Consider the following 57,671-nt stretch of genomic DNA (forward strand, 5'->3'; position numbering starts at 1 on the left):
AGTTTCAGGTAAGTTTCAGGATCAATAACCCTATCGCTGCAAATAGCAAACCACCGGGCAGAAAGATTTTTTGTGTCAGGATTCACCTTATGCAGGATTATGTCCACCCATTCATTCATCAGGAAGCTAAGCAGTTTCATTCCTGATGAACAGGGTCATCAAAAAAACTACCATGGTTGCCACAGCAGTTACCGGAGTACTTTAACTGCAAGCCAGCGAGTAATCAAAATTGCAATGCCTAACAGCACCAGGAGATACAGGTAAACGAAGGCAATGAATAATCTATTAACATAGAGATGGTTTAATAAATGACATTCAGTTGTATTCCCGAAAACAATCGACAGGTTCCTTAACTTAAAGGCAGAAGAAAGAATACTTTATGGCTGAGTGATTAACACGGCATTTTATCGCGCATTTCATTAAAAACGGACTTTAAGGGAGTGTCGCCATCCGTTCCATAGTTTGCAATTAGTGACATTACCCAACATCGTGAGGGGAAATAAAACAGGTCAGCACTATGACAGGTCCCTCCCCGGTAGCTTCACATACGAAATCGGTTTGGTGTTCCAATGTCGATAAAGTCTTGTTAGCAAGACACCCCAAGGTGTTTACGCGATTCAATGTTGTGGTGGAATTGCAGCATTGGAGTCAAAGTCCATCATTTAACAGGCTTTCTGAACAAAGAGTGCATTTGCAAACAGAGTACATATCCCAAACTGTAGAATAAGCGCCTCCATAAGCATTCCACTTCCAGTATTCCAATTGGTCAGGTTTTCGAGTTACCGTTATTATAAAGGTCGTAATAGCCTGGCGATCCGGTCTTCAGGCAAAGGGGTCGTGCCAGAAATAATAGGAATCGTCAGCCCAGAAATCGATGACTTCTGCCGGGACCTGATCTTACGGTTTCCCGGAGGCTTCTTCCTTGAGTCATACTCCCGGTAATACATAATTGCTGTTAGAATATCCTGCAGTATCAGCGGGATTGAAACTGAATAAGGCCGGCTTCAATACATATTTCAGCAGATCCTCCTGGTCGTCTCGAAGGGATGTTCAATACACGGAGGTAAAAACCCTGGTCATTGATTACATCATAGATGCCCGACGTATGGTTCATTAAGTTACGGATGGTAATATTCTGATCGCAGTTTTCAATCTGATCAAGGGTATTCTGAGGGATATATTTACTTATAGGATCATCCAGTGACAACTGGCCCTTTTCCTGCATCCTCATAATTGATACCCCTATCATGAATTTTGTGATACTACAAATCTTCGAGACATGGCAGGGTTGCATTTTTACTCCTTCTTTTATATCTGCCATTCCCGACGCCCCAATGTAGAACCCTTCCGGTTCCTTGATCAAAAGGATCACTCCGGGGAGGCCTTTACCGACATATTCATCGATTAAAGCCTGGTACTGATCAGATTTCGGGTTAGCCTTAAAATCAGGATTGTCCTGTATCGGGCAATCGATGGTTGAAAGCCGCTTTACTTCATCCTTTCTGCAGGAAGTAACAACAGTAGCGCAAAATAACAATATGAATATGATAAAACTGAATCGATTCATCGCTTAATTTGAATTAAATGGGTTAATTAATCAATCCTGAATTGATACCCTAATGCAACAATTCCATTAGGCAATATTGGAACATAACTTTTTACAAAAGGCATCTGCAGCCTGACATCATAGGTGAGAAAAATACGACGGCCCAACTCCCTGTCACCAAGATTATAACCCCTTAGTCAGCCCGGCACCGGTCACAAACTGGGGCCGGCCAAATCCTTTGGCTTCATAAGTGCCGTCATCGTTTTTCACCAGTCGGTCAGATATTTAGTATCATATGCATATACCCGGCATGGACAGATGCCTCCATGGACAGGTGCCCGAAGTTTTTCTATTGCCGGCTTTCGAAACGAGGAGAATTGCCTTGTAGGCATACCGATGGTTGAAAAATCCCAGGGATGCATCCTGGAACCATTTGCTGTATTCTTTCTTTTTCCATCCGAACTCATAACTTACCGAGATTCCCGGATGAAACGGCTGATTAAAAATAGCAGTAAATGATGCAGGAGGTAGAAGTGTAGCATTATTAAAAAGAGCAACACCTACCGGGGCTTGATGCATAAATTGAGCCTGAATAAGCATCGGTAAGAAAAACATCATACACAAGAGTATTTTTTTCTTCATCATGCACTTTATTAAATGATTACGCTAATGATATCTTCAGATTTCCTATACTCATTCTTGATATAACCTTTTTTTGAAGTAAAAGAATCAAAGTCCTAATATAAAGATACGATATTTCAACCTTAACTTTCTTTAATTGTCCTGAAATTCATATTCAAGATTTTGCATGATTGGACATATCCATTATCTTTGAATCAATGGAACCATATTTTTTTCACCGAATTAAAAACCTGATCAGGATTTTTTTCCTTTTAATTTTTCTGGGAACAAGCCAGGGATTTATTGAAAGGGATACATATTCTTTCAGGCTTCTTATTTTTGAAGGATCCGACTGGTGTCCTAACTGCAGACGATTGGAAAAGAACATTCTGAGTGATAGTCTGTTTCAATACAAACTAGAATCAGCATCCATTCATATTGAAAGGTTCGATTTTCCCCAACGTAAAAAGCTTCCTCAGGCAATGATACAGGTAAACCAAAAAACAGCTGAGGATTTTTCCTTCGACGGACAATTCCCTTCACTTATCATTTCAAGGGCTGATACATTACTATTCAAAAAGATACAATATACCAATCAAAGTGCTGATGAACTGGCACAACAGATCATTCAGGTTTCAGAATTATTGCGATGAAAGAGTTTGGTGTAAAATGCAAAATGATGGGTTCTGCTTTCGAATTGATGGTAGCAGATGATCAAGAGGACTTTGCACAGTTGATGCTGGAAGAAGGACTTAATGAAATCCGGCGCATTGAAAACCTGCTTTCCGAATTCCTCCCTGCTTCAGCAACCTCTGCAATAAACCATTACCAGGGGAATTCCCCACTCGCCATCGACCCGGAATGCTTTGCCCTTATTGAACGATGCCTGGGTATTTCCAGGCTGACAGAAGGCTGCTTTGATATCACCGTCAGCCCTCTTAAAAAACTTTATTCATTCAGGAATGAAGCATTCACCATGCCATCCAGGAAGCTGATCAATGAAACACTTGAAAAGGTTGGATTTCAAAAAATTGAACTACATAAGGAAAGCAATTCTATTAGTTTCAGTCATCCGGGAGTACAAGTCAGTTTTTCTGCCATTGGAAAGGGCTATGCTTCTGATCGGGTGAAACAATTATGGCTGAATAAAGGGGTAAAATCTGGATTTATTAACGCCAGCGGTGATCTGAATGCTTTTGGCTCCAGGCATGATGGTTCACCATGGAAAATAGGGATAGCCAATCCGGTTGACAAACACCAGGTATTGATGCAGATTCCTCTCCATAATGCCTCAGCTGCCACATCTGGCGATTACGAGCAGCACTTTATATACAGGAACACCAGGTATTCTCATAACCTCAATCCTTTAACCGGGATGCCGCTGACCGGGATTCAAAGTGTGACTGTTTTTTCACCAAAGGCAGAGCTTTCAGATGCGCTTGCCACAGCGGTATATGTTAAAGGCATTGATAAGGGTATGAGCTTTATCAATCAACTACCACACACACATTGTATCATGATTGATGATAAACAACAGGTTCATTTCTCCAATAATCTTGTTTATGAAGAGATTCCTTGTTAAGTATGTTTTGTTTCTAATCGGTTTGGTTTTACTGATATTATCATCATGTGTCAGTCTTAAGCCTTATGAGCGCATTTATGTAAATGATCCTGATATGCAGATGGAGGCAGATGCCGGACAACAATTCGGTAACTATATTCATTCAATCAGGGAAAGCGGACGCCCTGCCGGTTCGCAGGTCTCCAGCGGTGGTTGCGGTTGCAGGTAATAACAGGAAAATGAAGATCAAATACATACTCGTCGGAAGTCTTGCATTTCTGAATTTCCTGGCAAAGGCTCAGACTGCCCGCGACACTGCCCTTCAGCAGCGAAAAACTGAAATTGAATGGTTGTATGGTCAATACATGCAGGATGGGAACCATTCTGCCGTTACCGGTGGCATTGGTACTGAAAAACTGAGTGTTTACGGTCCTTCACTTAAAATAAGGACAATCACAGGAAAGAATACCCTGACGATAAAGCTGGGTTCCGATATTATTACCTCTGCTTCTACTGACAAAATTGATTTTGTGGTTTCCTCTGCTTCCAGGAGGGATGCCAGAAACTATATTCACTGGGACTTTTCAAGAAACTCCCGGAAAAAGGAATCAGTATTCATGCCGGAAATGAGCTTTCTATGGAAAGCGATTATCTTTCTGTTTCGGGGAATTTAGGCATTAGTCAATCGGATGAGAAACATCAAAGAGAATATGCCTTAGAACTTCAGTATCATAATGATGACTTACGATGGGGACGATTGAACCCCGATTACAGACGGCCGGTCAGATTGGTGTATCCGCAGGAATTGCGCTACAGGGAATGGTTCACTCATTATCGCCGGCATTCCATGTCAATGAATTTGGGAATTACTCAAATCATTAATAAGCGGAATACAGCAGGTGTTTATCCTGAGATTTCCTTACAGAGAGGACTTCTTTCCACTCCCTTTCACAGGGTTTACTTTTCCAACGATTCAGTGGTTGTGGAAAAGCTGCCCCATCAGCGGTTGGGTGCAGCTATTGCTACGCTGGAATACTTTTTACAGGGGAGCCACCATTATCAAAAATCATCTGAATACCTACAGCGACAACTTCGGGATACGAGCTCTTTCCATCGAAAATGAAACCATTTTAAAACTCAATCCAACTTATGCAATAATGCCCGGCATCAGGCTCTATCTGCAGAAAGGATCGAGGTATTTTTCCGGGTATAAGGAACATAACAGCCTGGAAAACTTTTATACCTCCGATTTTGACCTTTCCAACCTGAATACTTTCACGGCAGGACTGGGAATGAGGATTAGCCCACAAAAGCACTTGTTTAAGCAAAATATTTTCAACTCTATGGTTATCCGGTATAATTATATGATCCGCTCTGATTCACTGAAAGCACATTTCTTCTCAATTACATTCCAAACCTCAAAGTATCGTAACAAGAGAAGTAATCGGTGAGACGCTTCATAACTATTGTACCTGTTGTCTTCCAGTTAATTTTCTTTCCTCATTATTAAGCAACATTCAACTTTGCAGAGCTTGCTTTGTTCTGTTGAGTGGGGTTTTTATAAACCGGAGTTCACCGGATTTCCCTACTTTTAACCTTTATTTTAAAGTAACTACCGTGAAGAAATTATTCCTCCTTGATGGCATGGCATTGATATATCGTGCCTTTTTTGCCATGCAACGCACTCCCCGTTTCAATTCGAAGGGACTTAATACATCCGCTATCCTTGGATTTGCCAACACTCTTTTAGAATTGTTGAAAAACGAGAAACCAACCCACATTGGTGTTGCCTTTGATACCATTGCCCCAACTGCACGCCATGAAGGTTATATTGAATACAAAGCAAACAGAGAAAAGATGCCTGAAGACCTGGCCCTTTCTATTCCCTATATCAAGCAACTAATCCATGGCTTTAATATCCCTACTCTTTATGTTGACGGATATGAGGCTGATGATGTAATTGGCACACTTGCCAAGGAAGCTGAACAAGCCGGTTTTACGGTATATATGGTTACTCCTGATAAGGATTTTGGGCAGTTGGTAAGTGAGAATGTATTCATGTATAAGCCTGCCAAAGGTGGTGAAAAACCGGTGATTATGGGTCCGGCGGAAGTCTGTGAGAAGTTTGGCATCAAAAAATCCATTGCAGGTCATTGATAGCTTGGAATTATGGGGATTCTGCAGATAATATCCCAGGCATTCCTGGCATCGGTGAAGTGGGTGCCAGGAATCTACTCAAGGAATTCGAATCCCTGGAAGGTGTTCTTGCCAATGTGGATAAAATCAAGAGTGATAATATCCGTGCAAAAGTAGAAGCCGGGAAAGAAAAGGGCATAATGTCGAAAGAGCTGGCAACCATCATCCTTGATGTACCTATCGAATTCAATGAGGAAAAGCTTCATCTTGATCCTCCCAATGTGGATGAGCTGAAAGTTTTGTTTGAAGAACTGGAATTCAGACAGCTGGCACAAAGAGTCTTGACCGACCTATCCCTTGGAGGGAGTGGGGCTCTGCCTGCACCGAAAAAAAAAAACTGGCTAAATCACAGGCCTCTTCCGGCACTCAAGATCTATTCAGTGAGATGGACCCTGAAGATGCAGGCCTGTCTTCAGGCTATCAGAATATTGAGAGTACTCTGCACCACGAATATATCCTGGCTGAAACAGCAGAACAGATTGATGCTCTAATCAAAACTTTACAATCAGTTCCCTCCTTCTGTTTTGATTCTGAGACTACAGGCCTTGATATTATCAACTCAGAAATTGTTGGGCTCTCCTTTTCGACAGAAGCCACTAAAGGCTGGTATGTCCCGGTACCATCAGAACGAAATAAAGCCATTGATCTTTTAAATAAGTTCAAACCTGTTTTTGAAGATGCAAATATTGGGAAGACCGGGCAGAATATGAAGTTTGATATGCAGATGCTCGCTAATTACGGCATTCAGGTGAAGGGAAAACTCTTTGATACCATGCTTGCCCATTACCTCCTTGAACCGGATATGCGTCATAATATGGATTTGCTTTCCGAAACCTACCTGAAATATAAACCGGTGAGCATCGAAACCCTTATTGGAAAAAAGGGGAAAGGACAGCTGGATATGCGGCAGGTACCTATAGATCAGGTTAAGGAGTATGCTGCAGAAGATGCTGATATTACCCTGCAACTGCGCAGTGTTTTTGAACCCAGGCTTGACAACACTTCTACCAGGAAACTTTTTGATGAGATCGAAATGCCTTTGGTTCCTGTTCTGGCTTCCATTGAACAGGAAGGTGTCAGGCTTGATTCTAAAGCCCTCGCAGAATTTTCAATCCAGCTTGGCGTTGAAATTAATGAAATCAGACCCAGATATGGAAATGGCAGGAAGCAGTTTCAATATCCAGTCACCCCGGCAATTGGGGAGGTACTCTTTGATCGCTTAAAAATCAGTGAGAATGCTAAAAACCGCCGCAAGCAATATTCAACCGCAGAAGATGTTTTAGCCAAACTCGCTCATAAACACCCAATAGTACAGACCGTCCTTGATTATCGTTCACTTACCAAACTAAAATCTACCTATGTGGATTCCCTCCCCTCGCTGGTGAATACAAAGACAGGCCGGGTTCACACTTCTTACAACCAGGCTGTGGCAGCTACCGGGCGACTGAGTTCCAATAATCCTAACCTGCAGAATATCCCCATCCGGACAGAAAGAGGCCGGGAAATCAGGAAAGCATTCGTCCCACGCAATGAGGAATACACTTTACTATCTGCAGACTATTCTCAGATCGAACTTAGGATCATTGCCTCCATGAGTAAAGATGAAGCTATGATTGAAGCTTTCAGGAAAGGGATGGATATTCATACAGCAACTGCTGCTAACATTTATGGAATCAGTCCCGAAGAAGTGAGTCGGGATCAAAGGCGAAATGCAAAGAGTGTGAATTTCGGGATAATTTATGGTATTTCAGCCTTTGGTTTGAGTGAAAACCTTGGCATCCCAAGGAAAGAAGCAGCAGAAATCATCGAACAGTATTTCCTGAAATTTCCGGGGATTAAAATCTATATGGATTCTACTATTAAACTGGCCAGGGAAAAGGAATATGTTGAAACGCTCTGTGGCAGAAGGAGATATATCCGGGATATCAATTCGGGTAATGGGGTGATGCGTAAGTTTGCTGAACGAAATGCTATTAATGCACCTATTCAGGGATCAGCGACGGATATGATCAAGATTGCCATGATCAGCATCTTTGATGAATTCAATAGAAAGAACCTGAAAAGTAAGATGATTATGCAGGTTCATAACGAATTGATTTTCGATGTACATAAAACTGAAGTGGAAATCGTTCAGCCTATTGTTCATTCTCTCATGACTTCTGCATTAAGTATGGAGGTTCCCATTGAAGTAGAAATGAGTACCGGGGTGAATTGGCTGGAAGCTCACTAGAATGGGGAATGTCGGATGTCTGATGTCTGATGTTTGATTTCGGATTGCGGATTGCGGATTTTAGATTTTTGACTTTGGTCCGCCATCCTGGCGAATGGGACTTGGGATTTGGAATTTAATACCCATCACCAAAAGCCAAAGGCTCCCCTTCGGGGCACACAGCACTCAGCACCCGGCACCCGGCACTTTAAACTCAGTTCTCTTTAATTGTAAAATAAAAACGGCTTCCTTTCCCTTCCTCTGATTCGAACCAGAGCTGTCCGGACATCAGTTCAACCAAACCTTTAGCAATAGAAAGCCCAAGTCCAGATCCACCTGTTTTACGGTTCAGGCTATTCTCCTCAGCCTGTCTGAAAGGATTAAAAACAACATCCTTCTTTGAAACAGGGATGCCACAGCCGGTATCATGTACCTCAAAAAGTAATTCTGTTTCAGATTTTCTTTTTATAAATAATTCGATACTTCCTTTATCTGTAAACTTGATAGCATTCCCTATCAACTTATTCAGGATTTGCTTCAGGTGCCTGAAATCTGTTTTTAAAAAGGAATCTCCATCTTCAAGTTCTGAATGGAAATGCATTTTGATATCCTTCTTTTTATCCTGATTCTTTAACTGGGCCCCATGATATTCAATGATTGACCGAGACAGTTGATTTACATTATCCCCGCTTATTTCAACCTTTACCTGACCTACCTGGATACTGGAAACAATAAGGATATCCTCAATGGTATCTACCAGGTCAGAGGTGCCTCTTTTAATAAAACCGGAGAAGGTTTCTTTCTGATCATCAGTAAGATCAGGATTTACGATGAGCTCTGAAAATCCAAGGATCGCATTTAGAGGAGTCCTTACTTCATGGGAGATATTATTAAGAAAAGCCGTTTTAAGTTTTTCTGACTCTTCTGCTTTGTTCCTGGCTTCAGTCAATTGCTTCTGGATGGCATTTCGTTTTCTCAACTCCTGTTGTATCAGTAAGAAAAGAAGCCATCCGGTAAAAAGAACATAAAACCATCCTTTATAAGTGGAAACAAGGTTCAGGGTATGTGTATCTTCAAAGAGTATAAACATGAATTTGTCGGAAAAAACAATCCATAACACACCTAGGATGATATAAATAACCGTTATCCTTAGTGCGAAGTTTTTGGTTATTGTAATTCCGGGGACAGGTTTTATAGTTGGCATCCTTAGTAAATAATTGAGTTTGCAGATAAAAGTATCTAATGATCTCTGGTAAAGGGTTATTAATTAAAATCGAACTTAAATAGTATTGAATTTTGCAATGATTACATCATTCCTACAGAATCGCCTGATAAAATGCCCTAAGTGGTCAGACAGATTACTTTGGAAAAGTCTTTGACCAGCGCAATTTGTTCGCAGATTCAGTCATACCGGGAATCCAGGTGGAAAAGATTCGCACAATAATACAACATCGGTATATATAAAGATAATGATAAATCAGTATATGTGAATTCTATTCCTTAAAAAAAATGGCTTTACATCTGTTTGTAAAGCCATCTACATTAATCAACCTTGATCTTAATTTCCTGCTATCTTATTCAAAAGCAAGACTTTTCCTTCACTCTCACCATCAGTAATAATCAGACAATAATAAATTCATATGAGTAATATATGACTATATTTTCGGCTGAGTTATCTGAAGTATAGTTCATATATAAGACAATCCTAAACGGTTTTACCCTGACAAGCAAAATAAAAAATCTTTACATACAACCTTTTCTTTGAATAAACCCCCATCTTTAATTGATCTATGATCAATTAACCCCCGGGAAATGAAACCTCTTTTATTTTGTATCATCACTTCATTCTTATTTCTTTCACCATGCTTACTTGTTGCGCAAGCTGAGGGTAATGATGTTGTATATCTGAAGAATGGAAGCATATTGTATGGAGAAGTAACTGATATGCCTGAAACTAACTCCATTAAGGTTAAGATAATTGGTAATAATCAACTGGTCTTACCCAGGACTGAAATTCTGAAGATTGAAAAAACCGCGAAACCTTCAAAACTGCCTATACAATTAGCTACTGAAATCAGTTTTCTTGGTGGCAGTACTAATTCTGCAGGATTTACGATCGCTTCTGCCTATAAGTTTTGTTCATGGGGTTCCGCAGGTGTCGGCACCGGAGTAGAGTTTTTTGAATACCAGGTTCTCCCTGTTTATGGAGATTTCAGGTATAAAATATTTAAGGGAAATTTCTCTCCTTACCTTTTTAGTCGTTTTGGCTACAGTTTCCCGCTTTCTGAAGCCCAGGTAAATGACTACAGTCATGTTGAATATAAAGGAGGCATTTTGGCTGCTGTAGGAGGAGGAATTCAAAAATCGATTTCCGAACATATTTCACTCATTTTTGCTGTGGGATACCGTTACCAGAAACTTCGCACTGTTACCACTTATCAATATTGGTATTCTGGCAATAATTCGCAGATTGATGAGAGAATTGATGGTCTGAACAGGATCACTGTCTCCTTAGGCCTCCTCTTTTAATCCTTAACAATACTAACACCTTATATCATGAAAACCATCCGATTCCAGCTGTTTGCTTCTTTAGTCCTGATGATGCTTGCTGGCTTGCTTTCCTGCAAGGATACCATGGTAGAAAAAAGAACCTATACAGCATTCGTTCCAACATATATGTCCTATGAAGAGATGAGGGCTTCCGTAAAACTCAAATCTGCTTCAGAGGTTTCAGTACCCGGAAAAATTTATATTAAAGACCAGTATCTCTTTGTAAATGAGAAATATAAAGGCATACATATTTTTGACAATTCTAATCCATCAGCACCCCAGAATCTTGGATTTATTGATATTCCCGGGAATGTGGATCTTGCTGTAAATGGCAGTTTCCTGTATGCCGATAGTTATGTCGACCTGGTGGTCATTAATATCAGGGATATCAACAATCCGACTGAAATAGCAAGGATTGAGAATATTTTCCCTTATACAATTCCGGAGGTTGATTTCAGCTATCCTATTTATGGGATTGATGAGGAAAAAGGAGTAATCACCGGTTGGGAGGTTAAATCTGTAACCGAAGAACTACCAGAAGGAGGCAGTTATCGCTATTACTATTATGATAAAGGTCTAAATGTATTTTCAGAAAGCATCGGTGCAAGTTCTTCAGGAATGCAAACCATTGGAGTTGGAGGATCCCTGGCGAGATTCATAATTTATGGGGATCATTTCTATGGATTAAACCAGACAGATATGCAGGTTATTGATATTACCCAGCCGACAGCACCGGTTGCAGGGAATAAGATCGAAATGCAAAGAATGGTGGAAACTGTATTTATTGAAGGTTCAAACCTCTATATCGGCACTCAGACAGGTATGTTGGTTTATTCCCTTGATAACCCGGCCAATCCGGGCTTTGTGACCCAATTTAATCACTTCCAGAGCTGCGACCCGGTGGTGGTGCAGGATCATTATGCTTATATTACGATGAGGGCCGGCAACAATTGCGGGAACTTCCAGAATGCAATGGACGTGGTTGACCTTCATGTGATGACAAGCCCTCAGCTGGTGAAAAGTTATGCCATGACTGAGCCCTATGGAGTAGGTATCGATAATAAGAAACTCTTTGTCTGCGATGGCTCTGCCGGATTGAAAGTATATGATGCCACTGATCCGCTTCGGATTGATGAACACCTCCTTCATACCTTTGGCGATATCAAGGCAACTGATGTTATTCCCTGGAATGGTATCCTTATCCTGATGGCTGAAGATGGTATCTACCAATATGATTACAGTGACATTTCAAACCTGCAATTATTGAGTAAAATTACCATAGGAGATTAGAGAAACTGATTCTGGTTTATTAATAGAAAAGCCTGGGATGACAATTTCAGGCTTTTTTTAACGCAAAGAATATAGTGATGGCAAGTACGGAGAATCTCCTAACTTCTGAACGATTAGTGCGGTTGCAATTTCTTCCTAATTGGAAACAGATTGGTATAAATCCAAAAACCAACCTTCTTCTTTAGTAAACCTTAGTAGCAAAGGGTTATTTAAGGATTTAAACCTTATTCCCTTATTAGTGTCTTACTTCTCAATTCCAAATTCGTTGATCTTCAATCGTTAATCAAAATGCTCTTGAATATGGATTGTCGACTAACAGACCATCAGAAATCAGGACAATAGGGATTTCCTTGTATTGCCTATTGTGCCTATTGTGCCTTTCTATTGTGAACTATTGTGTCTATTGTGTTTAAAACTATTGTATGAATCAGGCCTTTTGATCAAAGAGCGGGAATCAGACAACAGCTTCCTTCTTTCGAAGCAGGAGCAGCAGGAAGAACAATCCAATGGCAAAGAATATAGTGATGGCAAGTACAGAATACCTCATACTTCCGGTTAATGCTTCTATGATACCAAAACTAAAAGTGCCGGCTACAGTGGCAAGTTTTTCCATTACATCATAGAAACTAAAATAGGAAGTATGATCCGTTGTTTCAGGCAACATTTTGGAATATGTTGACCTTGCGAGTGCCTGTGAGCCTCCCATAACAATACCGATGAAGAAGGCTGCTACCAGGAATCCGATGGTTCCGGTGATGGTATAAGCAAATATACAGATGAACATCCATGCGATAACTGAAATAATCAAAGCTTTCAGATTGCCAATTTTCTCCGACAACCTTGCAAAAGACCAGGCTCCGAACATTCCGATGAGCTGGATTACCAGTATGGTTGCAATCAGTATATCGTCCTTCAAACCCAACTCTTTCTCTCCGTAAGTAGCAGCCATGAACATGGTAGTGAGGGTCCCCATCATCATGAAGAAAAAGCCAATCAGGTAAACACTCAGTTTATAGGATTTCCTTACCTGGTTGAACACCACACGAAGTTCCCGGTAGCCATTGGTAAATACGCTGGCCCTTTGGATCCGTTTCCGGAAGGTATATTTGGGAAGTTTTCTGAAGGTCAGGCTGGAGAATCCAATCCACCAGACAAAAACAGTGAGAAAGGATATCCTGGCCGGGTAACTGGAATCCTTATCAAATCCAAAAAATTCAGGCATCAAGATCATGACCAGGTTAATGATAAGCAACACCACTCCACCAAGATATCCCATTGAATACCCCCTGGCACTGATGCGATCCTGGTCTTTGGGTTCAGCAATTACCGGTAAAAAGGAATTATAGAAAACAATGCTTCCTCCATACCCAATGGTTCCCATGGCAAAGGCAATGATTCCCAGTTCAACATGTTCCCTGTCGAAAAAGAAAAGCATACCACAAGCAGCTGCTCCAATAAGGGTAAAAGCCCTCATAAATCCTTTTCTTCGGCCTGTAAAATCGGCCATGGAAGAGAAGAGTGGTGAACCTATGGCTACAATCAGATAGGCTGCGGCTATTGACCAGGAATAGAGCACCGTATTGACAACTTCAGCTCCAAAGAAGGAGACAGTGAAATCGTTGCCATTGCGGGTCACAGAATTATAATAAATCGGGAAAATAGCAGAAGCTATTGTTAACTGATAGACGGAGTTGGCCCAATCATACATGACCCAGGCCCGGACAATTTTCGGATCACCCTTTTGGATGGCCTGAACTTCTTTTCTACTTATCAAAACAGAAGGTATTAAATTATCATGTGTCTAAGATAACAAATACCTAATATTACGGAGGGAAATGACTAACGGTTCACGGAAATTTTTCCTGAAATGGATTGCTGACCTACTGTTAACCGATAGAAATAGAGCCCCCTGATGACCGGTTTACCTTCGTTATCATCCAGCATCCAGTTAATAGTTTGCATTCCTGATGAAGTAATCGTTTTTGTGATCTTCTTTGTTAGCTTTCCATCAATGGTCATTATTTCCAGTTGAGCTGGTGCTGGGTTTTCTACTAAAAAGGTGAAATTAGCCGATTGTGATGCAGGATTTGGGTATACATTTAAAGAACTGAGTTCCTTTTTATTTTGAATTCCGGATAAGAGATAAGGATCAGCACAAATCATCACCCGATAAGAATCAAAATCGGTCTGCATTAGCAATGAATCACATATCCATTCTGTCTTCCCAACAGGGATAGCAATTTTTACCAGTAGTTCAAGAGTTTCACCTGAAGGTTGTATGTAGGGAAGTTCAAGGGCCCATGGATCGATATACCATTGGAGCGGCCCTGTTCCGGTTTTATTAATCTGATTAATGGAAATGGACTGGGTGGAATAGTTGTTCACATATACTGTTATTCCATTAACAATATCCTCAACAGTTTCAAAATACAGGGTATCAGGAGCTATCAGCAGTGCCGGCGGATTAGAAACAGCAATCTCAAAAACATGAGGATCCGGAGCACCGATGAAAGGATGATTTGCACTTCTTCCTGAGGCATCTTCTGCATGAATATAGTAGGCAACCGTACTACCTTCTATTTGTCCGGGAATCAAGGCAGAGTAATGATTAGCACTCGTATTCACCATGGGAAGCGTATCATAGGGAGAATTATCAACCTTATAGATCAGCCATACTGAATCGCTATACACTGCTTGCTGGGAGTAGGCGGTTATATCTGCATTGATTGTAAAGCCCTGCTGAGCCGGAAGGCTACCATGAAGTGGAAGGTGGTCGATGTAGAGCATGCCCCGGTCGGACATTTCATGCGTGCGGCAATGAAGTGCATCTGTCGATTCCCAGGAGGCAGAAGGTAATGCCAGGTAGCCTGTGATCTGGTAACCCGGCATGGCCTGCTGATAAGCAAGCAAAGCACCTGCATCATTTGAAGTGCCCAGGAAAGGGACAAACACCTTATTATTCATGATGTAAGAGTTTGTATAGGGTTCATCATTAGGGGTATTTACCCTGAAAACCCGATATGGAGTACCATAGGAAGAGAGTTGTGAAGCATAGAAAGCTGCGGTAGCTTCGATCTCATCATACTGTGGGTGACTGATCGGAACTTTACGGATCAGGACCTTATCAGGCCCGAGAAACTTACCCCAACAGTCGATGTGATCAATATAAGTACCGTTGGGATCTTCCTGTACCATATAATTATCAATTCCCAGGTAATTCAGCATTTTTTCAGCAATCTGCTCATGGGTTTGAGAGGGGTTTTCTTCCCAAACAAGGGTAGTAGATGAAGAATGATGAGATCCATCTGTCATATAATTTCCCCCGGTATGGATCACGTTCATTCCGAACCATTCAATTCCCAGCAATTGTGCTACTTTTTTAGGGATTTCATCGTCATTAGGCCTTGGACGATTATATGGGAAATCAACGATACCAGTCTGCAGGTCTCCATAAGTCACGAACCATGGGCCGTAGTCCCTTGTCCAGTAGCTATCCGTATTTGCAATAAGGTAAGAACAGTTTGCGGTATTAACACCATTTGACTGATATTGAGAATTAACGGTTGTCTGTTGTGCAGAACTTGCAACAATAGTGATCACCTTATTGTCTTTAGCCATCTCTTTGATAAGGCTCATGGGTATTCCAAAAGGATAACGGATCAGCACACTTTCAGTAGGACCAAATTCTTCTACATTTCTAATTAAACCTGTTGGTGGATCAGTTTCAACAAATGCCCTTCCGATCTGATCGCGCCTGGAAGCTTCCTCCGGGGTCATCCAATGTTTTAAGCCATTGTTGGGATCAGCTTCCTGAGCGAAAGCACTGTTAGTCAATATTGTTAAGAGTAAGTAAGCAAAAACCCGGAAGATTGGTTTCATAATGAGTCGGATTAAACAGTGGTTGGAATTCTAAGCCCAAAAGTATCGAATAAAACTAAGCGATTTGGGAGTGTTTTTATGATTATTGTTAGAATAATAACAATAAAGGAATTTTATTTTAAAATTATTAACTTGTTGGTTATCAAACTACTAAATTTATTTACACAAACTTCATGAAACATTACCAAAGAAAAAAAGCACATTTTAAAAAATATTTTTATCTTTTTCACGATTCGGCATATTTGTTATGTATCTTCGCATGGGTTTTTGGTACAGACCGAGAAGATAACCTACTTCCGGTCAGTGTTCCCTGAATGAAAAATTCTACAAACTTCTTCAGGGCATTTGGTTAAAACTGAACACCCTGCTTATCCGGCAGGGTGTTTTTTTGTTTATACATTCCTGAATTTTTATTTTACCCGACTAATAAAATTTTGATAATTTTTGTTAAGCCTTATGCTTGTAAAAGAGGTTATTTCTGTATAGATAATGGGACTACAAACCGGCCACTTTCATTTTCCGTTATCAGGTAATATACTGAAGAAGGCAATTCCGGCAGAACAAACTCTTTCCGGTTGATAATCTCCTGATCTTCCTGTTGTTCCCAAATCTTTTTTCCTGCCAGGTTTACCAGGTAAATGGAACTTAACCGGGTGGCACCATTTTCTGATTCCAGGGAAAACTTCCCTTTGCATGGGTTTGGAAATACATTAAATACAGGGCCACTGTTTTCTTCAGGGAAATAGATACGTAATGTTTTCTCCACAGAACATCCCTGCATATTGGTTACTCTTAGGGTAAGTGTTTTAGTCCCTCTCTCCGCGCCTGCCGAATCTACCTGAATGGATGGTGTGGCTATATTCCCGGGAAGCCAGAGATATTCATAAGCATCGGATGAAGTAGCATCCAAAACCATAGAATTGCCTTGCATAACAACGGTATCTGAAGGAAGCTGAATTCCTGGTAAGGGAACCGGAAATATAAGAACTTCATGGGTTTGCACCTGGCAATGGTCAAAACCTGAGATTCGCATTCGAAGGCGGGTTTCTCCCTGTTCAATATCCATTGGGCCGGGAACATATGACGGGGAAACCAGTGAAGGATCATTAAACTGCCCATCACCATCGGTTTCCCATTGAATACTGTTATAATTCAGAGCCCAGGCTTCCGGTTGAAATTCCTGTCCGGCACAAACAACCTGCCCCTCTCCGGCATAGGATTGTGTTGGGCTGTGAATGGGTAAACTTATATCATCCAGCCATGCACCATAAGCTTGAGAAGTATTATTATCAGAACTCACAAAAATCCATTCGAGCAAGTGATGTCCCGGTTCAATATCAAAGGTTGAATATTCCCATTCCGAATTGCCCCTGATCTCCATTTTATTCTGTCCATCAATTCTGAAAAATAACCTTCCATACCCGCCGGCAGTGTTTAACTTAGACCAAAATCCTACAAAATCACAGTACTCAACAATACACGGATAGATTAAAAAGGAAGAATCTCCATCAGAAATAAAACCTGATCTTGCCGATTGCAGTCCATTAAAGACTGTTTCTGTATCAATCAGCCATCCCGCAGAACCTGCAGCTTCCCATTTTATATCGCTTCCCGACCAGTTTTCAAAATCTTCATCCGGGCCATAAATGGTTGTAAATTCCAATATCTCACCTGGCGCTGTTCCAAAGTCATTCACTGCGTCTACACGCCAGTAATAAGTTGTCTCATAGTTAAGGTGGGAAGGTAACTGATAGCTATTATCAGTCAATACTACTCCATTCAAAAGATTCGTAGGGGGATTGTCGGTTCCGAGGTAAAGAACATAATGATCAGGGATACCTCCTGATCCGGAATCCCATTTTATGGTTGCTGAAATAGGGTTTCTTTCACTATGATTAACCGGGTAAGCGTTACTGATAGAAGTAGGTAGTTTAATCACCGGAATCATGCATGAATAAGGCATTTGATTGAATGCTGTTACAGTAAGAAGAACAGAATCATCAGCTATCGGTTGAAAAAACTGAATTACAGTTGAGCCTTCACTGAGGATCGCGTTCCCAATTAAGGTTCCATGAGCTGTAAGTGAAGCAATTCCATTTTTTTCGGGTGTCTTTAATGAAAAAGATGATCTCCCGTAGCCTATAAAAGCATCATGAGAAACGGATAACTGAGTCGGGGTAGCTGTTCGAATCTGTAAAGAAGGATCTCCAAACAGAATCCATGTATCTGTAATTGCTTTCCCTGCATCTCCATAAATATTATTCATCCGGTTCATACCTGCAATGGCAATCCCGCCAAAAGTGCGTCCCCCGGTATTTGAACCAATCTGGGTGATTTGTCTGATCATTTCATCCTGCCCTTCCATAGGAGGATAGGTAGTCTGAGATCCTGATGCCATAAGGCATGCTACTGCACCCAGTGGCTCCCCATTATCCTTTGAAGCCCTCATCCAGGTTTCTGCCAAACAGGATGCCCCGGCGAAATTCCCTGTTTCACAGGCTGCTGAAATAATAAATGGATACATCCCGGGATTATCAATCATGCTGATCACTGACCGGGTAATCTTAGCAGTAGCCCATGTTGTAGTGGAACCATGACCGGCATAGATAATACAGCCGGTTCCTTCGTTAAAAGCTTTTAAAACTTCTGAGGTTTCAGGATCTTCCTCTTTATCTGTGCCCCCCTGGCTCCCATCAAAAAACTCATCGGTGCGGGTGTAAGTGAATGAAGTGAGATCCTTCATAAGGTTCCTGATATGCTGATAATCAGCTTCTCCGTCATCACCAGGGCTCAGTGTTGATGCAATACCGGTAACCCTTGAGATCCAATCGTTTCCAATCTCAGGATCAGATTCATACTGAATTGTCTTTTTGACCATGCTTTCAACTTCATCAGAAGAAGAGGCAGAAAACCTTCCGACTAAAATATCAGGATACCGGTCGTTACCAGCGATATAAGCAAATGAGTTATCGGAAGCCCCATAAGGCAGCATAATGGTCGGGACTTTATCTGCATCCCCTACAAGTAGCAGATAAACGAGATCCCCCTTTTCGTAATAGTAATTCTTTATAAAATCAGACAGTTGAGTTGCATCTGTAAATAGGGATGCATCCACCAGTTCCACCCTGATACCACATTTAAGTTTCCAATCAATAAAAGGTTCCATCGCCTGGCTGAATTCGGCAGGACAAATCACCAGCATTCTTCCGGATTCAGAAGTCTGAAGACCTGATTTAACAGAGGGATAGGAGTAACTGTTCAGCAGTGAAGAGTGAAATCCGGGGATAGATTTTATGTTCTGGTCGTCAATGGAAAGGGGATTGTCATTCAGATTACCATCGATGGAAATCCGGGCATCTATTTCGTAGAATACCCTTAAAACCTTAGTAACCGGGTTATACTGGAAGGGGAAAAACTGCAATGACTGGCACCTTTTTTCGCGGCTGATATAAGGCTGATCTGTTTCAGTAAAGTTCCCCGGGTAAAAAGCATCCTGCATGTAACATTCATTGAATACAACCTGATCAGTCCCGGGAACGTGCAGTATATTACCGGCAGAAGGAGCAATTTCGATATCATTGAACTCCTCATACTTTGAACTTATAATCTGGATGGAATATGAACCTGAGCTGGGAAGCTGAAGGGAAGTAGAAATTTTCGGAACATCAGGACATCCTTCTCTTAACATTGGGAAAGCACCTTCCAGGGTAGGGACTTCAAATTGTTTCCCATTGATCAGTTTTTGCTCAAGGTTAAAGCCTTGAAACCTAATCGTAATAAGGCCTCCATTGGCACTCCCATTAAAATGAACAAGGGCCATCTCCGCTTTTGGGGTCCCGAGGGGAACCCAATTCGCAGAAACAGCCCTTGACGAGTATACGAGTAAGAGAGCTAGGAAGAGTAAGAGAGTAATCCTGGATGTCATCCTGGTGTACTGTTTGCCTATGTATTCGTTTATAGTCAGATAAGCAAAAAGTAATAGGCTAAATCAACAATTTTTTCTATTATTTCATAATGTGTAAAGATTCTAAACAATATTATAACCAATAAAAAAGGGGAACCGGCCTTGTATGACCGGTTCCCCTAAAAATCAATGTCAAATATTTAATTTTACCTGACGATAAACCTTGAAGAAGCAGCTCCTTCTTTTGATTCCACTTTTAATGTATAACTGCCTGCGCTTAGTTTAAGGTGCATATTCTCCTGGAATTTTCCATCACATACAACATCATTCCTCTCAAACACCTTCATACCTGAGGCATTCAGGATGCTTATGCTGAGATTTTCCTTGCCAGGAGTGGTAATTGTAAGTTTGAAATCACCGTTATTAGGATTGGGGGTAACTCCAACTCCAATGTTACCTGGAGTTTCTATCAGTCCTAATGAACTGAAGACCCTTGTGGTAATGGATTCTGACCATGAACTTTCACCGCAATCGTTGGATGTTTTTACATTGATGGTGGCATTACCACGATAATCTGCATTCCATGTTACAGTGGCTGAGGCTCCGTTTCCGGCGATGATTCCGGCTTCTGCGGGCAGCACCTGCCAGGTGTAGTCATTACCAGCAACAGCAGTAACGCTGTAATCGGAAGTTCCCAGGCTGTATAGGTCAACTTCAGCAACACCAAGTGGAATTGCTGGAATAACGGGCAACATAGAAACAACAACAATTCCAGTCGCTGATTTTTCGCATAAGGTAGCGTCATTACTTTCCATCAGGACCAGGTTATAAGTTCCCGGTACATCCCAACTGATAGTAACTTCATTCGTATTCTGACCTGATACAATGGTTGCTCCTCCTGCATCCCAGGTATAGGTATGTCCAGTAACAGCTGCAGTAGTGTAGGTCTTGGAACTACCGGAGCAGAGAGCCATTTCACCGTTAATTGCCGGTGTTGGCAAAGGATTGATTGTCACAGAAGTTTCGGCTAATGATGAACAATCAAATGGTGTTGATTCCAGCACAGAAACAATACCGTTTCCACTTGTACCCCAGTTTACATGGATCTCGTTGGTTCCGGCACCGGAAACAATTTCTCCACCTGTTACATTCCATTCGAAACTATTTGAAGTAGCCGGGACACTGTAAATAACATCCTGACCGGATTCACACACTGAACTGAGGCCAGTCATTACTGGAGCAGGCAATGGGTGTACCAATAGTTCAATACTTGATACAGCAGGGTCGCAAGCCTGGTTGGAAGCTATCAGCGAAAGTGTAACCGAACCCGTTATAGCATCCTGTTCAGAAGGAATATACACTGGGTTTAAGATATGGATATCATTAAAAGTACCCGTTCCACTGGTGGTCCATGTAAGGTTTGTAGAATTGTTGGCAATAGCAACAGCTAATGATACTCCTTCTCCATAGCATACTGATTGGTTGGGCCCGGCATAAGCATAAGGAGGTTGCTGGAAGGTAAGGGTCATGTCATCAGAAGAATTTCCAGAGACGCCTGTAACGCTTAGTGAAAGCACAATACTACCTGCTGTAATATCTGCAGCACTGGGTGTATAAATAGGGTCAAGTATAGCAGGATTGCTAAAGGTACCTGTACCTGTGGTTGTCCAGGCTACAGTGGAATAATTGGCAGCATTTCCCTGGCATTGATATACTCCGCTTTCACAGATAAAATCATCAGCCCCGGCATAAGAAGTGGTAATCAGGGGCACAGGGAAGATAATGAAATCGAGCCATGCACAGTCACTTCCACCTACTCCGGTTCCATCTTTGCTATAAACCCATTTGAAAGTATGGTTTCCGGCTGAAACCGGGATCGCAGCTTTGGACCAGTTGACATTTCCTGTATAAGAAGCTTTCAACACATTATCAATATAGAACTTCAGGAAATCCTTGCTTGTTTCGCTTGAAACTTTGTAAGTGAACCGCAGGCTATCATTGGTAGGAACATTGTATTGAATAATCAGCTGTGAACTCGATGAATTATTGATGGTACCCGATTTTGCTGAATAGTTTCCTTCATATGGGCCCATATTAGTAATGGTCCAGGGCAGGTTTCCTCCTGAAGTCCATGGGAATTTAGTGAAATCACCTGTTTCCCAATCTTCAACGATAAGGCCGACCTGCATATTAAAGGTCTTAACGGCAGAGTATTCCCCGGAAGTTACTGTATAGATCAGGTCGACAGGTAAACCGGCCGGAGCCAATGGGTTCACTGTCACATTAAAAACAGCCTGCACAGATCCAAGTGGGTTTATATTTCCAAGGGTAAAGGATGAATTGTTAAGTGTAAGGAACCCGGAAGTGAGTGACAGGCTGCTCATAGCATCCAGAGCCATTGAAAGCCCGGTGTTATTGGTATTGATTTTCACATCCACTGTTTCACCGGCATCGAAGCGGCCATTTCCATTTCCACCCTGTGCATCATCAATAATGATGGTTCCGACATTCAGAGTAGGTGCCCAGCACTCAACCATCATATAACTGGTCCAGGTATCAGTGCCATTGGTAGCGGTAACAGTAGCAATTACTGAATGCATATTAGGCACATTATTAGCAATTTGCACCCTGAAACCATCGGCAACTGTTTTTATTTCCTGGGCAGGAACAGTACCATAATCTTCAGTATTATCTATGAAAGAGATGAATGGGTCAACCAATTGCACACTAACGATTGTATTTTCTGAAGCTGAATTCCCAAGGTTTTTTTCTGCCAATGCGAGGAAAGCATCTTCACCTGTATCCAGATGTTGATTGTTATTTCCATTCGGGTCATTCACCAGGTAGGATTCTGTAACAACATAAGGACCTTCGGGAGATATTACCAGGAATTCGGAGTAATGCCTGTAATGATCCTGCATAGTTGCAACCACTTTAACAGTTGCTCCAATGGGAACAGAACTGATTGGGATGGCAACAGGGCCTCCGGTTGCTGTTCCTGTTCCTACAATTTGTCCGTTATAGGTAAAAGCGATAAAAGCCCCTTCATCAGCTGTAACATCAAATGTAGTTGCACTGCTGATCATGATCTGAGCATGGGTGACATTTATTTGTTGTGGGACTTCAGTAAACAATGTAAGGAAAGCATCTCCGTGATGATGGAATAAATTGTATGTAACCTCTTTATTCCCTGTATTATATGGCCATGAAGATTGTTGAAGGAAATATTTACCCGCGCAGTTTCCAAAAGCAGGCAATACACCGCGTTGTTCGTACATAGCGCCATAAGCAGGCATAAAATCAGGCCACATATTATCATAGAAACCCCAAACGTAGGTATCGTTCACAAAAGAGTAGGATGTTTCTGAGGCAGCCAGGATCCCGACAGCACCGGCAAATTGGTTGTTGTAGGTATACCTGTGGAATTTTTCAGCAAAACACTCTGAGGTCCAGTTGTACTTACCGGTGAGACAGTTCACTGACATGATGTAGGAGAGTTTTCCCACGTTTGTCAGGTTGCTGATACTGGAATTAGTATAGGAAGGTTCTCCCCATCCTGTTTCCATTCCATGATCACGGTGTTGTAGAATAAAGGCACCTGCATTCAGGGCATTATTGACATCAGTAGCTGTACCGCCATCCCAATCACCTAATTCCTGGGGAGTTGCAGGAATATAATCCAAACCATTAGGCCCAAAATAATTAACAACCGTATTTGTATTGGTTGCTGTTGACCAATAATCCACATTTGGATTACCCTCATAAACGGCATTGATTCGAACCGGAGCTTTCCCAAGTTGATTTTTCCAGAATCCACCAATCACCTCCGAACAAATCTGGAACCATCTTTCTGTCTGCCAACCGAGAGCTGTAACTGGTTTGAGATAAAAATCGGGATCAGTTGGAGGTTCCATTTCATACCCTTTGAACTTCTGAACCATAATCTTCAGCTGGTTGTCATTGTTTGCTGTCATACGAGCGAAGACAATTTCAGGCATATCATCATTATCAACATCTGCATAGATATTATCGGATACACAATAGTTATCCCAGATAGGAGAAGTAATACTATTAGTGGCATCAGTTCCATAATCAGCCATAAGGAGAACAGCAACAGGCGGTATATCCCAGGTATTATAGGCATTATTGATATAATTCTCTATGATAGTAGCAGTATTCCCTCCTACTTGCTGCAGGGTAACGATTCCGGTCAGGATTCCTTGTTCGGTGCGGAAAGCTTTAATGGTATCGGCCCATTTTTTGAAAATGGGATCATTCGGAACAATGATCAGGTATTCGAAGCCAACATCTTCGCTGGCAGCGCGGCTTGCGGCTTGCTTATTATAATCTATTGCAGGTAAAATTTCAGGGTTCAGGATATTGTCCTTGATAATAGGATCCCAATAACGGTTACGAAGCCGGTTTTCACCAAATTCGCCAGAACCACCTGTGAAAGTTACATTTACCTTTATATCGCGATATACGATCAACTCCTTGGTAACAGGATTATACTGCCAGGGGGTAAAATTGATGAGAACTACATCCACGCCCCTCATTTTCCTTGATCCGGAAATCATTACCGGCTGTGCTGGAAAGAAAGCATTTTTGGAATAAATGCTCATATTTTTATTGTATTGCATCGGCCCTCTCTCTGTTTCAAGAGGAATGCGGGGTGCAGGTGCCACTTCAATATTCTGGAAAGTTTGTGTCCTCACACCGGTTATTTCTATATGAGCGGTTGCCCCATAAGGGATAGCCACATACCTGCTGATGGATGGAAGATTAGGAGCTCCTTCATCATTCTGAAGGATATTTCCAGGTAGTTCAATCTCTTTCATCGACTCACCATTGATGATTCGTTCCTGGAAATTGAATTCTTTTACCGAAAAATTAAGAGTAACACCATTGGCACTCTGCTGAAGCATTGTTATCCCCTGGTTTCCCCAACTATCGGTATAGGTAACCTTTTCTGCCATCGAAAAGAATGGGGCCAAAAAGATCAAAATCATTACCAAACCTGGGAAGAGGTTCGAAAAAGTAGTTTTCTTAAGGTTCATGTGGTTTGTTTTTGAACAAGTTAGAAAAGAAGGATGAAAACTTGTTAGAGATTACAGCACGAAATTATATAAAAATTGTATTTTTCGACAGTTTTCTGTCACAGAAACAATGATTTATGATAATTTAGAAGCATTAAAAATAATAGATTTTTCACTTTTAAGCCTCCATGGAAAAATCAGGTCCTGGCATTGAAAATGTTAGTAATAGAAACAGGAATATCACTCTCATTTTACTGGGATCTATTATTGTTATAGTTTTGATTATTAGTTACTTAAAATATAGTGCGGGTCCTAAAATTTTTCATGAAGGGGGCATTTCCTATACTCATTATAATAATTATATCATATTCAAATCCTCTTCATCTCATTTGCTGGAAGGTAAGAATCTCTATCAGCGCTATCCGGCTGAACATTGGGATCTTTTTAAGTACAGTCCGAGTTTTGCACTATTCATGCGCTTTTTTGCCATGTTCCCGGATTTAATCGGACTGATTTTATGGAATCTGTTGAATGTGCTGGTATTTGTTTTTGCCTTAAAAAAGATTGCTATCTATCCCAGGAACCAAGTCATTCTTTTTGCAATATTTCTTATCCCTGAGCTGATCAACTCAGTTCAGAATTCTCAAAGCAATGCATTAATTGCTGGTTTGCTGCTTTATGCGTTTATATTCCTGGAGAAAAAGCACATCGCCCTGGCAAGCCTGATGATCGTGCTAAGCATATTTATCAAATTATTCGGAATCGTTGCCCTGGCATTATTCCTTTTATATCCTCAGAAGCTGAAAGCTTTTTTCTGGACCCTTGGTTGGAGTATTTTACTTATAATACTCCCTTTACTGGTGGTTCCGGTAGGACAACTTTCGGACCAGTACCAGTTCTGGCTTGATTTATTAAGGAATGATCATACAGGATCATACGGACTTTCGGTAGCCGGTTGGCTTCATTCATGGTTTGGTATTGAACATAAATCACTTGTATTCCTGTTAGGAGTAATCCTCTTTCTTGTTCCCCTGGCTTTTTACCGGAACTACAGTTCAAAGTTGTTCAGATTACTCTTCCTTTCTTCCATCCTGGTATGGATTGTAATCTTTAACCATAAAGCGGAATCACCAACTTTTATCATTGCACTTACCGGTATTGGGATTTGGTATTTCTCTCAGCCTTTTAATAAGCTCAACACAGCACTATTTATCCTGGCTTTTATATTCACTGCTTTACTATCTACAGAATTGTTTCCTTCAGATTTCAGAACCGGCTTTGCAAAGAGCCATGCCATTAAAGCAGTTCCTTGTTTCATCATCTGGCTAAAAACCATATGGGATCTCATTATGATCAAGCCAATAAATAACAACAATCCCGCTGCTGACAATAGCAACAGCGGGATTGTGTCATCCTGAAAAGTTGGTTTTTACCTTACAATGATCAGTTTCTTTGAAACCTTGTAATCACGATTTTCAAGGCTTAGGATATAGGTTCCTTCTGCCTGGTTCTTCAGATTGATTTGTTTGGACAGGTTTCCGTTTAGTTGAAGGTTACTGGCTTGATATATGTTTTTTCCTTCAGAGTTAAAGATATTCACCTGGATTGTTTCCCTCAGCTCAGACTGGAACCTGATTTCAAACAGTCCATCACCCGGGTTAGGGAAAATGGTGAAGCGGACATTCCCGACAATTTCATCCAGCCCGGTACAATCACGGAAAGTGACAGCACTGGTCAGTGTTGACTTACAGCCATTGCTTCCTGTTGCTTGCACAGTAAAATTATGAGCACCCAGTCCGAATCCTGTTGAATCAACATTAATAGAAGCTGTTGTTTGTCCACCCGGACTCCAAAGGTAACTGACGGCACCTTGTGCATTGGGATTCAGGTTCATGATCAGGTTGGCACAGATATTCGTATCAGCAGCAAGGTTCATAACCGGTGAGGGCAGAACCTGGACATTGATGGTATTGGTACCCATTCCGATACAACCATTTGCATCTGTAATACTGGAAACCCCAAAGCTGGTATTGGAAGTTGGTTTAACCCACATTTGCCAGGTTTCAACAGGGATACTCAGTATTTCACCACTTGAAAGGGTTACCTGGAATGGAGCCTGACCTGTTAATGTCAGTGAAAGTTGGGTACTATCACCTTTACAAACAGTTTCTGCCATGGAAACCAATGCGGCAGGTTGCTGTGAAATATTTAGTAATAGTGTATCTTTTGCAGCTTCGCATTCATTTCCAGGTTCTGCAACCAGGTATAATTCTACCATTCCGGCAGTGATGTCGGCTGTTCCAGGGTTATACTCTGTAAGCAGATCCAGTGGATTATTGAAGGTTCCATCACCATTACTCATCCACTCCAGGCTTGAATAATTGGTAGCTGATGCTCCGGCAATATTAAATGCAGAGCCTTCACAAATTGTAACATCAGTTCCTGCAAATGAAGTAGGTTTCGGACTGATGGTCAGCAACATGCTGCTTACAGATGTTTCACCTGCTGACATCCCGGTAACGGTAAGTGTAAGAATCACAATACCGGATTCGATATCAGAAGCACTTGGCGTATAAACAGGGTTAAGAATGGTAGCATCATTAAAGGTTCCTGAACCATCTGTTGTCCAGAGCAGACTTTGGTAGTTCATAGCAGTGGCATTCATTTGGGCAAGCTGATTTTCGCAGATATTCTGAATGGTTCCTGCAAATGAAACAGTTTTTCTTTCCGGCGGGAAGACAATAAAATCGACCCAGGCGGCATCAGATCCTGAGGAGCCGGCAGCATCCTTTAGATATTCCCATTTGAAAGTATGAGGTCCTGCCATGACCGGAAATGCCATACGTTTCCAGTTTTGATTGCCCGACCATTGTCCGATCCTGGTTCCATCGACATAGAAGCTGAGCACATCATGGAATAATTCGGTAGATACTTTCCTGTAAAATGAAAGAGTATCATCAAACATCACATCATAATCAATACTAAAGGATACAGATTGGTTGTGCGTAATAGCATCTGATTTTGCTGAATAAACCCCTTCGAATTTATTAACATTATCCAGTGTCCAGGTGGAATTTCCGCCAAAAGTCCAGGGGAATTTTGTGAAAGTACCGGTTTCCCAATCTTCCACAATTAAACCAATGGATTCAACAAAGCTTTTCTGGCTTGATTGGAAGGTATAATTGATGAGATTATGAAACTGTGCTGCTGATCCAAACGGAATATCGGAAACCAGCACCTGAAATTCCGCTGAATCAGATGAACCCGGACCAATACTGGGAAGGCTCACAACAGGGTTCAGGATGGTAACAAACGTTTGATCCGTACTTAGGTTACTGGCTGGATTTAGCGCATCGAACAAGCTATTATTGGTATAATGAATCACAATGTTTGCGGTTTCTCCCGGATCCAGTACCTGGTTATTATTTCCTTCAGGATCATAAACATTAATATTGCCGATTGTTAATTCAGGAGCAAACGCATTCATGGTAAAGAAACTGTAGTTAACGCTATCCAGGTTATTTACTGCTTTCACATTAAATACAAGTTCAGTACCGTTGGCAATGGTTTCAGAGATATGGAAGGCGAATGCATCAGAAATGGTTTTTATCTCACCGATCGTGAAATTGCCATAATTTTCTGTGCTGTCAGAGAAAGTTACCAAGGGAGAATCACAGCTCAATGTCACCATCACATTTGTATCGGGTTTATCACCAATATTCTTGACGGCCAGGCTAAGCAGCAGGTTTTCACCAAAATCGGGGGTACCGTTGTGGTTTCCTGCGGTAAAATCGTTGATGGCATGATTCTGATAAGTAATATATGCCTGGTTCATTGCTGGTGTGAGCAGGAAGGGTGACGCGAAAGTCATGGCATAACCAAGCCTGGTATCTGTCCACACAGGATAAACTACTCCTTTATCGGCACCAATTGCCAGGTAGTCGCCCATGTAGGAAGAGGCCATATTTGGAATGGGTGAAGGAGTAAAGGCTACATCACTCACAGCGAAATCTTCGAATGTTTCGGCACCGTCAACTGAAACTGCACACCATGCCTCGGCTTGTGCCGCAGCCACATTCCTGTTATCGTAGAAAATAACGGCAACATTCCCATTGGAAGGATCTGTACATACCCAGGGGAGGTAATGTTGCTTCCCGGTTCCAAGCGGATCGGAGTTTACTTTTATTGGGGTACTCCAGGTAACGCCTTCATCTTCTGATTTAATCAGGTAAACTTCAACTCCCTGACCTGTGTTCACCCCTGGAGTGTTAACATTAGTCCATACCACGTAAATATTTCCCCTGTTTTCACCGTCGCTAATATCCACGGCCATGGAAGGAAATGAGTTTACACGCATGTTTTGTGTAACATTGTGATTACGTATCCCTTTGATATTGTTGATGATCCTGTAAGCAGGCTGCCATGTTGCGCCACCATCAAGTGATTTCGCCATAGCCAGTGAATTCTCGTCTGACGGCCAGCTGTCATATATCGCCCAAACAGCATAGACTTCACCATTAGGGCCGGTTTTCATGTTTACACCCTGGTTATGAGACCCTGCATTAACTGCAGAACTGATATGCTGGACACCAGACCATGTATTTCCATCATCTGTGGAACGGGAAGTGCCTATTTCATTCTCATTAGCACCCCCAAAGGTAGTCCAGGCATTATACAGGTTTCCATTGTATGGGCTTGTAGGACTATTATCAATCCACATATGGTTTTTATCAAGCATATTACCAAAACCAGAGGGAGCATTTGCCACTACCTTTCACTGTCCATGTAGTGCCCTGGTTATCGCTATATGCCACACTTTGTCCGCTTCCATTATTGATAAAGCCCACAAACCAACGACCATTGTCATTGATACAGGTGGTAGGGTCACCACTGTTACCTCCTCCTGCACCCTGGAAGGATCCTTGCCAGGTTGATGCAGTATCCACTGAAAAAAGATAATCAGCTCCATAAATAGAGCCGGTACTGGGTTGAGGGGTTGAGTTATTGGAGTTTAGGATTAAAGCACCATTATCCGGTGAAATAAAAACAGAGTTTTCACTTTGAGTGGAATTGCTGGTAGTTACCTGAACATCAGGAGAGTTTCCTGCTGCGACTCCCTTTGCCATTATTTTAGTTGTCTTCCATATTGGAGGAGGAGCCAAAGCATTTGGAGCCACCGGCACCAAACCGGCTTCAGCCATCTTTTTCCAATATCCCATATTGTCGATACGGGTATCAGGAACATATTTAGGGGGCAACATCTCCCGGGTAAACTTAACTGTATCTTTCTTAAAGGAATACTCCCGCTCCTGGGAATATACCATGCCTGATAGCAGGCATCCGATTAGCAATGCTAATAAAGAATATCTCATTTTGAAAGGTGGTTTGGTTTGAAAAGTGGTGGTTGGTTTTATGTTGATCTGTTGAATTATTCAGAGGTAAAACCCAATGCTTCTCCATAGGAACTTTGGAATGGCTTGGGGCAATTTCATCCTTATTTAGTACACGAAGATAATTTATTTCAGTTTCATCCTATCAAGCTGTTCAAAAGACTGTGAAAAATACCCTGATTCCCTCCAGCCCTTAGTTTTCAGTTCTGTCACCTTTTACCATCTGCCTGATGTATACAAAATGATCTTCCTTCCATATACAACTTCGGACTTAAAAGATCACCAATCGTGTGGTAACGGATTGGTCAGATTTTAAGGTAAGAAGGTAAGTCCCTTGCGACAAATGCTCAATCGCAAGAGGAATAATTTTCTGTCCTGACAATAAAAATTCTTCAGAATTCATAACTATACTACCGGATGCATTTGCAAGTGAATAAGAGACTTTGATTTCAGATGAGGAGTAAAGTTCGATGTATGCCTGACTTTGAGCAGGACTTGGATAAACACGGAAATATACACTTCCGGATTGTATTTTTTCAGGGCAATCTTCAAAAGAAACCCGTGTAGATTTTGTAGCGGAGCAACCATGTTCACCGATTACAGTTACTTCTAGTGTTGCGGTACCTATCCCTGTGCCGGTGCTATCCACCCTGATCACTGCTGAGGATTGGTTTCCGGGGTTCCAGTCATAGGACACCGCACCGGGAGTGGTTGCATCCAGGTCGGCGGAATAACCTGTACACCTGGTGTAACTGGCGGGAAGCGGAATTACCGGAAGATCATACAAAGTTAAGCGGAGGGTATCCACATCGATACCACAGGCATCATTATTCCCGGCATAACTAACCAGGAGCAGATCTGCATAGCCTTTGAGCAGGTCTGACGGACCGGGAATATATTCGGGAAATAAGATTGCCGGGTCACTGAAAGTGCCGTCACTCCCGTCGGTTCCCCAAAAAACAGATGTATAATTGGACGCTGAAGCCGAAACTATCCGGAAAGATTCCCCTTTACAAACCCCAGCATCAGGACCCGCATATGCTGTTGGCTGAGGAAGAATGGTCAGGTTCATACTGTCGATGGGAAGATCATTCACTGTTGACCCATACACTTTAAGTATCAGGGTTACAAGCCCTGCGGCCTTATCAGCTTCACTGGGAGTATACCGCGTATGCGCAGCATTAGGGTTGGCAAATATCCCGGTGCCGGTTGTTATCCATTGCAAAGAATCATAATAGGTTGCAATCCCATTACATGCATAGACCTGGCATTCATAAATGATGGCATCTTTCCCTGCTTCGGCAGTGGTATACTGTACAGAAGGGAATTCGATGAAATCTACGAAAGCTGCATCAAGTCCAATACTGAGTTCCGGATCTTTGGCATATTCCCATTTAAAATCGTGGTAGCCCGGTGTAACAGGGAATACAACCCTTGACCAGTCTACCTCACCTGCCCATTTTCCCACAAGATCATCATCGATATAAAAGTTAAGGTAATCGTACCTGGCTTCGGAAGAAACCTTCCTGTAAAAACTGATGCTATCGTAGGTCAGGGCCCTGCTATTTATTGAAAATACGGAGGTCTGGTTCTTCCCGACACTTCCTGAACGAAGGCAGTACTTACCTTCATAGGCCATAATGGTATCTATTCGCCAATTGCTATTCCCGCTGAATTGCCAGTTAAAATGATTTACATCTCCTGATTCCCAATCCTCAAATATCAGCCCGATTTTCTTTTGAAAAATTCTGATCTTCTCCTGTCCGGTAAAACGGGCGATTGCCCTGAAAGAGGCCGGAGTGCCGGTAGTAACTGTATCAACCTGTACCTCGAAAATTGCATCCCGAACTTCTCCGGGGCCAATCTCACCCAGCAATTGAACAGGAGTACTTACAGTGACAAAGTCCTGCAACGATTCAAGTTGACAACTTGCGAAAGTTGCAGGGTAAAGGGTGGGATTTTTCAGCCTTATCTTCACCCTGCAGTTTTCAGCAGGGTCAAAGGAATGGTTATTATTGGATGATGAATCTTCAACCAGGAAATCAATGATGAGAAGATCGGGAGCCAAAGCTTTTAAAGTAAAATAGGAAATGAAGGTGCTGTCATTCTTGTCTGTTGCATATACTGTAATAATGATTCGGGTTTCATTGGGCACCGTATCAGAGATGCTGAATGAGAAGGCATTGTAGATGCTCAGTGACTGACTGGCCCCAAAATTTCCAAAGAACTCGGTAGAATCGGTAAAATGCAGGTAGGGAGAATCGGTATGAAGGGTCACATTAACAAGGGAATCCGGCACATCGCCCATATTTCTAAGACTAAGTCCCAATTGAGCTGTTTCCCCGTATTCAACTTTTCCATTTCCATTCCCCGTTACGGAGTCATTATAATGAAAAGCCTGGAAAGCGATATAAGGCTCTCCGGGTGCGGGACCCAGCCTGAAAGGTGAAACATAGGCCATGGCAGCACCGGTGCGGTTATCAGTCCAGCAGGGATATATAAGTCCTTCCCGGGCAGCAATTCCCAGGTAATCGCCGAAATAATTATCGGAAAGCCCGGTAACCGGTGAGGGTGTAAATGCCACATCGCTTACCCTGAAATCCTGCCAGTTTTCTCCTCCATCGGTAGAAGTAGCAACCCAGGCTTCCACCTGGCTGGCAGGGGTATCACGGTCGTCGTAGGAGATCATTGCCAGGTTTCCATTTGCCGGGTCACAGGTGATCCATGGGAAATAGTGTTTTTTACCTGGTTGGGGCAAATCCTGGTTAATCCTGACAGGTGTTGACCAGGTGCTTCCACTGTCAGCAGAGCGAATCATATAGATATCTACATTATTTCCAGAATTGATGCCGGGGTAATTTAGGTTGGCCCATACGGCATAAATAGTACCTCGCCATGGACTATTGCTGATATCTACTGTCATACTAGGGAAAGAATTCACACGCATTTCTTTCCCAACACCATGGATGCGGATACCGCGGATAGAATCAAGAATACGTTTACCCGGTTGCCAGGTTTGTCCGCCGTTGAATGAGCGTGCAAATCCGATGGCTTTCTCGTCGCTGGGAAAAGCATCATAAATGGACCAGATGGCATATACTTCGCCATTAGGGCCTGTTGCGATATTTATACCCTGGTTATGACTCTTTGCATACACTGAATCGCTGATGGTAACCGGAATCTGCCAGGCCAGGCCTTTATCCGTAGAGCGTGAAACCTGCAATTTCCCATCACCAGGCCCTGTAATCACGGTCCAGCCATCATACATATTGCTTTTATAAGGGCTAGTGGGGCTATTATCGATCCAAAGATGACTTTTATCCAGTAATCCCCCCATTAAATCCGGAGGGGATGCAATTGCCCTGACTTTCCAGGTAACGCCTTCATCATTTGAATAAGCCAGTGCCTGTCCCCCACCCGAATGAATGAATCCCACGTACCATCTTCCTAAACTATTGATAGCAGTCGAAGGATCACCCATATTATATCCGCCGGCCCCATGAACCTGCCCATCCCATGTAATACCTCCATCAAAAGAGAAAAAATCATCGGCACCAAAAAAGTAACCCGGGTATGGATTTATGCTGGAATTATTGGAGTTCAGGAGATTTAAGCGGTTATTCGGACTGATGAATACAGAGTTTTCACTTTGCGTTGAATTGAGCTGGGTAACAGGAATATCGGGAGAGTCAGGAGTAGAGACTGAAGCATCTGTAATAAATGACGATTTGTAAACAGCTTCAGGGATCCATTTTGGAGGGGTAACCGGGACGAGGCCCAGTTGAGCCATCTTTTTCCAATAACCCATATTATCTATTCTTCTGTCGACGGTATATTTCTCGGGAAGTTTATTTCCGGGAAATAGTTCCTGGGCAGATAAATGATAGAATGGGAGTAGTGTCAACAATAAAATAAAAGTCATTCCCGGAAGAAATGACTTTTGGAATATTCTGAAAGAATCCCGGAATGATCTCCGGCTGATATTCATTTCAATTGACATCTCATTGGATAAGATTATTTTTTAACAAAGCGGGAAGTCAATAACTGATCCCCTGTTTTGATCATGCATTGATAAATTCCGGCAGCCAGATGTGAAGCATCCCATGAGAAAGGACTGCTTCCATTCCCTGTATTCAATTTGTAAGTTCTTCCATCAGATGCAACGACATAACAAATAACAGTTTCTGCGTCCTGATGTTCAAAATTGATATTGAGAATTTCATCAACCGGATTTGGAAAAACCTGCATGGCACCAATGGCGTTTATTTCTGAAGGAATTCCAACGGTACCTGTTACAGTGATGGCATATGTGACAGGCAGGCAATTATATCCGGATACTATAAGTTCAGCATTCCCAGTATTTTGTAAGGGTCCGTCGAATACGATATTCACATTGCCCTGATCATCAGTAAGACCCATTCCCCTGATGATTCCATCCATGAGGAATACACAGGTAAGACCATTCACTCCCAATCCGTTGGAAGTAACACCAACATTCATAGAGGTTGATCCTTTTACCAGGTTTGAGGGGTAGGTTGTAACGATATTCATTGCATCATCTGTCCAAACGGCCATTGCAGGATCACCCAGAACATTACAATCGTAGAAGCACCAGCGAATTGCTCCGGGTTCCCATTGACCGGGAGCGGTAACCCAGGGTGCTGTGGCAATCTTTGATTCCATATGGGCACGACCCAGGCGATTCAGTTTATCTGTATACAAGGCATCAAGGAATTCGCGGTGCAGGTGGGCTGATGGGCCTTCAGTCTGGCCTTCATTGAACCAGCCGTAGCGTGAATTTCCGACGAAAGCAGCTGCAAAGTTGTTGATGGAAACCATTTCTTCAGCAATACAATCCTCGAAATCGAAAGAACCACAAAGACATCCATGGGTATAAACCAGGCAGTAATTATGTGTTGTGCCATTCATCCCGCTGAAATTGGCGTCTGAAATATCCCAATTAGAGAGTTTCATTACATAGGTTTCATTGGCATGGCCACTATGATGCAACATTGGATATCCCTGGTTCAGCTGGCTGATCAGGTCAAATCCGCTCCAATTTGTTGTTTCGTCGTACATTTTATTGAACGTATAGGACTCAGGAATACCCACTGTAGTATAGCCATTGTCGGCTTTAGATCCTATCAGCAATTCAAGGTAATCGCTTCCCCAGGTATCGGGGTTACTATAAAGATTTTCACCAGCCATCAGAACTTTCCGGAACTCCCCGGGGACAGGAGTAAACTGGTATGAAATGGTTTTATGGAGCATCCGCTGCAATTCAAAAACATCGCTGAATGAAAGTCGTCCTACAGAAATATCAGGCAGGAGGTCATCCTCTTCAGGTTCACCCCATTTATTATCCCCGTTTGTGTTCCAGTTTCCATCCAAAGCAGAATAATATAAGTCGGATGGGATATTATAGTCCTCGTAAATGGAAGAGGATTGCACGATACAATAGAATCCCCTGTTGGGAATTAATTCATCATCACCGCCAAGGATAACATGTTCAATACCATGTTGCTGGTATTCCTGGATGATATAATTACGCATTTTTTCCTGGAGGTCCAGACCGGTCATGGAGGAACTGATGGACTCAGTAGTTGCAACTTCAGTTAAGAGACCTTCTTTAAGATAGGCTGATTTCAATAAATTGAAACTATTGGCAAAGGTGCCGGGAGTAATGATCAGGACCTGGTAATCCCCTGTGACAGCGGGTTGATCCGTACTATATACATCTATCATTTCAGGGTTTTCACAGAAGTTAGCCAGGCTGGAATGAATGACTTCAGAAGTCCGGAGGTTTGATAAAGCATGTTGCGCTTTGGCGGAAGGAATTGTATGGATAATCACTTTAACAGTCCGGTAGTAGCTTACCCGGCCGGTTGAAGGAATATAGCTTACAGGTGTGAAAGTAGAAAGTGCAATGGAACGGCCATTCAGAAAGGAAGTAACCAGTTTGCCAGATGGAGATTTTGGATATTTATCCGAGGATTGATAAACGGCATTATTGCGCACGAATTCCCCGGATGTTCCCAGGGATAATGGCCTCACATGCTGCTGTGGTGCAAGCATATAATGGTCCGGAAGGATCACCGGATCGGAGCCTATGATCTCAATACTGCCGGCTTCTTCACCCGGGGGAAGCATAAGGCTTACCTGCCTGTAAGGAAGAACAGGTTCTCCTGTGAGGCCTGTCAATAGTGTATTTGAGAAATTCAGTGTTTGATAATCCCCGGCAGACTGCGTAAGAGGTTGATCGAACTGGTAGATTTTTTCAACTTTCCCGGCGAATCCAAGGATAGCAATTAACAGGAGTGTGTTTGTAAGGAGGATCAGTTTTTTCATATTCATCAGTCTGGTAAAAAGGATTGGAATACCATACAAAGTTCAGCATTTTTTTATCAAGATGCTGCATAAAACCCTGAATAGTTTACAATTATTAATACAATGAAAAATGAAAAATGAAAAATCCAAATTCCAAAATCCAAAAACCAAAAACCAAAAACCAATCCGCCAGTTGGGGGAACAAGATCCAAATTCCCCTTTCCGACATCCAAAGCCAAAGGCTCTTGGGTCGGAAGGCATCGCTGGCAAATGGAAAGCGGACAAAACTGATCATCACGCGGATTTACGCAGATCTATTTGTGCTTTTTTTTTGTGTTTAATTTGAGTCATTTGTGGTTTCTTTCTCTGTCCCTTAAGTACTTATTTATCTGGGCCACCTTTAGCCAAAGGTTCCCCTTCGGACTAGCCTCGGCAAATGGACGCGCGTCGGTCAGCCGGCGGCCGGCACGCGGCCCCGGCACTAAACAGGATTAGTTTTTATGTTTATCCGCATTATGACAGCAGGTTTCGGCGGTACAGGTTTCAGGTTTTTCAACCACCAATACGACGCTGAATATACCTTCATCGGAGTTGATGTCATTATATTTTGTGACCATAGCGGGATCCAGGTATTTTGCCAGAAGGTCATCCGGAAGTTTAACCTTATTGACTTCGACGATACCTCCCTGGGAAAACCCGGTTTTCTTGAAGTAATCCATAAAAACACCAGCTTTTTCAGCACCCTGGATACAGCCTGCAATGGAGGATGCTTCATTTCTGAGTCCATCCGGAATATCTTCCAGGATCACAAAATCGGAAACACAAACATAGCCATTGTGTTTTACCACCCGATACATTTCATCCGCTACTTTTTGCTTATTGGATTGAAGGTTGAAAACACAGGTTGAATAAATTACATCTGCGTATTCATCAGGTACAGGGGCTGCATCGATGGTACCCAACCTGAACTCCAGGTTGCTGATATCAAGAGAATCCACTGTTTTACGGGCTTCGGATATATTTTTTTCTGAGATGTCGATGCCAATCACTTTCCCCGTAGGGCCAACAACCTGAGAAGCTGAAATGCAATCATTCCCAAGTCCGGAACCAAATTCTACCACCCTGTCACCTTCCTGTAATAACTGGAATCGGTCAGGGAGGTTTGGATCTATTTCTGCAGAGGTTCTGCTGCCTGAATGACACCCGCAGCCTCCGGAACCACATCCACAGGCACTGTTATCTACTTGTTCCTTATTTTCGATGGTATTGATTTCTACTTGCATATGTATATTGAGTTAGTTACAGGACAAAATAATGGTGTTACAATAACAATAAATTTTAGCAATTGTTTATCGGTGTGAATAAAAAAAAAGAGCCTGCTGAATACAACAGGCTCTCATAAATATTCTATTCAGGTTTACCGCTGGATGGTTACCTTTTGTGATTGTTTAAGTTCTTTCCCGTTAATGCTGAGGAAATACATTCCTTCAGGCATCCTGGAAATATTAAGGGTAGTAATTGATTTTCCGTTAACCTGGACAGTTTCCTTAGCCATTACTTTTCCAAGTGCGTTCATCAGCCTGATTTCAACAATATCTTCTGTTTTGGAATTCAACCTGATATTTAATTCTTTGTGAGCAGGATTAGGATATACCGTAATTGCCTGTACGACTGTATTTTCTTCTTCACCTGTACAATTAACCGCTGAAATATCCATGTACTGAGTCCATGAACCTTCGCCACATTCGCTGATACCTTTTACGCGTAAACTGGCAATTCCGTACCAGTTATGATTCCAGCTGATGGTAGCTGTGGCACCGTTATTAACAATGGTACCGGCACCTGTTGCAGGATACAAATCCCAAATATAGGAAGTAGCGCCTGTACTGGTAGTGGTGTAATCGGTAGTCTGGCCCTGGTTGTTTGTACAAACCACGATAGGTCCGACAGGATCAGTTACTTCAGCACCCGGACGAATGTTTACATAGCCTGTTTTGGTGATAGTTTCTGACTGAAGGCCGGTAGTTGTTGTCATAATAACATCATAAACACCCAGGAGTATGATAGATAATAGAAGGCGCATCACCTGTAGCTGTAGAAGGTGTTCCTCCCGGGAACTGCCATTCAATAACAGCCGGGCGGCCTACAGAAGCATCACCGAAGTTGATTCCATTATGTTGACAGATATCAGTTTCTGAAGTTGCTTCAAAATCGCTCTGAACAGGGCGAATGGTCTGGAGGATTTCCTTGTTTCCATTATTCTGTACAAAAGCAACGAATTCAATATCTTCCATAGGCCACAATGGGTCAATATTGGCGGTAATAGAGACAGTCTGAACATCAGATCCGCTGAAATCGATCGCTGTACCGTTCTGATCAGGAATCATAACGCGATCCACATAATTCAGGTGAGTCTGTCCCTGCCATGATTGTGCAATTTCTGACTGTGTTACGGTAAAATGAAATATCAGTTGATCAGCCGGAAGGGCAGAAACCTTCGTAATGGTGAAATTGAATACAAACTGCTGACCTGTCTGGGTCATAGTGTAATCAATAGTAAGAGGAGAGGAAATTGCGATCCTCTGGTTATATTTTGGCAGATAGGAAGAATACATACTTTGGGTATGATCTCCACCAACCACTGAAAGGACTCCATCAAAACGGGCCGTAGGGTAACCACTAATAGCATAATAAGTATTCCTGGCGTTGGAATAATTATTGGCATAACTATCTCCATTATGGTTTTCAATAATGGCTACACGTTTTCCGTTGGCTACGAGGTCATCGGCTCCCAATGCTGCACCCGGGCAATAGGTACACCATGTACCTGTGCCTATTTCAACAGCAACCAAGTTGCGTTCCACCTGTGCATTCAGCACCAGGACAGCGATCAGAAATGAAAATACGAGTGTAAATTTTTTCATGAGAATGAAGTTTGTTGCTAATTGATTGAGTACAGTTCTTGTTATTGCTTATCAATGTTTAATACGCAATTATGACAAAAGTAATACATTATTTTTAAATTCTTTTCCTTATTAAAAATAATTATAAAGCTTTAACAACTTTATTTATGATTTGTCCTTCAGGGGTAGATAACCGAAGCAGGTATGAGCCCGGTTTAAGAGCTATTTCCTGGAACTCCAGCTTGTTAAAATTAAGTATTTGTTTGCCTGATTTCAATGTTTGTGAGAAAAGCTGTCCTATTTCCCTTCCCTGTAAATCCAGAAGATCTACTCTGCATAAGCCCGGAGTTTTCAAGGTAAACTGCAAGGTAAAATCTGTGGTGAAAGGGTTGGGATGAATCCGTGAAGTCAGAAAGTCGTTCTTTAATGGTTTAACTCCAACAGTTGGGAACAGATAAAAATCAAGTTCGTATTGACTCCCCGGCATCAGGGTAAGCGAGTCACATTCCTGCCTGTAACCATCTAAGCCCGCACAGATTTCCCTTTCACCACGGATGAGTTCCATGGTATAGTGCCCTGTGGAATCAGTCATTACAATACTATCACCTGCCATTACGAATACACTATCTATTGGCTCATTTGTGAAGGCATTATAAACTCTTCCTGAGAGGTGGCCAACTGTATCCGGAACCCGGGGATGAAGACATGACATCGCATCAAAATCAAAACCTGCATCATTTACGTTGGAGGACCCATTGTTGTCGTCGAGCAGCATGAAATACCTGGCTTCTGATACACCGTAAGGCTGCAGGTCGAATGACATGGTTCCCGTTCCGAATCCCACATTTGTCCATGGGCCATCCATAGTGCTTCCAGCATACAGCGTGTATCCTTCCGGGGAAGAATCCCCTTCATAAACAGTGATATCAAACGTTCCCGGTTCACCATCATGAATGGTGTCCTGCATATCGACAATGATATAACCTCCACGTCCCAATGAGTAATTCACCTGGTCAGGAGGGCCGATACAGGCAGCAGTATATCCTTCATCTCCCGGGTTTTGTGCACTGAAATTGGGTATCCTGGAGCTGATTACGCGATAAAGAAACTGGGAAGTCCTTGGTGACATCTCAATATTAACTGTAGTGGACTGAAGATCTGTAACCTGGACATTATCAATGGTAACAGGATCATATCCGTTGGCAACCACTTTCAGGGAGTAAGACCCCGGCACCAGGTATTTATGAAAATCCCCAACTTCAGGATCACTGTAAACAGGATAATTTAGTCCGGTGAAGATGGCTGCACTCACAGGTTTACCGGTTATAGCATCAGTGATTACACCCTGAATTCCATATCCGCTATGTTGGATCAATTCCAGCATTGCCGGCTTATTGATGTTATAATAGTATTGAACATCTGTGGGTTGCTTCTCCATAGATATCTCAACGGACCATGCTACCGAACCCATACAGGCATAGTTGAAATCTTTGGTACTGCCCTGAATGAGATACATCACAATGGAACCTTGTCCCCAGGGCAGGGAGGAATAACCTGAAGCATTTGAATATACCATTGCCAGGTTTTCGATGGAAGGCTTATCAGGACATGGACTCAACCGATAACTCCATGGATAGGAGATAATCTCAGTCCCGCTATGGTAATTGGTATATGATACAAACTGGTTCTCGTACTGACATTTACGTAAGGCCTTGGTTTCAGGTTGCGAAAAAGGTCCGATGCTGCCACCTTCACCACCCCACATATACCCATAGTCCCGATTGATATCCACAGAAGCGCTGTTGTAGCGGGACATATTATCCCGACCCCATGGATTAACGCAATAGTAAAGCCAGATTTCACGATTGTCGACTAATCCGGTAATCTGGGGATCAGATCCATACCCCAGGCATAAGTCACGGGCAAGCTGAATCATATTTTGGGAACCTCCAACCTCATCACCATGAATTCCCCCATCCAATAAGATTTCCGCCTCATTTTCATCCGTCAGAACATTGTCACTAATCTTTAAAGCAGCCAATTCCTGCATCAGGGAATTATATCCATAGATAACTTTTTTACAGATACCAGGATAATGTGTAACCAGGCTATCAGCTATATTCCTGATCTGGTTGTAAGTATAATATCCTGATGGCACCAATGCGTCGCCGAAGCTGGCAGACCAGCTGTTCAGATCAGGCTTTAGTACTTCTGTGGCAAAACCTTCCTTTTTCAGCAGTTCCCATTCAGAAGGGATCAGATATCCTAAAGCATACGTTTGATAGATATCCCCATTAAAATTGAGGGAAGCCAACTTTGAAGCAGTATTTTCCTGGCTGAGGAAAACCTTTACTTCCATTTCCCCGGTGCGCCAGGGGGTATTCTGAGCCGGCAGAAAATGGGACAAAATAAAGCAGAAGAAGAGTAGTATTAGTTTTTTCATTTCTTATTGATAATGAATCTTTAAGGTGGGATTACCTGACCTAAAGAAACTATTTGAAAAGGGGTTCATTTAATTTAAAATTTCTGTTCATTCAGGAGATCATTCCAAACTAAATTCTTCTGAACTGATTTCAAGTTACACCATTGATTCTATAACAATTCAGAATCAAAATGTACTGATTATTTCCAAACTTATTCTCCCTGCTGATCAAGCTTATTTAAAGCAAAAGCATAGGCTCCGATGCTTACGGCTCTTGAGGTACCCAGGCGCGAAACCCCTACACCGGTTCTTTGAAGCGGGTCGTAGCTGATGGAGAGGCTGGTTCCGGGAATAGGTATTGTTTTAGCCATCCCTTTCAGGAAGGTGGCTTTCTGAGAGACATCTTCCAGGTTAAATGCAGTTAGTTCGGTGCGACACAAAGGCTCCCCTTTAATATTGCATAGCGGATTATTCATTTCTGCCACCAGGTAAGGAAGAAGTATATCGGAAGCACCTGAAAGGCCTCCACCAACTACTACCAGGGCATCTACCAGGGTAACAGCATTGGCGAGGGCATCCCCTGCATTTTCGGCTAATCGTTTCCAGGCTTCCAAAGCAGCCGATTGGTTTCCCTCTTTTTCACCTTTTGCGATGGCACAGATTTCCTTTGGCTCAGGGGAATCCTCAAAAGGAATCCCAGCATTTTGAGCATAGACACGTTTTACAGCGCGGATAGAAACTCCTTCTTCAGCATATGCCAATGGATGGAGTTTTGAGCGGAGTGCCCATATTTCAGCCCCGGCGGAATTATCCCCATAGAATAGGTTCCCTCCTATCACCAGGCCTCCACCAAACCCTGTTCCCAGTGTAATACCAAACAGGTTTTTATAACGTTTGGGATTCCCGGCAGCTTCAAGTTCCTTGTTGATTGCGGGTAATAATCCGGCCATTGCCTCCCCGTAAACAAACAGGTCTCCATCGTTATTGATAAAGGTTGGAATCCCAAAATGATGTTCGAGCATGGGGCCTAAGGCTACACCTCCTTTAAATGTTGGCAGATTTTTAAGGTCCCCGATAATTCCGTTCGGATAATCGGCAGGGCCGGGAAATGCAAAACTAATGGCTACTGGTGCCTCAGCCAGCCGGTCTTTTACCTGCCGGAATCCGGTTATAATCGTTTGAAGCACTTCCTGCAAAGAATCACCGTGGGCGGGAAGACAGATGGGTTCGATAATCTCTTCCCCTGCCTGCGCGGCTGAGAACACAAAGTTTGTCCCCCCGGCATCCAGGGTCATGACAATACGGTTGTCTGTATTATAAGGCATATGAATGTTGAGTGAATTTCGGCTAAACAGAAAGGGTAAAAATACAATTCTCCCGGGAATGAAATGATCATTCCGGGTCAAAAGTAGGAAAAGAAAAAATATTAAGCCCTTACCTGAAGTTCATCAGTTAGCTGGAGAATCAGTTTTTCGTATTGTTTCCCGAATTCCGGCACCAGTTTGTGCAGTTGGTGGAGCTGGTCCCACATTTTGCAATACTCATGAATCTTTCCAATGGTTTCCTTCATTTCAATGCTACCTACCAGGTCGATACTTGATTTGATTTTATGGGCGTAAATCTCAACACCTTCAATATTGTTCTCCTTATAAGCATTTACAAGGTCTTTCACATAAGCCGGTGTCACCTCAATAAATTTCCTGATCATTCGGGTCACTTGTTCTTCATCCCCTTTAAGAATTTTGGAAATAATACTAAGATCCATGTATGAACCATTGGTAATGAACTGACTCTCTGACGGTTCTTCTATTTTCTCCTTACCATTAACAGGTTGAGAATTTTGAATCAGCGACAGCATTTTCAGATAGAAATCGTCGGGGTTGAATGGTTTGGAGATATAACCATTCATGCCGGCATCGGCACAGTTTTCAATGACGCCTTTTAGTACATTGGCAGTTAAGGCAAGGATAGGAGTGTTAATTTTTAACTGGTCACGGATAATTTTGCTGGCTGTGAGACCATCCATTACCGGCATTTGCAAATCCATCAGGATGATATCAAAAGCTGTTGTTTTCAGAATATCGACAGCTTGTTGTCCATTTTCGGCAATTTGAATTTTAGTTTGCCATTTCTCCAATAATGATTGAGCAATGATCTGGTTGAACTTATTGTCCTCAACCAATAAAACCCTGGTATCCTTCAATGCTTCCTGTGTGGGTTTTACAACTTCGCAAACTGTATTTTTTTCTGAAGGCACTCCTTCCTGGAGTTCTATGATAAAGTAAAACTTACTTCCGACATCTTTCATGCTTTCAACATGAATGGAGCCTCCCATCAATTCTACCAGTTGTTTACTGATTGGCAATCCGAGTCCGGTGCCTCCATAGGTACGGGTGATACTTTCATCTTCCTGCTGGAAACTCTCGAATATCTTTGATAAATGATCAGGGTTGATACCAATACCGGTATCTTCCACAGCAAATTTGATCCTGTTGGAACCTTTTTCCTTGGAAAGTAGCTTACATTTCAAGTCAACCCTACCTTCACGTGTAAATTTAATAGCATTGCTAACCAGGTTCACCAGGACTTGCTGCAAGCGCAATGGGTCACCGGTAAGCATGGGGGAGATATTGGCATCAATGGTATAATTGAATTCAATATTTTTATCTTCAGCTTTATATTCCTGGGTGTCAAATACTTTCTTGACGACATCTTTGATATAAAACTCTGTTTTTTCCAATTCCAGCTGACCTGATTCAATTTTCGAGAAATCGAGTATATCATTGATGATATTGAACAGGCTATCAGAAGAGGAATTAAGGTTCCTCAATATTTTTTTCTGTGGGTCGTCCAGATGCGTATTGTCGAGCATATTAATCATCCCGATAATAGCATTCAGAGGTGTTCGTATTTCATGGCTCATATTGGCCAGGAACCTGGATTTGGCGCTATTTGCTGATTCTGCGGCTTCTGTCGCTTTTTTCAGTTCCCGATCGGCATCTTTCCTGTTGGTGATATCGCGGGCAATACCTGTAGTCCCCAGCAATTCACCTTTTTCGTCGAGAATTGGGGCTCTGTAAATTTCATACCATCTTTTATTGCCTTTAACCTCTAACCTCTCTTCAATGGTCATCAATTTCGATGACTTCATCACTTCTTCATCCTGTTCTCTGAAATGACCGGCTACTTCTGGTTCCCAGAGGTCTTCCACCGTTTTTCCAATGGTAGAATCGATGGAATCCAGCTCAAAAGTATTTACGAAAGCTTCATTAACTGCCAGGAATTTACCTTTTGTGTCCTTTAGCCACATTTGGTAAGGGATGTTATTAAATATTGCCTTCAGGTAAGCCTCCCGTTTTCTGAGGGCCTCTTCGGTACGTTTCCTATCTTTTACATTACTTAACAGGTCGGCCAGAACGCGAAGGAAGGTAATTTCTTCTTTATTCCAGACCCTGATCATTTTTACAGAATCAAAACCTACGAATCCCAGGCATTCATTTTTGAACATCATAGGAATGGTGATCAGGGTTTTGATGCCTTGTGGTTCCAGGATATTTCGCAAATTGCTGCCTTGCGGTAACTCATTGACATCAGGGATGGTCATGATTTCACCGGACCGATGGGTGGATACCCATTCAGGAATCAGTTCATTCGGGATTTCCTGAAGATTCTCTATTTCCGGGCTAATTCCTTTTCCACACCATTCAAATGTATTCGACATGGTGTCAGAAAGTTCATCATAATCGAAGATATAGACCCTATCAACTTCCAGTTGTACCCCGATAAGGGAAAGCAATTGATTTACGGCTTCAGCACTGTTTTCAATCGGGATATTGATGAAATCTGTCGCAAGATGAGTGAGCAGATTTTGCAGGTTACTGAGCTTATTCAGTTTTTCTTCGGCCTGCTTTCGATTAGTGATATCGGTGAAAGTTCCCAGTACCCTGTCCGATTCATCGCCTGAGACTGTATGTATTACTTTGCCCCTGGCAAGTATCCATTTATAGGAACCATCCTTACATTGAACCCGATGCTCATTAATGAAGTACGGGGCTTTACTGTTGAAATGGTTGTGGAGATCGGTGGTAACCCTTTTCCTGTCATCAGGATGAATCCGGCTTTCCCATTCATCGATTATGTGGCCTATTTCAGATTCCTCATACCCCAGCATGGCTTTCCATTGCCGGGAGAAGAATACATCATTGGTTAGAATGTTCCAGTCCCAAACCCCATCACCGGATCCCTCCAGGGCAAACTGCCAACGTTCATCACTTACACGCACAATCTGCTCGGCTCTTTTCCTTTCGGAGATATCTCTTATGGTTCCTTCAATAAAAGCGGGATTACCATTTTCATCTTTGATCAGGTGGCTGGTAATAGAGACTGAAAGCTTCGTACCATCCTTCTGTATCAGTAAGTTTTCATAATCGTTAATAACCCCTTTTTCGAAAAGGAGTTTAAGCATTTTATTCCGACTCTCGATATCAGCATAAACTACATCAACTGTTTTACCGATAAGTTCCTCAGCGTGATAACCGGATAGTTTATAAACCGATGGAGAAAGTTCCAGGATATTTCCTTTTACGTCGGAACGATAGTACAGATCAAGGAATGAATTAAAGATTGCCTGGTATTTGTCGGCATTTTCCCTGAAATCTTCTTCTGATTTTTTTCGTTGGGTGATATCATGACTGATTCCAACTATTCCAATCACGTTTCCATCAGCATCCAACTGGGGTATTTTATTGCCGATGAGCCATTTTTTTTCTCCTGATGGAGTAAGCAGGCATGCTTCCCGGTTCAGGATGGGTTCTTTTGTTTTGATAATCTGCTGATCTTCTGCTTCTGTGATCTGAACGATATCCTTTGGATAAAAATCAGCATCTTTCTTACCTATCACTTCTTCAATCGCTGACATCCCCAATAATTCGGCTTCAGCATGGTTGAGCATGGTTTTCCTTCCATGCAGGTCCTTGAAGTAAATTGGATCAGGAATGTTATTAATGATTGTATTCAGAAGGATTTTCTCACTTTGAAGTTTTTCTTCTGCAGAAATGCGCCTCATGACTTCGCAGGCCGCCATGCAGGATTGGGCCAGCAATTTGACAATAGGTTCAAGGTCCTTGATCTGGTTGTATTTGAATTCTGTTGCCCTGCCTAATACCAGCAGACCAAATGAATCCAGGACAAATCCGTAATAATATTCTTCTTTATAAACCTGGCAATATTGACTGTTTCCGCCTTCAGCATGTAATTTACTAACAAGCTCTCCTATTAATGACTTATGAACTGAATCTTCCTTTATGAAATAAGGAACTGAATAGATAGGTTTGAAGCTGTCTTTTTCCAGGCGGCTCACGCTAACCATAGTACATCCTAATTTCTTTAGGAAAGCGTGGGTAGATTTCTTGAGTGTCTTATTCAAGTCCAGCTCCCCTCCAACAGAGAGGGCAAGTTCAAGCAGCACCTGGTTCCAGATATAATTTTCCATCTTATCCTTCAAATATTCCAACTACAGAAGTTTTATTATAAAACTCAAGGTAATCATGCCCTGAATTGGCTATTTCACCTAAAGAAAGGGCTCCAATCAGCCGGGTTTCCCCTGCTGCGATCCGCAGTTCTTCAGTAAACTTATCACCGAGAAATTGAGCCCGTGTGATACAATCTATAAAAAAGGTGACAGTATTCTGTTTCCCCGGAACCATGGATTTGGTTTCCCTGAAAACATTTTCTGCAATACTCCTTGACTTGGCAGTACCAGCCAGCAAGGATTCAGCATCTCCTTTCAAAACATATACGAATGAATTAACTGGTAATTCACCCAGGCAGATCATGGATTTATTCATGGTTTGAACAGGGTCTCTGACGAGTAATTCATCTGCCACTTTCACGATTCCTAAGGGGTAACTCCTGGCGATTTCTTCGAATAATTGAGATTTCCCTTTTTCTCCTTCCTGATTACCGATAAAATCGAGGTAAACTTCACTGGCAGGTTTCCAGTCGATAGATTGAACACTATTATAACTGGATTCAGTAATTTTCATGGGCTGTGAAACCGGGTGCCATCCATGTGCTACTCCAACACCACTAATTGTATCGGCAAAAGCAAATAAAGCCGCATCCTGGAGAATCCCTTTGGGAGTAATGACACATGGAATAGGTGTGAAATTGGCTGAACCGGCACCTCCTCCGATATAGTTCGATTGTAATCCGAAATAATTAAAGGTAGCGTCCAGCAACGGGGCAATGGTTTTGCTCATTCCGTCCACAAAAATGAAAGTCGTTTTATCAACAACGGGCTTACCCTGAAATGGCAATGCGAATTCCTGATCGAAATCAGTACCTTCTTCACTGATATTTTCCAGTATCAAGGTCGAAACCTCCTGGGTCAGGCCTGCCACGATAAAACCGGTTGAAATTGATTCCAGCTCTGTCAAAACTTGTGGGAATACTCCCCCAAAAACAGGCTTTGACAATCCTTTTAAAAAATTATCAAAATTACCGGGGTTCAATGACAATGTTTCAGTGGCCAATACCATTACAGATCTGACAGATACTTCAGATTCAGTTGCAAGGATCGAGGCCTTCAATTTAGCAAGGTCACCATTCCTGTCAATGTTTATGATCATAGTCCAACTGGTTTTATTGATAAAAGCCTGGAGAATTTGTCTATCAGATAGTATTCACCTTTTATTTATCAACTTACCTATCTATTTGTAATACACTGAGAGGTGAAATAAGCTGAAGTGATCTTATTTTTTATATGAGTAAAATCCCCTGAAGTAAATAGTACTGAAAAACTGAGGCACTCGGAAGATCTAAACAATTAAGGAATTCAGAATTTGGAAGAAAATTCGATTTGATTTAAGAATGTCGATTAACGAATTTGGAATTGAGAAGAAAATTCGATTTGAATTAAGAATGTCGATTAACGAATTGGGAATTGAGAAGAAAATTCGATTTAAATTAAGAATGTCGATTAACGAATTTGGAATTGAGAAGAAAATTCGATTTGAATTAAGAATGTCGATTAACGAATTTGGAATTGAGAAGTATGCTACTTCAAAAATTGTTAATCGCTTGCACGTCAGGCCGGAAGACACCAACGGGTTTGTGATATCGGAAAATCAACCTTATAAATCCAAACCCCGTCGGGTCCGGAAGACACCGCCGGGTTTCGAGATTGGGAAATCTTACTTAATTAATACCTGTGTTCACTTTGGCCAATTCTAATAACTTTAGGCACTCTAGCTCACTCTAGCTCACTCTAGGCACTTTAGTTCACTCTAGCTCACTCTAGGCACTTTAGTTCACTTCCCCCCCAAAACACTGGTAATTTTTCGATAAAAATCATTGGCATCAAAAGGTTTGGACACATAACCATCCATTCCGGCTTCGATACATTTTTCCATCACACCTTTTACTACATTGGCAGTAAGCGCCAGGATAGGGGTTTCAATCTTCATTTCATTTCTTAATAAAGAGGTAGCTGTAATCCCATCCATTTCAGGCATTTGAATATCCATTAATATCAGGTCATACTTATGTTTGCCTATTAATTCGATGGCTTTCTTTCCATTTTCAGCCACATCCGATACAGCACCCCATTTCATGAGGAGGGCCTGGGCAATAAACTGGTTGAACTTATTATCTTCCACCAGCAGAATCCTGACTCCTTCGAGTGATTCACTTGTTGGAACAGGTGTACTATCGGGGATTTGAACAGCAGGCTGAAGACCCATTGGCAGTTCAATGGTAAAATAAAATGTACTCCCTGAATCTTTCTTGCTATTTAACTGTAATTTCCCTCCCATCAATCCTACCAGCTGACTGCTTATGGCTAAGCCCAGTCCGGTTCCACCATAGATCCGGGTTGTACTTTCATCCTCCTGTTTAAAACTGTCGAAAATCTTTTTCTGATTCTCAGGGCTTACACCGATCCCGGTATCGATAACACTGAATTTTATCCTGAAATGACCATTTTCGATGGCAAGCAATTCATTCCTGATCTCAACCTTGCCTTCGGAGGTAAATTTTATGGCGTTACTCAGGAGGTTTTGCAAAACCTGCTGAATTCTGACCGGGTCGCCTAAAAGGCAGGATTTAATGGCCGGATCTGAAATCATCCCGAATTGAAGATCCTTCTCGCGGGCTTTATATTTATAGGTATCATAGATATTCCGAAAGAGTTCATGAATATCGAAATCAGTTCTTTCGAGATCGATTTCACCGGATTCAATTTTGGAAAAATCCAGGATATCGGTTATAATACTTAACAGGTTATCCGATGAGGTATTGAGATTTCGAAGCAAGATCTGTTGTTTGTCATCCAGGCCTGTATCACCCAGAATCCTGATCATGCCTACAATGGCATTCAGCGGGGTTCTGATCTCATGGCTCATATTGGCCAGGAACCTTGATTTGGCAAGACTTGCTGCCTGGGCGGCTTCGGTTGCTTTCTTTAAAGCCTTTTCAGCATTTTTCCGGTTTGTAATGTCTTTATATTGCCATAAATGCCCTAAGAAAGTGTTTCCTGAAATAATAGGCAAATAGTCCCTTTCGAAAAAGATGCCGTTTGGCAGCTCAAGCTCTTCTCCTATCACCGGTTTCAGTTCACTGATGATTTGGAGGATACGTTGAGAAAAATGCGTTGGGTTACTGAACATATGCCCGGAATCATCTGCAGCCCGGGAGCAATCAATACCCAGCATCATGTCGGGTTCCAGCGGGATTTTAAAAAGGTTGCAGAAATGTTTGTTGATAAGGGCAATTCTCCGATGCTCATCTTCAACCAGGATCCCTGCTTCAAGATTATGAATCAGGGTTGAAAGCCTGTAAGTCATGGATACCAGTTCAGCTTTCGATTTCTTATCCGTCGGAGATATCTCTTTTTATTATCAGGCCAGCTGCATAAGAAGCTATAAGGATAAAGAGTGCAATCAAATCATCCGAAAAATAATCCTCTTCACTACTGCTCACAGCAAGTATGCCCAACAACTCATCTCCGTTTTTCAGCGGGATCTGGAGTAGCATAGATGAGGCATTTGCTTCTTCTTCAAAAAACCTTGCAAACGGGTCATCAATAGAATTAAGCAATGAATATCCAGCCTCATTGAAATGCTGAGATGCCAGTTGAAAACATTGGAGTGCAGTATCCCCTGAAACAGAATCCTGCTTTTCATGTGATATTTTAATGAAAGTCACATTTTCCTGATCCCAGAAGTATAGATTCCAATGAAGTGTCCCTGGCAATTCAGTGAAAACCAATTCCAATTCCCTGTTCAATTGAGGCAAGCTGAAAGGATCGGAATTAATCCGGCCCATTTGATTCAGTTTACCAATTACTCTATAATACGGAATGGAATGTGACATATAAGATCCCTAAAATTACCATGAGATGCCTGGATTAATTGCCATAAAGCAATAATTGTAATCATACAAACTTAAGAATACCGGAGTAATATTAAAAATTATTCAATTCAAACCCTGTAACAAAAAGCCCCAATCATGTGTTAAGATGACTGATTCGTTTTTAAGCGGGAATTATTTTTTCAAAATAAAACAATACCTTTCCCTGGACTACTATAGTATATACCTGATTAATAATCATTTACATGTTTGGAATAATATTTGATTTCTCAAAGCAAAACAATTGATATGTATATCCTTTTAGTAGAAGAAGATCATTTTTACGCATCAATGATCATGGGTTTTCTGAAGAAAGCCGGTTTTAGTAATATCAAGCATATTGATAATGGTGTGGATTGCCTTTTGCAGGTTTATGAGGAAAGCACGCCTGATCTTGTAATACTTGATTCTCATCTTTCCAGGGTTAACGGTGTTGATGTTATTCAGAAACTGGTAACTCATAAACCAGGGATGAAAATCCTTGTGATGAAGCCACTGACAAGCAGCAAAAAATTCGTTGAACCCAGTCATCGTGCCGTGATTGATATCATTCTGAAAGATGAACTGGTACTGGATCATTTGATGCCCCATATACATATTATTCATTCAGAAGTTGTACAAAGAAAGAAAAGCAGGCCTGTTACGAATATGCTTGTGAATTTCAAGCGGTTCATCTTTGCTCCTTAAGCAGGCATCAATCAGATATTGCCTTCCGATAACCCTTGCGGTTTAAATTCCTTATAATTTGATAAATTTCCCTTCTGACCTGTTGCGAGAGGTGGACAAGGCATAAAAATAAATTCCCGGAGGCAGCATGGAAATATCTATTTCAAAATAATTTTCCATTCCGGCATGGGATTGTTTACTGCCCGACTCAATCATAAATCCAACGAGGTTATAAATGCGAAGGTTCACCTTTTCATCTTTCATTAACCTGTAAGAAATTCTGATGATTTTTTCACCAGGGTTAGGATAAACCCCTGAAAGTATATTTGTGACGTCCCCATTTACTGATTGAACAGGATCATATTCGCTGGCACCGATATCAAACCTGACTCCCATTGGCCTGGGATGATTAAAATAGTCGAATAGTATTCCCCGGTTATTAAAAGAACCTTTATCAATAAGTGGAGAACCGGGTTGAATGGCATAATCTCCTTCTCCCAGGCCTGCTGACCAGGCATTTCTTGAAAAGAAATTATTTTCCAGGGAGATGTCACTGTCGCTATCAGGGATCATTATATAGCTGTCATTTCCATTGAAGCTGGTATTCCCGTTTTCGTAATAACTATAGTTCCCGGGATCGAGAATCACATTGTTGGCGATCAGGTTATTGGCAGAAATAGTACTCTTAAACCTGATCCCATCCGATTTGGGCCGGATTATCGTATTGAAGAGTATAGAAAATGAGGAATCGGGCTGCACTGAAACATCAGTCACATAAATCCCATAACGCATTTTCGTGCTATCATCAGGTTGGAAATACCTTCCCGGGTCAATGATGATATTATTAAAGATGCGAAATCCGCCCAGTCCATGAATTTCGATTCCATTGCCTTTGCCCTGGGTTACGAAATTGTTATAACAATCGCATTTTGAACCTCCACCGATTGTAATCCCCGACATTTGTCCGAAGATCTCCTTCTGACTGTCGTACATCACAAGATTCCCATAAACCTGGCAATCCTCTGAGGCAGAACTCACCTGGATTCCATCCATCCCGGAGTATTGAATGATATTATTGTATACCCTGACTCCTTTCAAAAGTGAGGGCAATAGCAGGGTATCTTTTCCATTGCACTGGACTGTTTGACCGAAATACTTGGTACTGCCAATATACATTGCCTCATCGCCTACATCTGAAATAAAATTGTCATGGATCAGGGTATTGTATTGTGTGAAGACATCTCTTGTGGCTGTGAGGTTGCAATCGGGATCAGTCTTGGCATTGATACCCCCGGCAATACAGTTTTTAATGGATACATGATCTATTTCATAGTCTGAGCTCTTGCTGCCCAATCCGATCCCACCTCCGCTTTCAACACGTTCGATGCTGATGCCATAGAAAGTCCCGGGATCGCCGGTTCCTGTCAAACGGATATAGCGGCAATTTTGAATGGAAATTCCGAAATAATGGTCTGTATTAATAATTACCGGCCCGCCATTATTTATAATGATGATGGGTTGATCCGCTTCACCTTTGAGATTGCGTAACAGTAGGAATAGCCGTTGTCCGGGCTGAATATATAAGGTATCCCCCGGCAGTAACTCGTTGAAAGGGGCAAGTGTTCCATCTACCAGTGTTGTTGTGACATCAATAAAATAACCGGTGTTGCGCGCTGAGCTATATATCGGGAGAATGGCTATGAATGCCAATAGTATAATTCCCCAATATTTCCCGGTTTTCATTGTCAGACAGGCTTTACTAGCCTCTTTTTGCCCGTTCCCAATTGACAGATTGGGTCCTTTTGAGGTACCTTTTCAATCCGAGGAAAACAGAGAGATTCATGATAAAAAAGTAATAAGGGACAAACAGAAGTTTTATCCTGATGGATTTATTTTCAAGGTACCAACCCAGTAATGCAGCCAAATAAAACAATACCTGGAGCCAGAAAAGGACATTATAGAGTCCTGTGGAAATGATACCTTCGTTGAGGGCAATAATGAGACCTAATGGCAACAATATGGCCAGGGCCAGCGGGGCCAGTGTCCAGCGAAGCACACGGTGTGAAATATATTGAAATGACAGGGTTCCATACCTGAAGATATTCAACAGGGAACTTAACCTAACCACTGCCTGAATGCCCCCGGCAGAAATCCTGATTTTCCTTTTTAATTCTTCTTTTACATCTGCTGAAGCCGTTTCAATGGCATAAGCTTCGGGGTCATATTGAATGGTATATCCATCCTGGGCTACACGGAGGGAAATGATAAAGTCGTCGAGGAGGGTATCTTTTTCCACTTCCCGGTAGAGTTCGGTACGAATGGCAAATAATTCACCGGCAGCACCAACCACTGAGTAAAGTTCGGCATCCCATTTTTTCAGGGTAGATTCATATTTCCAGTAAAGTCCTTCCCCGGCTCCGGCTGCAGCATCTTTTTCCTTGCTGAAAATCCTTTTTTCTCCAGAGACGCATCCCACTTTGGAATTGCTGAAAAGCTTGACAATCCTTCTGATCGATTCTTTTCCAAGCATTGTATTGGCATCACAGAATACCACAATCGGTGTTTTAACAAACTTCATTCCCCTGTTCATTGCACCAATTTTACCGTTACGTGCCGGCAGATGATGCACAGTGATTCCTTCGTACTTCTTCAGTTCATCGGGGGTACCATCATCAGAACCATCAGTAACCCAGACCATATGCAGCTTTTCCTTAGGATAATCCAATTCGAGGGAATTCCTGATTTTCTCAGCAACAAAATCCTTTTCATTGTAGGCAGCAATAAACAAGGTAACATCAGGTTCATAATCAGCATCCGTCTTACCGCCTGATTTGAGTCCAAGGAGTCTTTTCATCCTGACAAGAACAAAAAGGAGTATTCCATAGCCTATGTAAGCATAGAAAACTATAAACAGCAGTACCCAGAAAATAATCTTTAATGTGGTCATCGCACTTCTTTTTAGGTGTGGTTCCGGATCTTTCGGGCGTACATGTTGAATTTATCAACTGTTCCATATTCGAACACGGCAAATTGATCGAGGATGCTTTGAATTTGTCCCCGGCCAGAAAATTTATCTTCTATAATGAGCGTGATTTCAGGGTATTTCACCAGGAATTCCCCGGCGCCTTTCAATGCTTCAGGTTCCATACCTTCAGCATCCAGCTTAATGAGGATTTTCTCATCAAGTTCAATTTTAATTTCATTTGACAGGGAATCCAGGGTCCTGATCTCTGCCGGACAGCTTCCGGAATGATTGTCACGATCAATATGGGAAGCTCCTGTATTCACCGGGTTGAAAACAAACTTTTCGCTTCTGTTGCTTTCTCCAAGTCCGAAAGGGAATGATTTTACCTTATCTCCTAATCCATTCAGCTCAAAATTCCTGACCATTACAGCATAATTCTCGGGGATAGGTTCGAACGAAAAACATCTCATATTGTGTTTTGAGAGCAGGATCACATAATCTCCCACACATGCACCGGCATCAATAAATACGTTATGGCCGCCCAGGTTTTTAAAGATGAAATCCTTGACACTCCATTCGTACATGAGGTTTGCAAATTGAAAATCGTTGGTATTCTTCCTGCAGAAAAAGGTCCCCATAGAAGTGCGGATGGTCCGGTCACTTTTATGTGATTTCTTTGTAGTAAGATACCTGATGGAAGAGAAGATGGATTTAATATCTCCAAACTTCAGATATTCAAACAGATAACGGGCATATATCCATAATTTTCTCATACTGAAACCGGGTTAGATGAAAACAGCTTCCTGGTCAATAAATAGTTTCGACCAAGTAATAATAGTCGTGTCAGGGAATTCCTGTCAAAAATTTTATCAGCAAGAATGGGTAAAAATAATCCTGCTGTTATTGCAAATATAACGATCAAAACAGGGGAATGCAATCCGAGTGATGTGGAGATGATCCTGGCACCGGCTGTTCCAAAGGCATGAAAAAGGTAAATGGTATAGGAGAATCCTCCAAGCCATGCCAGGTATTTGGTATGAAATTTCATTTTCAACAATAAAATGGCACCGCTGAGTCCAATCATCAGACCAATTCCGGTGCCCTTGCTCATGTAGTAATCTATCACTCCATACCATACCAGTTGCTGTATCACGACGCCTGTGATCAGGCAGATCCAGACCAGTGATGTTATTGCCTTGTTATTGAATAAATCAGGGTAACGTTTGAGGCCCACTCCAATGAGGAAAAATGGCAGCAAATAGATCACTCCTTTATAACTAAGGTAGTTGGGGGCTTCATCGGTGATAAAATAAGTCCTGAGGATCAGCATAATCACTGCGATAATAAGCACAACAGACCAGTTCAGCAGTGGCTGCAACTTTTTGAGCATATCCAGTCCTGCTACAATCAGAAAAACAAAAAACAGGGAAGGAAGGTACCAGTAGAGTGTAAAAGGGAAAACCAGCAGTCGCCAGATGCCTGAGATCTCATGTTTCAAAGTTGTGCCTGGCACAAAGTGCTGGGTGAGATAGTAGATGGCCCCTACGAAAAGCATAGGTACCAGTAATCGCCGGGCCTTCCCTGATATAAAACCTGAGAAGTCTGTTGAATTTACAGGGCGCATGGCATAAATCCATCCGGAGATCACCGTAAATAGTGGCATCCTGAGAAACTGGAAGCTGTAATTAAAATACCTGAGCCAGGAATCATCCGAAACCCTCATAGCATACTGCGGACCATCCCCTATTGCATGGCCTGCTACCACCAGGATAATGGCCAGTCCGCGAAGGGTCTCTATGGAAGGATCTTTAATGGTCATTTTCTCAGGCTGGAGTATGATGATTACTCCCGATTTACTCTTTAACAGGATTTACACTCATTGCCAACCCGGGTTGAGAAGCCGGAAATTCATCAGCGATCACTTTCGCTGATGCAACTTTAGTCTCGCGTCGGGTGGAACTTACCACAATCATGAAACGCTCTTTCAGTTTCAGGAAGAAGGATTCGAAGTATCGGTATGAAAGACTTGCGATGGCGATCGTCAGAATGACTGAGAAAACATAAATCAGCACATTGAAGAGTACAAAATTGCCTGTATCGAGTCCGGTTCTTTGCAATACTGTCAAGACCAGTGCAATACAAATCGTATGATACATGTAAATACCGTAGGAAATATTGCCCAGGTAGGAATAAACCGGGTTCTCCAGTTTCAGTCTGCATTTGGCATTGGTGGATACATTCATGATGAGAATGGTGAAGAGCAAAGCATCGAACAAGGTTTGCCCGATAAATTTGAACCTTACCGTAAGGATCACAACAATTCCAACAACCGTAAGTATTTGTGTAATCGGGTGATAAATCGCATTCAGGATTTTCTCCTTCTTGTAAAAAAGGACATAGGCACCAATGGCTCCAAGTGACATCTGCTCAATCTGGAAAAGATCCCAGAACCTTTGAACCGTTCGCAGGTAAACCATGTACTGGTAGTCGGGGCTCAGGACATAATCCAGAGAAACCGCCATAAATACCGTTACTGAAAACTTAAGTACGATGAATATGATGAGGAATTTCAGCAGAACTTTCCTGAAGGTGCGGATCAATAAAGGCCATAGGATATAGAACTGTTCTTCAACTCCTACTGACCATGCCTGGTTGGCGCCTACAATAGGGGCTTCTGTTACCCTAAGCACATTAGGAAGCATAAAGGCAAAAAGCAGGACCTTAAGAGAAAAATGCTCATTTAATTCAGTTACAGGGCCGATATTGATAAACCGGGGCAGGACGAACAATCCCATGAA

Annotated in this window: 38 protein-coding genes and 1 pseudogene (1 of these 39 running past the window's edge); 13 read left to right on the forward strand and 26 right to left on the reverse strand. The window is 42.0% G+C overall.

Annotated features, from left to right (window positions below; genetic code table 11):
- The 3 genes from IPH84_11825 to IPH84_11835 all read right to left on the reverse strand — a co-directional run.
- On the reverse strand, positions 1–140 hold a 140-nt coding region (locus tag IPH84_11825; GenBank protein MBK7173896.1), incomplete at its 3' end, for a hypothetical protein.
- A gap of 833 nt (positions 141–973) precedes the next feature.
- Positions 974–1,567 (reverse strand): beta-lactamase family protein, encoded by a 594-nt coding sequence (locus IPH84_11830; GenBank protein ID MBK7173897.1) that lies wholly within the window; start codon positions 1,565–1,567, stop codon positions 974–976.
- A gap of 270 nt (positions 1,568–1,837) precedes the next feature.
- Positions 1,838–2,188, reverse strand: a complete 351-nt coding sequence (locus tag IPH84_11835; protein ID MBK7173898.1) for a hypothetical protein — start codon at positions 2,186–2,188, stop codon at positions 1,838–1,840.
- Between the two features lie 197 nt (positions 2,189–2,385).
- Here IPH84_11835 and IPH84_11840 point away from each other — a divergent pair, with 197 nt between their 5' ends.
- The 7 genes and pseudogenes from IPH84_11840 (at position 2,386) to polA (ending at position 8,154) form a co-directional block, all read left to right on the forward strand.
- Positions 2,386–2,820, forward strand: a complete 435-nt coding sequence (locus IPH84_11840; protein MBK7173899.1) for a hypothetical protein — start codon at positions 2,386–2,388, stop codon at positions 2,818–2,820.
- A complete protein-coding gene (locus IPH84_11845) occupies positions 2,817–3,749 on the forward strand; it encodes an FAD:protein FMN transferase (GenBank protein ID MBK7173900.1) in 933 nt (310 codons plus the stop codon). Before IPH84_11840 ends, IPH84_11845 begins: the two co-directional genes overlap by 4 nt.
- Complete coding sequence (locus tag IPH84_11850; GenBank protein MBK7173901.1) at positions 3,730–3,957, forward strand: DUF4266 domain-containing protein; 228 nt, start codon at positions 3,730–3,732, stop codon at positions 3,955–3,957. Before IPH84_11845 ends, IPH84_11850 begins: the two co-directional genes overlap by 20 nt.
- A 10-nt stretch (positions 3,958–3,967) precedes the next feature.
- Positions 3,968–4,402, forward strand: a complete 435-nt coding sequence (locus IPH84_11855) for a hypothetical protein (protein ID MBK7173902.1) — start codon at positions 3,968–3,970, stop codon at positions 4,400–4,402.
- The gene (locus IPH84_11860; protein MBK7173903.1) at positions 4,366–4,851 is read left to right on the forward strand and encodes a DUF3570 domain-containing protein; all 486 of its coding nucleotides are present in this window, start codon (positions 4,366–4,368) and stop codon (positions 4,849–4,851) included. Before IPH84_11855 ends, IPH84_11860 begins: the two co-directional genes overlap by 37 nt.
- Complete coding sequence (locus tag IPH84_11865) at positions 4,748–5,179, forward strand: DUF3570 domain-containing protein (GenBank protein ID MBK7173904.1); 432 nt, start codon at positions 4,748–4,750, stop codon at positions 5,177–5,179. Before IPH84_11860 ends, IPH84_11865 begins: the two co-directional genes overlap by 104 nt.
- Positions 5,180–5,372: 193 nt before the next feature.
- Positions 5,373–8,154: pseudogene (gene polA / locus IPH84_11870) on the forward strand (DNA polymerase I).
- 193 nt (positions 8,155–8,347) lie between these two features.
- Here polA and IPH84_11875 read toward each other — a convergent pair.
- Positions 8,348–9,337: a hypothetical protein gene (locus IPH84_11875; protein ID MBK7173905.1), complete on the reverse strand. Its 990-nt coding sequence runs from the start codon at positions 9,335–9,337 to the stop codon at positions 8,348–8,350.
- A 608-nt stretch (positions 9,338–9,945) separates the two neighbouring features.
- Here IPH84_11875 and IPH84_11880 point away from each other — a divergent pair.
- Positions 9,946–10,662 carry a hypothetical protein gene (locus IPH84_11880; GenBank protein MBK7173906.1) on the forward strand — a complete coding sequence of 239 codons (717 nt, stop codon included), beginning with the start codon at positions 9,946–9,948 and terminating at the stop codon, positions 10,660–10,662.
- Positions 10,663–10,689: 27 nt separating this feature from the next.
- Complete coding sequence (locus tag IPH84_11885; protein MBK7173907.1) at positions 10,690–11,973, forward strand: hypothetical protein; 1,284 nt, start codon at positions 10,690–10,692, stop codon at positions 11,971–11,973.
- A 454-nt stretch (positions 11,974–12,427) separates the two neighbouring features.
- Here IPH84_11885 and IPH84_11890 read toward each other — a convergent pair whose 3' ends face one another.
- From IPH84_11890 to IPH84_11905, 4 genes are all read right to left on the reverse strand, one after another.
- Entirely contained in the window at positions 12,428–13,720 is a 1,293-nt protein-coding gene (locus IPH84_11890; protein ID MBK7173908.1) for an MFS transporter, read from the reverse strand.
- A gap of 92 nt (positions 13,721–13,812) precedes the next feature.
- Entirely contained in the window at positions 13,813–15,852 is a 2,040-nt protein-coding gene (locus IPH84_11895) for an agmatine deiminase family protein (GenBank protein ID MBK7173909.1), read from the reverse strand.
- 472 nt (positions 15,853–16,324) lie between these two features.
- Complete coding sequence (locus tag IPH84_11900) at positions 16,325–19,672, reverse strand: hypothetical protein (GenBank protein ID MBK7173910.1); 3,348 nt, start codon at positions 19,670–19,672, stop codon at positions 16,325–16,327.
- A gap of 290 nt (positions 19,673–19,962) precedes the next feature.
- A complete protein-coding gene (locus IPH84_11905; GenBank protein ID MBK7173911.1) occupies positions 19,963–24,813 on the reverse strand; it encodes a T9SS type A sorting domain-containing protein in 4,851 nt (1,616 codons plus the stop codon).
- 167 nt (positions 24,814–24,980) lie between these two features.
- On the opposite strand from IPH84_11905, the gene IPH84_11910 reads away from it, so the two are divergent.
- Positions 24,981–26,210, forward strand: coding sequence for a DUF2029 domain-containing protein (locus tag IPH84_11910; protein MBK7173912.1), 1,230 nt, complete (start codon positions 24,981–24,983; stop codon positions 26,208–26,210).
- Between the two features lie 11 nt (positions 26,211–26,221).
- Here the strand turns inward: IPH84_11910 and IPH84_11915 are convergent, their stop codons facing one another.
- The 4 genes from IPH84_11915 to IPH84_11930 form a co-directional block, all read right to left on the reverse strand.
- The gene (locus tag IPH84_11915; GenBank protein ID MBK7173913.1) at positions 26,222–29,530 is read right to left on the reverse strand and encodes a T9SS type A sorting domain-containing protein; all 3,309 of its coding nucleotides are present in this window, start codon (positions 29,528–29,530) and stop codon (positions 26,222–26,224) included.
- A 1-nt stretch (position 29,531) separates the two neighbouring features.
- Positions 29,532–30,164 carry a hypothetical protein gene (locus IPH84_11920; GenBank protein MBK7173914.1) on the reverse strand — a complete coding sequence of 211 codons (633 nt, stop codon included), beginning with the start codon at positions 30,162–30,164 and terminating at the stop codon, positions 29,532–29,534.
- Positions 30,165–30,453: 289 nt separating this feature from the next.
- Positions 30,454–34,104: a T9SS type A sorting domain-containing protein gene (locus IPH84_11925; GenBank protein MBK7173915.1), complete on the reverse strand. Its 3,651-nt coding sequence runs from the start codon at positions 34,102–34,104 to the stop codon at positions 30,454–30,456.
- A gap of 92 nt (positions 34,105–34,196) precedes the next feature.
- Complete coding sequence (locus IPH84_11930; GenBank protein MBK7173916.1) at positions 34,197–36,530, reverse strand: T9SS type A sorting domain-containing protein; 2,334 nt, start codon at positions 36,528–36,530, stop codon at positions 34,197–34,199.
- A gap of 109 nt (positions 36,531–36,639) precedes the next feature.
- Here IPH84_11930 and IPH84_11935 point away from each other — a divergent pair, with 109 nt between their 5' ends.
- Positions 36,640–36,855: a hypothetical protein gene (locus IPH84_11935; protein MBK7173917.1), complete on the forward strand. Its 216-nt coding sequence runs from the start codon at positions 36,640–36,642 to the stop codon at positions 36,853–36,855.
- Positions 36,856–37,000: 145 nt separating this feature from the next.
- On the opposite strand, the gene IPH84_11940 is transcribed toward IPH84_11935, so the two are convergent.
- From IPH84_11940 to IPH84_11970, 7 genes are all read right to left on the reverse strand, one after another.
- Positions 37,001–37,792 (reverse strand): methyltransferase domain-containing protein, encoded by a 792-nt coding sequence (locus IPH84_11940; GenBank protein MBK7173918.1) that lies wholly within the window; start codon positions 37,790–37,792, stop codon positions 37,001–37,003.
- 134 nt (positions 37,793–37,926) lie between these two features.
- On the reverse strand, positions 37,927–38,592 hold the full coding sequence (locus IPH84_11945; protein ID MBK7173919.1) for a T9SS type A sorting domain-containing protein: 666 nt from the start codon (positions 38,590–38,592) through the stop codon (positions 37,927–37,929).
- Positions 38,552–39,433 carry a hypothetical protein gene (locus IPH84_11950; protein MBK7173920.1) on the reverse strand — a complete coding sequence of 294 codons (882 nt, stop codon included), beginning with the start codon at positions 39,431–39,433 and terminating at the stop codon, positions 38,552–38,554. Before IPH84_11950 ends, IPH84_11945 begins: the two co-directional genes overlap by 41 nt.
- 121 nt (positions 39,434–39,554) lie before the next feature.
- Positions 39,555–41,855, reverse strand: a complete 2,301-nt coding sequence (locus tag IPH84_11955) for a carboxypeptidase regulatory-like domain-containing protein (protein ID MBK7173921.1) — start codon at positions 41,853–41,855, stop codon at positions 39,555–39,557.
- 191 nt (positions 41,856–42,046) lie between these two features.
- Positions 42,047–43,159, reverse strand: coding sequence for an ROK family protein (locus IPH84_11960; protein ID MBK7173922.1), 1,113 nt, complete (start codon positions 43,157–43,159; stop codon positions 42,047–42,049).
- 101 nt (positions 43,160–43,260) lie between these two features.
- Complete coding sequence (locus IPH84_11965) at positions 43,261–47,325, reverse strand: PAS domain S-box protein (GenBank protein MBK7173923.1); 4,065 nt, start codon at positions 47,323–47,325, stop codon at positions 43,261–43,263.
- 1 nt (position 47,326) lies between these two features.
- Complete coding sequence (locus IPH84_11970; GenBank protein MBK7173924.1) at positions 47,327–48,463, reverse strand: FIST C-terminal domain-containing protein; 1,137 nt, start codon at positions 48,461–48,463, stop codon at positions 47,327–47,329.
- 241 nt (positions 48,464–48,704) lie between these two features.
- Here IPH84_11970 and IPH84_11975 point away from each other — a divergent pair, with 241 nt between their 5' ends.
- Complete coding sequence (locus tag IPH84_11975; protein ID MBK7173925.1) at positions 48,705–49,067, forward strand: hypothetical protein; 363 nt, start codon at positions 48,705–48,707, stop codon at positions 49,065–49,067.
- Between the two features lie 77 nt (positions 49,068–49,144).
- On the opposite strand, the gene IPH84_11980 is transcribed toward IPH84_11975, so the two are convergent.
- Both IPH84_11980 and IPH84_11985 read right to left on the reverse strand, forming a co-directional pair.
- On the reverse strand, positions 49,145–50,677 hold the full coding sequence (locus tag IPH84_11980; GenBank protein MBK7173926.1) for a response regulator: 1,533 nt from the start codon (positions 50,675–50,677) through the stop codon (positions 49,145–49,147).
- Positions 50,678–50,702: 25 nt separating this feature from the next.
- Positions 50,703–51,206: a GAF domain-containing protein gene (locus IPH84_11985; protein ID MBK7173927.1), complete on the reverse strand. Its 504-nt coding sequence runs from the start codon at positions 51,204–51,206 to the stop codon at positions 50,703–50,705.
- Between the two features lie 285 nt (positions 51,207–51,491).
- Here IPH84_11985 and IPH84_11990 point away from each other — a divergent pair, with 285 nt between their 5' ends.
- Positions 51,492–51,929, forward strand: a complete 438-nt coding sequence (locus tag IPH84_11990) for a response regulator (GenBank protein MBK7173928.1) — start codon at positions 51,492–51,494, stop codon at positions 51,927–51,929.
- Positions 51,930–51,980: 51 nt separating this feature from the next.
- Here the strand turns inward: IPH84_11990 and IPH84_11995 are convergent, their stop codons facing one another.
- The 5 genes in view from IPH84_11995 to IPH84_12015 are tightly spaced (at most 34 nt apart) and all read right to left on the reverse strand, a layout consistent with a single transcriptional unit that may run on beyond the window.
- On the reverse strand, positions 51,981–53,651 hold the full coding sequence (locus IPH84_11995) for a T9SS type A sorting domain-containing protein (GenBank protein ID MBK7173929.1): 1,671 nt from the start codon (positions 53,649–53,651) through the stop codon (positions 51,981–51,983).
- Positions 53,652–53,667: 16 nt separating this feature from the next.
- Positions 53,668–54,855 carry a glycosyltransferase family 2 protein gene (locus IPH84_12000; GenBank protein MBK7173930.1) on the reverse strand — a complete coding sequence of 396 codons (1,188 nt, stop codon included), beginning with the start codon at positions 54,853–54,855 and terminating at the stop codon, positions 53,668–53,670.
- An 11-nt stretch (positions 54,856–54,866) separates the two neighbouring features.
- Positions 54,867–55,646 (reverse strand): FkbM family methyltransferase, encoded by a 780-nt coding sequence (locus IPH84_12005; protein MBK7173931.1) that lies wholly within the window; start codon positions 55,644–55,646, stop codon positions 54,867–54,869.
- The gene (locus IPH84_12010) at positions 55,643–56,692 is read right to left on the reverse strand and encodes an acyltransferase (protein MBK7173932.1); all 1,050 of its coding nucleotides are present in this window, start codon (positions 56,690–56,692) and stop codon (positions 55,643–55,645) included. Before IPH84_12010 ends, IPH84_12005 begins: the two co-directional genes overlap by 4 nt.
- A gap of 34 nt (positions 56,693–56,726) precedes the next feature.
- Positions 56,727–57,671, reverse strand: the 3' portion of a protein-coding gene (locus IPH84_12015) for an acyltransferase (protein MBK7173933.1). Its footprint extends 297 nt past the window's final position; the window shows 945 of its 1,242 coding nt (coding positions 298–1,242); its start codon lies beyond the right edge, outside the window; the stop codon is at positions 56,727–56,729.

This window comes from Bacteroidales bacterium (genome assembly GCA_016707785.1).
GTDB lineage: Bacteria > Bacteroidota > Bacteroidia > Bacteroidales > UBA4417 > UBA4417.

Coding starts and splice junctions, on each gene's coding strand:
- IPH84_11830 (MBK7173897.1), bottom strand. CDS start 1,567: ATGAATCGATTCAGTTTTATCATATTCATATTGTTATTTTGCGCTACT.
- IPH84_11835 (MBK7173898.1), bottom strand. CDS start 2,188: ATGAAGAAAAAAATACTCTTGTGTATGATGTTTTTCTTACCGATGCTT.
- IPH84_11840 (MBK7173899.1), top strand. CDS start 2,386: ATGGAACCATATTTTTTTCACCGAATTAAAAACCTGATCAGGATTTTT.
- IPH84_11845 (MBK7173900.1), top strand. CDS start 2,817: ATGAAAGAGTTTGGTGTAAAATGCAAAATGATGGGTTCTGCTTTCGAA.
- IPH84_11850 (MBK7173901.1), top strand. CDS start 3,730: ATGAAGAGATTCCTTGTTAAGTATGTTTTGTTTCTAATCGGTTTGGTT.
- IPH84_11855 (MBK7173902.1), top strand. CDS start 3,968: ATGAAGATCAAATACATACTCGTCGGAAGTCTTGCATTTCTGAATTTC.
- IPH84_11860 (MBK7173903.1), top strand. CDS start 4,366: ATGGAAAGCGATTATCTTTCTGTTTCGGGGAATTTAGGCATTAGTCAA.
- IPH84_11875 (MBK7173905.1), bottom strand. CDS start 9,337: ATGCCAACTATAAAACCTGTCCCCGGAATTACAATAACCAAAAACTTC.
- IPH84_11880 (MBK7173906.1), top strand. CDS start 9,946: ATGAAACCTCTTTTATTTTGTATCATCACTTCATTCTTATTTCTTTCA.
- IPH84_11885 (MBK7173907.1), top strand. CDS start 10,690: ATGAAAACCATCCGATTCCAGCTGTTTGCTTCTTTAGTCCTGATGATG.
- IPH84_11895 (MBK7173909.1), bottom strand. CDS start 15,852: ATGAAACCAATCTTCCGGGTTTTTGCTTACTTACTCTTAACAATATTG.
- IPH84_11900 (MBK7173910.1), bottom strand. CDS start 19,672: ATGGCCCTTGTTCATTTTAATGGGAGTGCCAATGGAGGCCTTATTACG.
- IPH84_11905 (MBK7173911.1), bottom strand. CDS start 24,813: ATGAACCTTAAGAAAACTACTTTTTCGAACCTCTTCCCAGGTTTGGTA.
- IPH84_11910 (MBK7173912.1), top strand. CDS start 24,981: ATGGAAAAATCAGGTCCTGGCATTGAAAATGTTAGTAATAGAAACAGG.
- IPH84_11915 (MBK7173913.1), bottom strand. CDS start 29,530: ATGCTTGATAAAAACCATATGTGGATTGATAATAGTCCTACAAGCCCA.
- IPH84_11920 (MBK7173914.1), bottom strand. CDS start 30,164: ATGAGATATTCTTTATTAGCATTGCTAATCGGATGCCTGCTATCAGGC.
- IPH84_11925 (MBK7173915.1), bottom strand. CDS start 34,104: ATGACTTTTATTTTATTGTTGACACTACTCCCATTCTATCATTTATCT.
- IPH84_11930 (MBK7173916.1), bottom strand. CDS start 36,530: ATGAAAAAACTGATCCTCCTTACAAACACACTCCTGTTAATTGCTATC.
- IPH84_11935 (MBK7173917.1), top strand. CDS start 36,640: ATGAAAAATGAAAAATCCAAATTCCAAAATCCAAAAACCAAAAACCAA.
- IPH84_11940 (MBK7173918.1), bottom strand. CDS start 37,792: ATGCAAGTAGAAATCAATACCATCGAAAATAAGGAACAAGTAGATAAC.
- IPH84_11945 (MBK7173919.1), bottom strand. CDS start 38,592: ATGCGCCTTCTATTATCTATCATACTCCTGGGTGTTTATGATGTTATT.
- IPH84_11950 (MBK7173920.1), bottom strand. CDS start 39,433: ATGAAAAAATTTACACTCGTATTTTCATTTCTGATCGCTGTCCTGGTG.
- IPH84_11955 (MBK7173921.1), bottom strand. CDS start 41,855: ATGAAAAAACTAATACTACTCTTCTTCTGCTTTATTTTGTCCCATTTT.
- IPH84_11960 (MBK7173922.1), bottom strand. CDS start 43,159: ATGCCTTATAATACAGACAACCGTATTGTCATGACCCTGGATGCCGGG.
- IPH84_11965 (MBK7173923.1), bottom strand. CDS start 47,325: ATGGAAAATTATATCTGGAACCAGGTGCTGCTTGAACTTGCCCTCTCT.
- IPH84_11970 (MBK7173924.1), bottom strand. CDS start 48,463: ATGATCATAAACATTGACAGGAATGGTGACCTTGCTAAATTGAAGGCC.
- IPH84_11975 (MBK7173925.1), top strand. CDS start 48,705: ATGTCGATTAACGAATTTGGAATTGAGAAGAAAATTCGATTTGAATTA.
- IPH84_11980 (MBK7173926.1), bottom strand. CDS start 50,677: ATGACTTACAGGCTTTCAACCCTGATTCATAATCTTGAAGCAGGGATC.
- IPH84_11985 (MBK7173927.1), bottom strand. CDS start 51,206: ATGTCACATTCCATTCCGTATTATAGAGTAATTGGTAAACTGAATCAA.
- IPH84_11990 (MBK7173928.1), top strand. CDS start 51,492: ATGTATATCCTTTTAGTAGAAGAAGATCATTTTTACGCATCAATGATC.
- IPH84_11995 (MBK7173929.1), bottom strand. CDS start 53,651: ATGAAAACCGGGAAATATTGGGGAATTATACTATTGGCATTCATAGCC.
- IPH84_12000 (MBK7173930.1), bottom strand. CDS start 54,855: ATGACCACATTAAAGATTATTTTCTGGGTACTGCTGTTTATAGTTTTC.
- IPH84_12005 (MBK7173931.1), bottom strand. CDS start 55,646: ATGAGAAAATTATGGATATATGCCCGTTATCTGTTTGAATATCTGAAG.
- IPH84_12010 (MBK7173932.1), bottom strand. CDS start 56,692: ATGACCATTAAAGATCCTTCCATAGAGACCCTTCGCGGACTGGCCATT.